The 56,487-nt window shown below is 67.1% G+C and carries 50 protein-coding genes and 1 tRNA gene (2 of these 51 cut by a window edge); 24 read left to right on the top strand and 27 right to left on the bottom strand.

Annotated features, from left to right (window positions below):
• A protein-coding gene (gene xth / locus ACX9MO_RS19205; protein ID WP_462213012.1) for an exodeoxyribonuclease III crosses the window boundary here: on the top strand, positions 1-649 show its 3' portion. The gene continues 131 nt to the left of window position 1, outside the view; the window shows 649 of its 780 coding nt (coding positions 132-780); its start codon lies off the left edge, out of view; the stop codon is at positions 647-649.
• 24 nt (positions 650-673) lie between these two features.
• Here xth and ACX9MO_RS19210 read toward each other — a convergent pair whose 3' ends face one another.
• Both ACX9MO_RS19210 and dksA read right to left on the bottom strand, forming a co-directional pair.
• A complete protein-coding gene (locus tag ACX9MO_RS19210) occupies positions 674-1,852 on the bottom strand; it encodes an FAD-dependent oxidoreductase (RefSeq protein ID WP_462213013.1) in 1,179 nt (392 codons plus the stop codon).
• 107 nt (positions 1,853-1,959) lie between these two features.
• Positions 1,960-2,382, bottom strand: coding sequence for an RNA polymerase-binding protein DksA (dksA, locus tag ACX9MO_RS19215; RefSeq protein WP_462213014.1), 423 nt, complete (start codon positions 2,380-2,382; stop codon positions 1,960-1,962).
• A 546-nt stretch (positions 2,383-2,928) separates the two neighbouring features.
• On the opposite strand from dksA, the gene ACX9MO_RS19220 reads away from it, so the two are divergent.
• From ACX9MO_RS19220 to ACX9MO_RS19250, 7 genes are all read left to right on the top strand, one after another.
• A complete protein-coding gene (locus ACX9MO_RS19220) occupies positions 2,929-3,771 on the top strand; it encodes an AAA family ATPase (protein ID WP_462213015.1) in 843 nt (280 codons plus the stop codon).
• Between the two features lie 25 nt (positions 3,772-3,796).
• Positions 3,797-5,203 carry a DUF2927 domain-containing protein gene (locus ACX9MO_RS19225; RefSeq protein WP_462213016.1) on the top strand — a complete coding sequence of 469 codons (1,407 nt, stop codon included), beginning with the start codon at positions 3,797-3,799 and terminating at the stop codon, positions 5,201-5,203.
• Between the two features lie 21 nt (positions 5,204-5,224).
• Positions 5,225-5,392, top strand: a complete 168-nt coding sequence (locus tag ACX9MO_RS19230) for a hypothetical protein (RefSeq protein ID WP_222490168.1) — start codon at positions 5,225-5,227, stop codon at positions 5,390-5,392.
• A 40-nt stretch (positions 5,393-5,432) separates the two neighbouring features.
• Positions 5,433-6,617, top strand: a complete 1,185-nt coding sequence (locus tag ACX9MO_RS19235) for a vWA domain-containing protein (RefSeq protein ID WP_462213017.1) — start codon at positions 5,433-5,435, stop codon at positions 6,615-6,617.
• 73 nt (positions 6,618-6,690) lie between these two features.
• Positions 6,691-7,248, top strand: coding sequence for a GNAT family N-acetyltransferase (locus ACX9MO_RS19240; RefSeq protein WP_222490170.1), 558 nt, complete (start codon positions 6,691-6,693; stop codon positions 7,246-7,248).
• A gap of 84 nt (positions 7,249-7,332) precedes the next feature.
• A complete protein-coding gene (locus tag ACX9MO_RS19245) occupies positions 7,333-7,761 on the top strand; it encodes an OsmC family protein (protein ID WP_222490171.1) in 429 nt (142 codons plus the stop codon).
• Positions 7,762-7,980: 219 nt separating this feature from the next.
• On the top strand, positions 7,981-9,378 hold the full coding sequence (locus tag ACX9MO_RS19250; RefSeq protein WP_462213018.1) for an FAD-binding oxidoreductase: 1,398 nt from the start codon (positions 7,981-7,983) through the stop codon (positions 9,376-9,378).
• Between the two features lie 37 nt (positions 9,379-9,415).
• On the opposite strand, the gene ACX9MO_RS19255 is transcribed toward ACX9MO_RS19250, so the two are convergent.
• Entirely contained in the window at positions 9,416-10,291 is an 876-nt protein-coding gene (locus tag ACX9MO_RS19255) for a GntR family transcriptional regulator (protein ID WP_462213019.1), read from the bottom strand.
• Between the two features lie 140 nt (positions 10,292-10,431).
• Between ACX9MO_RS19255 and ACX9MO_RS19260 the strand changes: the two genes are divergently transcribed.
• Positions 10,432-11,601, top strand: a complete 1,170-nt coding sequence (locus tag ACX9MO_RS19260; protein ID WP_462213020.1) for a C45 family autoproteolytic acyltransferase/hydolase — start codon at positions 10,432-10,434, stop codon at positions 11,599-11,601.
• A gap of 300 nt (positions 11,602-11,901) precedes the next feature.
• On the opposite strand, the gene ACX9MO_RS19265 is transcribed toward ACX9MO_RS19260, so the two are convergent.
• From ACX9MO_RS19265 to ACX9MO_RS19310, 10 genes are all read right to left on the bottom strand, one after another.
• Positions 11,902-12,696, bottom strand: coding sequence for a polysaccharide deacetylase family protein (locus tag ACX9MO_RS19265; protein ID WP_462213021.1), 795 nt, complete (start codon positions 12,694-12,696; stop codon positions 11,902-11,904).
• Positions 12,689-13,567 carry a polysaccharide deacetylase family protein gene (locus ACX9MO_RS19270; protein ID WP_462213022.1) on the bottom strand — a complete coding sequence of 293 codons (879 nt, stop codon included), beginning with the start codon at positions 13,565-13,567 and terminating at the stop codon, positions 12,689-12,691. Before ACX9MO_RS19270 ends, ACX9MO_RS19265 begins: the two co-directional genes overlap by 8 nt.
• Positions 13,564-15,120 carry an ABC transporter substrate-binding protein gene (locus tag ACX9MO_RS19275; RefSeq protein ID WP_462213023.1) on the bottom strand — a complete coding sequence of 519 codons (1,557 nt, stop codon included), beginning with the start codon at positions 15,118-15,120 and terminating at the stop codon, positions 13,564-13,566. Before ACX9MO_RS19275 ends, ACX9MO_RS19270 begins: the two co-directional genes overlap by 4 nt.
• Positions 15,117-16,802 (bottom strand): ABC transporter ATP-binding protein, encoded by a 1,686-nt coding sequence (locus ACX9MO_RS19280; RefSeq protein WP_462213024.1) that lies wholly within the window; start codon positions 16,800-16,802, stop codon positions 15,117-15,119. Before ACX9MO_RS19280 ends, ACX9MO_RS19275 begins: the two co-directional genes overlap by 4 nt.
• A 5-nt stretch (positions 16,803-16,807) precedes the next feature.
• On the bottom strand, positions 16,808-17,632 hold the full coding sequence (locus ACX9MO_RS19285; protein ID WP_462213025.1) for an ABC transporter permease: 825 nt from the start codon (positions 17,630-17,632) through the stop codon (positions 16,808-16,810).
• A 10-nt stretch (positions 17,633-17,642) separates the two neighbouring features.
• A complete protein-coding gene (locus ACX9MO_RS19290; protein ID WP_462213026.1) occupies positions 17,643-18,587 on the bottom strand; it encodes an ABC transporter permease in 945 nt (314 codons plus the stop codon).
• A 170-nt stretch (positions 18,588-18,757) separates the two neighbouring features.
• Complete coding sequence (locus ACX9MO_RS19295) at positions 18,758-20,578, bottom strand: M28 family peptidase (RefSeq protein ID WP_462213027.1); 1,821 nt, start codon at positions 20,576-20,578, stop codon at positions 18,758-18,760.
• An 8-nt stretch (positions 20,579-20,586) separates the two neighbouring features.
• The gene (locus tag ACX9MO_RS19300; RefSeq protein ID WP_462213028.1) at positions 20,587-21,279 is read right to left on the bottom strand and encodes an aspartate/glutamate racemase family protein; all 693 of its coding nucleotides are present in this window, start codon (positions 21,277-21,279) and stop codon (positions 20,587-20,589) included.
• 275 nt (positions 21,280-21,554) lie between these two features.
• Positions 21,555-22,463, bottom strand: a complete 909-nt coding sequence (locus ACX9MO_RS19305; RefSeq protein ID WP_462213029.1) for a LysR family transcriptional regulator — start codon at positions 22,461-22,463, stop codon at positions 21,555-21,557.
• A 46-nt stretch (positions 22,464-22,509) separates the two neighbouring features.
• Positions 22,510-23,814: an amidohydrolase gene (locus ACX9MO_RS19310; RefSeq protein ID WP_462213030.1), complete on the bottom strand. Its 1,305-nt coding sequence runs from the start codon at positions 23,812-23,814 to the stop codon at positions 22,510-22,512.
• Positions 23,815-24,135: 321 nt separating this feature from the next.
• Between ACX9MO_RS19310 and ACX9MO_RS19315 the strand changes: the two genes are divergently transcribed.
• Genes ACX9MO_RS19315 through ACX9MO_RS19335 form a run of 5 tightly spaced genes read left to right on the top strand, consistent with a single transcriptional unit; the run spans position 24,136 to position 29,704 of the window.
• Positions 24,136-25,152: an extracellular solute-binding protein gene (locus ACX9MO_RS19315; RefSeq protein ID WP_462213031.1), complete on the top strand. Its 1,017-nt coding sequence runs from the start codon at positions 24,136-24,138 to the stop codon at positions 25,150-25,152.
• Positions 25,149-26,231, top strand: coding sequence for an ABC transporter ATP-binding protein (locus ACX9MO_RS19320; RefSeq protein WP_462213032.1), 1,083 nt, complete (start codon positions 25,149-25,151; stop codon positions 26,229-26,231). Before ACX9MO_RS19315 ends, ACX9MO_RS19320 begins: the two co-directional genes overlap by 4 nt.
• On the top strand, positions 26,221-27,063 hold the full coding sequence (locus tag ACX9MO_RS19325) for an ABC transporter permease (RefSeq protein ID WP_462213033.1): 843 nt from the start codon (positions 26,221-26,223) through the stop codon (positions 27,061-27,063). The genes ACX9MO_RS19320 and ACX9MO_RS19325 overlap by 11 nt, the downstream gene beginning before the upstream one ends.
• Positions 27,053-27,892, top strand: coding sequence for an ABC transporter permease (locus tag ACX9MO_RS19330; protein ID WP_462213034.1), 840 nt, complete (start codon positions 27,053-27,055; stop codon positions 27,890-27,892). The genes ACX9MO_RS19325 and ACX9MO_RS19330 overlap by 11 nt, the downstream gene beginning before the upstream one ends.
• A gap of 12 nt (positions 27,893-27,904) precedes the next feature.
• On the top strand, positions 27,905-29,704 hold the full coding sequence (locus tag ACX9MO_RS19335; RefSeq protein ID WP_462213035.1) for an adenine deaminase: 1,800 nt from the start codon (positions 27,905-27,907) through the stop codon (positions 29,702-29,704).
• A gap of 78 nt (positions 29,705-29,782) precedes the next feature.
• On the opposite strand, the gene ACX9MO_RS19340 is transcribed toward ACX9MO_RS19335, so the two are convergent.
• From ACX9MO_RS19340 to ACX9MO_RS19350, 3 genes are all read right to left on the bottom strand, one after another.
• Positions 29,783-30,502, bottom strand: a complete 720-nt coding sequence (locus ACX9MO_RS19340; protein ID WP_462213036.1) for a phosphoribosyltransferase — start codon at positions 30,500-30,502, stop codon at positions 29,783-29,785.
• A gap of 411 nt (positions 30,503-30,913) precedes the next feature.
• On the bottom strand, positions 30,914-32,077 hold the full coding sequence (bhcC, locus tag ACX9MO_RS19345; RefSeq protein WP_222490190.1) for a 3-hydroxy-D-aspartate aldolase BhcC: 1,164 nt from the start codon (positions 32,075-32,077) through the stop codon (positions 30,914-30,916).
• Positions 32,078-32,285: 208 nt separating this feature from the next.
• Complete coding sequence (locus ACX9MO_RS19350; RefSeq protein WP_462213037.1) at positions 32,286-32,933, bottom strand: invasion associated locus B family protein; 648 nt, start codon at positions 32,931-32,933, stop codon at positions 32,286-32,288.
• A 585-nt stretch (positions 32,934-33,518) separates the two neighbouring features.
• Between ACX9MO_RS19350 and ACX9MO_RS19355 the strand changes: the two genes are divergently transcribed.
• Positions 33,519-35,057 carry a helicase HerA-like domain-containing protein gene (locus ACX9MO_RS19355; RefSeq protein WP_462213038.1) on the top strand — a complete coding sequence of 513 codons (1,539 nt, stop codon included), beginning with the start codon at positions 33,519-33,521 and terminating at the stop codon, positions 35,055-35,057.
• A 202-nt stretch (positions 35,058-35,259) separates the two neighbouring features.
• Here the strand turns inward: ACX9MO_RS19355 and ACX9MO_RS19360 are convergent, their stop codons facing one another.
• On the bottom strand, positions 35,260-35,832 hold the full coding sequence (locus tag ACX9MO_RS19360) for a YcbK family protein (protein ID WP_222490193.1): 573 nt from the start codon (positions 35,830-35,832) through the stop codon (positions 35,260-35,262).
• A 428-nt stretch (positions 35,833-36,260) separates the two neighbouring features.
• On the opposite strand from ACX9MO_RS19360, the gene ACX9MO_RS19365 reads away from it, so the two are divergent.
• The 5 genes from ACX9MO_RS19365 (at position 36,261) to ACX9MO_RS19385 (ending at position 41,553) form a co-directional block, all read left to right on the top strand.
• Complete coding sequence (locus tag ACX9MO_RS19365; RefSeq protein WP_462213039.1) at positions 36,261-37,808, top strand: L,D-transpeptidase family protein; 1,548 nt, start codon at positions 36,261-36,263, stop codon at positions 37,806-37,808.
• Between the two features lie 28 nt (positions 37,809-37,836).
• Positions 37,837-38,928 (top strand): UDP-3-O-(3-hydroxymyristoyl)glucosamine N-acyltransferase, encoded by a 1,092-nt coding sequence (locus ACX9MO_RS19370; RefSeq protein ID WP_462213040.1) that lies wholly within the window; start codon positions 37,837-37,839, stop codon positions 38,926-38,928.
• A 34-nt stretch (positions 38,929-38,962) separates the two neighbouring features.
• On the top strand, positions 38,963-39,226 hold the full coding sequence (locus ACX9MO_RS19375; RefSeq protein WP_462213041.1) for an acyl carrier protein: 264 nt from the start codon (positions 38,963-38,965) through the stop codon (positions 39,224-39,226).
• Entirely contained in the window at positions 39,223-40,431 is a 1,209-nt protein-coding gene (locus tag ACX9MO_RS19380; protein ID WP_462213042.1) for a beta-ketoacyl-[acyl-carrier-protein] synthase family protein, read from the top strand. The genes ACX9MO_RS19375 and ACX9MO_RS19380 overlap by 4 nt, the downstream gene beginning before the upstream one ends.
• Before the next feature lie 336 nt (positions 40,432-40,767).
• Entirely contained in the window at positions 40,768-41,553 is a 786-nt protein-coding gene (locus tag ACX9MO_RS19385) for a thioesterase family protein (RefSeq protein ID WP_462213043.1), read from the top strand.
• A 57-nt stretch (positions 41,554-41,610) separates the two neighbouring features.
• Here the strand turns inward: ACX9MO_RS19385 and ACX9MO_RS19390 are convergent, their stop codons facing one another.
• The 5 genes from ACX9MO_RS19390 to ACX9MO_RS19410 form a co-directional block, all read right to left on the bottom strand.
• Positions 41,611-42,540: a CobW family GTP-binding protein gene (locus ACX9MO_RS19390; RefSeq protein WP_222490199.1), complete on the bottom strand. Its 930-nt coding sequence runs from the start codon at positions 42,538-42,540 to the stop codon at positions 41,611-41,613.
• Positions 42,537-44,036 (bottom strand): amidohydrolase family protein, encoded by a 1,500-nt coding sequence (locus ACX9MO_RS19395; RefSeq protein ID WP_222490200.1) that lies wholly within the window; start codon positions 44,034-44,036, stop codon positions 42,537-42,539. The genes ACX9MO_RS19390 and ACX9MO_RS19395 overlap by 4 nt, the downstream gene beginning before the upstream one ends.
• A gap of 181 nt (positions 44,037-44,217) precedes the next feature.
• Complete coding sequence (locus ACX9MO_RS19400; RefSeq protein WP_222490201.1) at positions 44,218-45,207, bottom strand: TRAP transporter substrate-binding protein; 990 nt, start codon at positions 45,205-45,207, stop codon at positions 44,218-44,220.
• A 47-nt stretch (positions 45,208-45,254) separates the two neighbouring features.
• Positions 45,255-45,800, bottom strand: coding sequence for a TRAP transporter small permease (locus ACX9MO_RS19405; RefSeq protein ID WP_222490202.1), 546 nt, complete (start codon positions 45,798-45,800; stop codon positions 45,255-45,257).
• 10 nt (positions 45,801-45,810) lie between these two features.
• On the bottom strand, positions 45,811-47,091 hold the full coding sequence (locus tag ACX9MO_RS19410) for a TRAP transporter large permease (protein WP_462213044.1): 1,281 nt from the start codon (positions 47,089-47,091) through the stop codon (positions 45,811-45,813).
• A 207-nt stretch (positions 47,092-47,298) separates the two neighbouring features.
• Here ACX9MO_RS19410 and ACX9MO_RS19415 point away from each other — a divergent pair, with 207 nt between their 5' ends.
• From ACX9MO_RS19415 to ACX9MO_RS19430, 4 genes are all read left to right on the top strand, one after another.
• Positions 47,299-48,018, top strand: a complete 720-nt coding sequence (locus ACX9MO_RS19415) for a TetR/AcrR family transcriptional regulator (protein ID WP_222490204.1) — start codon at positions 47,299-47,301, stop codon at positions 48,016-48,018.
• A gap of 167 nt (positions 48,019-48,185) precedes the next feature.
• Entirely contained in the window at positions 48,186-49,424 is a 1,239-nt protein-coding gene (locus ACX9MO_RS19420) for an NAD(P)/FAD-dependent oxidoreductase (protein WP_462213045.1), read from the top strand.
• Between the two features lie 320 nt (positions 49,425-49,744).
• Positions 49,745-50,926, top strand: a complete 1,182-nt coding sequence (locus ACX9MO_RS19425; protein WP_462213046.1) for a M24 family metallopeptidase — start codon at positions 49,745-49,747, stop codon at positions 50,924-50,926.
• Complete coding sequence (locus ACX9MO_RS19430; RefSeq protein ID WP_462213047.1) at positions 50,923-51,666, top strand: maleate cis-trans isomerase family protein; 744 nt, start codon at positions 50,923-50,925, stop codon at positions 51,664-51,666. The genes ACX9MO_RS19425 and ACX9MO_RS19430 overlap by 4 nt, the downstream gene beginning before the upstream one ends.
• Before the next feature lie 109 nt (positions 51,667-51,775).
• Here the strand turns inward: ACX9MO_RS19430 and ACX9MO_RS19435 are convergent.
• The 5 genes from ACX9MO_RS19435 to ACX9MO_RS19455 form a co-directional block, all read right to left on the bottom strand.
• Positions 51,776-51,850, bottom strand: a tRNA-Val gene (locus tag ACX9MO_RS19435).
• A gap of 13 nt (positions 51,851-51,863) precedes the next feature.
• Positions 51,864-52,751, bottom strand: a complete 888-nt coding sequence (locus tag ACX9MO_RS19440; protein ID WP_462213048.1) for a hypothetical protein — start codon at positions 52,749-52,751, stop codon at positions 51,864-51,866.
• A 160-nt stretch (positions 52,752-52,911) separates the two neighbouring features.
• Positions 52,912-55,326: an endopeptidase La gene (lon, locus tag ACX9MO_RS19445; RefSeq protein WP_222490209.1), complete on the bottom strand. Its 2,415-nt coding sequence runs from the start codon at positions 55,324-55,326 to the stop codon at positions 52,912-52,914.
• A 243-nt stretch (positions 55,327-55,569) separates the two neighbouring features.
• On the bottom strand, positions 55,570-56,190 hold the full coding sequence (locus ACX9MO_RS19450; RefSeq protein WP_462213049.1) for a hypothetical protein: 621 nt from the start codon (positions 56,188-56,190) through the stop codon (positions 55,570-55,572).
• Positions 56,191-56,307: 117 nt separating this feature from the next.
• Positions 56,308-56,487, bottom strand: the 3' portion of a protein-coding gene (locus ACX9MO_RS19455; protein WP_462213050.1) for an alkene reductase. Its footprint extends 918 nt past the window's final position; only the last 180 of its 1,098 coding nucleotides appear in the window; its start codon lies off the right edge, out of view; its stop codon occupies positions 56,308-56,310.

Genomic DNA, 56,487 nt, shown 5'->3' on the forward strand with positions numbered 1-56,487 from the left:
CGAGCTTTTCGAGGATCGCGGCTATCAGGTTGAAACCCATGGGCAAAAGAGCTTCAACGGCGTCGCCATCCTGTCCAAGCTGCCGCTGGAGGACGTGACACGCGGCCTGCCGGGCGATGACACCGACGAACAGGCCCGCTGGATCGAGGCCACGGTCGTGGGCAAGCAGGCGGTGCGGATCTGCGGGCTCTACCTGCCCAACGGCAACCCGGCGCCGGGCCCGAAGTACGAGTACAAGCTGGCCTGGATGGAGCGGCTCAAGGCGCGCGCCGAAGCTCTTCTGGAGGCTGAGGAACCCGCGCTAATGGCCGGGGATTACAACATTATTCCACAATCCGAAGACGCCGCGAAGCCGGAGCAATGGACCGAGGATGCGCTCTTCCGCCCCGAAAGCCGCGCCGCCTTCCGCCGCATCCTGAACCTCGGCTTCACCGAGGCCTTCCGCGCCCGGGATGCCGCGCCGGGGAACTACTCGTTCTGGGACTACCAGGCGGGCGCCTGGAACCGGAACAACGGCATCCGCATCGACCACCTGCTGCTGACACCGCAATGCGCCGACCTGATGACCGACTGCGGCATCGACAAGGACATCCGCGGACGCGAAAAACCCTCGGATCACGTGCCGGTCTGGATTGAAATCGACGTGTGAGGAACGCGGCGTAATAACTTGATATTACGCCAGTTTGCTTCCGTGCGTCACGTCGTGGGCATAGATCCAGTCGAACTGATGCACCATCGCATCCGGCGCGAAACGCCCCGCCAGCCGCAGCGCCATATGCCCCGCCATGCGCAGCGGCGGAAACCGCAGATGGTACTTCCACGCGTTCTTGGACGCCGTGTCGATCACCTTCGCCGTCCGCGCCGCGCGCCGCGCCTGGTAGAGCGCCAGCCCCGCCTGGCGGTCGGGCGCATCGGCGAGCGCATCGGCCAGCACCCAGGCGTCTTCCAGCGCCATGGCCGCGCCCTGTGCCATGAAGGGCAGCGTGGGATGCGCGGCGTCGCCCAGCAGGGCCACGCCCTCGCCGGTCCAGCGCCGCGCCACGGGATGCCGGAAGAGCCCCCAGAGATGCACCTGCTCCACCCGTGAGAGGAGATCGCGCACCTCGGGACCGAAGCCCGCGAAGACACGGCGCAGGGCCTCGGGATCGTCCTCCTGGGACCAGCTCTCCTCGGTCCAGCGGCGCTGTTCGCGCACCGCGACGATATTGGTCAGCGCGCCGTCACGCAGCGGATAGGTCACCAGATGCCGCCCCGGCCCCATGAAGAGCCGGGCCTCGGCAGGTTCGCCAAGGCCGGGAACGGTCGCACGCCAGGCGACCTGACCGGTGAAGAACGGCTCCGCGGCGCCGTTCAGCGCGGGCCGCAGACGGGAGTGGAGACCATCTGCCCCGATCACCAGATCGGCCCGCAAGCGGGTCCGGTTGCACAGCGCGACCTCGGGTTTCTCGCCCTCGGTCACGCCCTCGACCCGTTGCAGCAGGCGAATGCGGGCGCCCGCATCGCGCGCGCCATGGCCGAGGACCGAAATCAGGTCGGCGCGGTGCACCAGGCGGTACTCCTGCCCCTTGAGACGGCCGAGATCGAGGCGCAGCACTTCGCTGCCGGACTGGTCATGCAGGACGACCGCGCGGGCCTCGACAGCGCCGGTGGCACGCAGTTGCGGCAGCAGGCCGAGCCCGTCCATGACCGCAAGCGCATTGGGACTGAGCTGAAGCCCCGCGCCCACTTCCCGGATCTCGGGCGCCTGCTCCAGCACCGTGACCTCGGCGCCGCGCAGGGCAAGGGCCCGGGCTGCTGCCAGCCCGCCGATCCCGGCGCCGATCACCGCCACTTTGAATCCGGTCAATTTCATCGCGCCTATGGACACCAAAAAACGCCGGGGGAAAACCCCCGGCGTTCAAAAATCAGGCAGGCGCGCAAGGATTATGCCTAACGCGCAATCAACGACGCTCTCCGGCGTCAGTCGTCGCGGTGGACCTTCTCGCGGCGCTCGTGACGCTCCTGCGCCTCAAGGCTCATCGTCGCGATCGGGCGGGCATCGAGGCGCTTCAGCGAAATCGGCTCCCCGGTGACTTCGCAGTAGCCGTATTCGCCCTCGTCGATCCGGCGCAGGGCGGAGTCGATCTTGGACACCAGCTTGCGTTGACGGTCACGGGTGCGCAGCTCCAGAGCCCGGTCGGTCTCTTCGCTGGCGCGGTCGGCGATATCGGGGATATTGCGCGTGTTGCCCTGCAGGCCCTCAATGGTGTCGCGGCTTCCCGCGACCAATTCGTCCTTCCAATTCAGCAATTTGCGGCGAAAATACTCGACTTGCCGCTCATTCATGAAAGGTTCGTCTTCAGCCGGCCTATAATCATCAGGCAGGAAAGTTTCGGCTTTCATCACAGGCTCCCTAGACATGGCCCTGGCCCACCGACCTCACTTTGTCCATGGGCGAAGGCACCCCATGGGGGCAGCAGATAGCGGTTTCCCCCCGCCTTGTCACTACACAATCTCCCCTTGTCCGGCGGCCCCGGAAAAGCCGAGAGCGGGACGAATGCTTTGCCCGCTCCGCAGGCAATACAGGCAGAATTGCCCATTCGGCAGGCAAAACAAGGATCATTTGCCGCCTTTTTTCCCGGTTCAGTACCGCTCGCGACCGCCGCTTTTCCACGCAATGGCGCGCTCCGAAATTCCGGGCGGGCCCGGCACCGGGCAGGCAACACGCGCCTGCCGGGGCGGATCCGCACGCCAGACATGCCCTCCCGCGGGTCCCGGCCTGCGGCGATGACAGCCCCCCAGACACGACACCGGGCGCGTTTTTCCGGCGCCCGCGCCCGGCCCGTCCCGGATCGCGCGGCTTTGACCACGCCGCGCGGCCCCGCCGCTTGCACAGGCGGCGCCGGAACTTTATCCCCAGAGGGAAGAGGCAGGAGGGAGCAGCGCCACATGAACCGTTTCGAAGGCACAGAGTCTTACGTCGCCACCGAGGATCTGACCGTCGCGGTCAATGCCGCGGTGATGCTGGAACGGCCGCTTCTGGTGAAGGGCGAGCCCGGCACCGGCAAGACCGAACTGGCCCGGCAGGTGGCAGAGGCGCTCGGCCTGCCGATGATCGAGTGGAACATCAAGTCCACCACCAAGGCGCAGCAGGGTCTTTACGAATACGATGCCGTCAGCCGCCTGCGCGACAGCCAGCTGGGCGACGAGCGCGTGCATGACGTGGCGAACTACATCCGCAAGGGCAAGCTCTGGCAGGCCTTCGAGGCCGACCAGAAGGTCGTGCTGCTGATCGACGAGGTCGACAAGGCGGATATCGAGTTCCCCAACGACCTGCTGCAGGAACTCGACAAGATGGAGTTCCACGTCTACGAGACCGGCGCCACGATCCGGGCGAAACATCGGCCCATCGTGATCATCACCTCGAACAACGAGAAGGAACTGCCCGACGCCTTCCTGCGCCGCTGCTTCTTCCACTACATCCGTTTCCCTGACGTGGACACGCTGCGCCAGATCGTCGAGGTCCACCACCCCGGCATCAAGGCAGAGCTGCTGACCGCCGCGCTGACCCAGTTCTTCGAGATCCGCGAGATGACCGGTCTGAAGAAGAAACCCTCCACCTCCGAGGTGCTGGACTGGCTCAAGCTGCTGCTGGCCGAGGACCTGACGCCCGAAGACCTGAAGCGCGACGGGGCCAACGCCCTGCCCAAGCTGCACGGGGCGCTGCTGAAGAACGAACAGGACGTGCATCTCTTCGAACGGCTCGCCTTCATGGCGCGGGGTCAGCGCTGATGCCGCGCGGCACGGAGCGGCCGGCATGATCGGACCCCTGCGGCTGGTGCTTGCCGCGTCGCTCCTTGGGCTCCCCCTTGCGGGGTGTTCGGACCTGCCCGCGGGCAGCCTGCCGCCCGCGCGGGTGCCCTCCGGGGCGATGCAGCCCCTGCCCGCGATGAAGAGCTTCGCCGCCACCTCGCCCGAGCCCGCCCGGCGCTCGAACCGGGACATGGCGCGCGATTTCCTCGATCTCAGCTTCGAACTGGAGTCGGGCCGGAGCCTGCCGGTGATGACCCGGTTCGAAGGACCGATCCGCGTCCGGCTGACAGGTGACGTGCCCAAGGGCATGGCGGGCGAGCTTGAAAACGTGCTGGGACGCATGCGGAGCGAGGCGAAGCTCGACATCGGCCGGACCGACAGCGCCGATGCGCAGGTGACGATCCAGGCCGTGTCGGGCGACGAGATCCGGCGCTTCCTGCCCCAGGCCGCCTGCTTCGTGGTGCCCAACATCACCTCGCTGAAGGAATACCCTTCGGCCCGGCGCAAGGGGCTGACCGACTGGGCGCAGCTCACCACCCGGGAACACATGGCGATCTTCGTGCCCGCCGACGTGGCCCCGCAGGAGATGCGCGACTGCCTGCATGAGGAACTGGCACAATCGCTGGGCCCGCTCAACGATCTCTACCGCCTGCCCGACAGCGTCTTCAACGATGACAATATCCATACGGTGCTGACTGGGTTCGACATGCTGATGCTGCGGGTCACCTACGCGCCCGAACTGCACTCCGGCATGACGCGGGGCGAGGTCGCGGCCGTGCTGCCCGGCATCCTGCGCCGGATCAATCCGGCCGGCGAGGCGAAAGCCTACGCGGGCCTGCCCTCCACGCCGCGCGACTGGATCGATGCCGTGCAGGAGGCGCTTGGCCCCGGGGCCGGTGCCGGTGCACGCCAGCGGGCCGGACAGAAGGTGCTGCAGATCGCAGAGCGTGAGGGCTGGCGCGATCATCGCCTTGCCTTCTCGCTCTATGTCTACGGGCGGCTGGTGCAGGGCAGCGATCCGACCTCGGCCCGCGCCGCCTTCGAGACCGCTCGCGAGATCTGCGCCCGCAGCCCCGAGACCCGCATTCACGGCGCCTTCTCATCGGCACAGCTGGCCGCCCATGCGCTGACGCGGGGCGACGGGCAGCGGGCGCTGGACTATCTGCAGGGCCAGCCGGAACTGGCGCTGCAATACCAGAACGCCGCCCTGCTCTCCTCGCTGCTGATGCTGCGGGCCGAGGCGCTGGACCAGCTGAACCGCCCGCAGGAGGCCGCGACCGTGCGGCTGGACAGCCTCGGCTGGGCGCGCTACGGCTTCGGCCCGGATTACGCGGTGCGCGAGAAGCTGGGCGAGATCGCGGCGCTCAGCCCGCAGACCGTGACGCGGGCCGCACAGCCCGTGACGCCCTGACGGGGCCAGAGGAGGAACGGAATGATCGTCTTGATTGGCGCCCTGATCGGCGCCCTCATCGGGGGCAGCCTCGCCGCGCGGCGCAAGGGCAAGCGCGCCGACATTTTGCAATACGCCTTTGTCTATGCGATGATCTTTGCCATGCTCGGCGTCTTCGCGACGATCTTCATCCACCGCATGTCCGTCTGACCGCGCCTTCGGGCCATCGGGCGGGACAGGGAGGCCCGCGATGTTCATCCCCTTCTTCGAGAACCTGCGCAAGGCCGGCGTGCCGGTGTCGCTGCGCGAGTACCTGACCTTCCTCGAGGCGATGCGGGCGGGGCTGGCGACCTATGATGTCGAGGCGTTCTACTACCTCGGCCGCAGCGCCATGGTGAAGGACGAGCGCAACATCGACAAGTTCGACCGCGCCTTTGCCGCCACCTTCGAGGGGCTGGAGCAGATCGCGCTCGAACAGGTGCTGGAGGCGGTGGAACTGCCCGCCGACTGGCTGACCAAGATGGCCGAGAAGCACCTCTCGCCCGAAGAACGGGCCGAGATCGAGGCGCTCGGCGGCTTCGACAAGCTGATGGAGACGCTGAAGAAGCGGCTGGAAGAGCAGAAGGGCCGTCACCAGGGCGGCAACAAGTGGATCGGCACGGCCGGCACCTCGCCCTTCGGCGCCCATGGCTACAACCCCGAGGGCATCCGCATCGGTCAGGACAAGAGCCGCCACCAGCGGGCGGTCAAGGTCTGGGACAAGCGCGAGTTCCGCAATTTCGACGACACGGTCGAACTGGGCACGCGCAACATCAAGGTGGCGCTGAAGCGGCTGCGGAAATGGGCCCGCGACGGCGCGATGGACGAGCTTGACCTCGACGGTACGATCCGCGCCACGGCCGAACACGGCTACCTCGACGTGAAGACCCGGCCCGAGCGGCGCAATGCCGTGAAGGTGCTGCTCTTCATGGACGTGGGCGGCTCGATGGACCCGCATATCAAGGTGATGGAAGAGCTCTTCTCCGCCGCGCGGGCCGAGTTCAAGCACCTCGAATATTATTATTTCCACAACTGTCTCTACGAAGGCGTCTGGCGCGACAACCACCGCCGCTGGCAGGAGCAGACCCCGACCTGGGAGGTGCTGCGCACCTACGGCTCCGACTACAAGTGCATCTTCATCGGGGACGCCTCCATGAGCCCCTACGAGGTCGCCTATCCGGGTGGCGCGAACGAGCACTGGAACCCCGAGGCCGGGCAGGTCTGGCTGGAGCGCGCCCGCGAGCAATGGCCCGCGCATCTCTGGATCAACCCGGTGCCCGAGAAATACTGGGGCTACACCCAGTCGATCACGATGATCCGCGAGATCTTCGAGGAGCGCATGGTCCCGATGACGCTTCAGGGGCTGGAAGCGGGGATGCGGGAACTTACCAAGTGAACCGAGGCGTTTCCGGGAACCTCCGGGCCGATGGTGCGCGCGCCCTTGCGCGCTTCGCGGCGGGCCTGCCCGCGTGATCGAGACGCCGCGCTGTCTGATCCGCCCGGTTCAGGGCGGCGACGCCGTGGAGGTCATGGACTTCTACGACCGCAACCGCGCCCACCTCGCCCCGTGGGAGCCGCTGCGGGATGACGCCTTCTACACGCTCTCCGGCACGATCGCCCGGATCGGGGCGCAGAAGACCGCCATGGACGGCGACCGCGCCCTGCACCTGCTGGCTTTCGGGCCGGACGGGCGGGTGCTGGCGATCTGCAACTTCGCCAATATCACCCGCGGCGCGTTTCAGGCCTGCACCCTCGGCTACGCGGTGGATGGCGCCACGCAGGGCCGCGGGCTGATGGCCGAGGTGCTGGAAGCCACCCTGCCCCATGCCTTCGGGCCGCTCGGACTGCACCGGGTCATGGCCAACGTCATGCCACGCAACACCCGCTCGCGCGCCCTGCTGGAGCGGATGGGCTTCGAACGCGAGGGGCTGGCGCGGGACTATCTGAGGATCGCGGGCCGGTGGGAGGATCACATCCTCACCTCGCGCATCGCCCCGCAGGCTTCGGACCGGGCTGACCGCGCGTAAGCCGTTCAACAATATCTCCGCCGCGCGGGAACGCGGATCGGTTGGCCGGCGTTGAGCAGGTGAACAGGAACAAGGAGACATCTCATGATCCGCAAAACTGGTTCCGCGAAGTGGTCCGGCGGCCTCAAGGACGGCAAGGGCGAAATCTCGACCCAGTCCGGCGCGCTGACCTCCCAGCCCTACGGCTTCAACACCCGGTTCGAGGACAAGCCCGGCACCAATCCCGAAGAGCTGATCGGTGCGGCCCACGCGGGCTGCTTCTCCATGGCGCTCTCGAACATCCTCGGTGAGAGCGACCTCGTGGCAGACGAGATCGCGACCAAGGCCACGGTGATGATGGACAAGGGCGATGCCGGCTTCACGATCACCAAGATCCATCTCGACGTGACGGCCACGATCCCCGGCGCCACCGCCGAGCAATTCGCCGAGGCCGCCCAGACGGCCAAGGAGAACTGCCCGGTCTCCAAGGTGCTGGCCGGTGCCGAGATCACGATGGAGGCCGTATTGGCCTGATCCGACCCGTCCCCCGAAGCACATCTCAGAGTGCGCAGAACCGGTCCGCAACCCGCGGGCCGGTTTTGTTTTTTCTGATCATTCTCGCGGCAGTCTTGCCGCGATCCCGGGACGATCCTTGCCATCTCGTCCGCATTTCCGCTCCGCCGGACCGAGCGACTCTTCCCATCCCTCCTGCTCGATTGTACCCAAGGTCAATCAAGTACAGACGAGCCCCCCATGTCCGACTTCCCCGCCCTCGCAGATCTGCAGGCCGCCTTCGGCCCGGAAACCCTCCGCCTCGCCGCCGATATCCCGGAGCGCCACTGGGTCGACTGCTCGCTGGAGCCGCCCTGTCGGCCGCGCGCCCTGCTGCTGCCGCGCAGCACCGAGGAGGTCTCCCGCGCACTCGCGATCTGCCATGCCCATGGCCAGACCGTCGTGATCCAGGGCGGGCTCACCGGGCTTGCGGGCGGCGCGGTGCCCGGCCCCGACGAGGTGGCGCTCTCGCTCGAGAAGATGCGCGGCGTCGAGGAGGTGGACCTCAAGGCGCGCAGCCTGACCGCCCTTGCCGGCACCCCGCTGGAGGAGGTGCAGCAGGCCGCAGAGGCCGCCGGGCTGCACTGCGGCATCGACCTTGGCGCGCGCGGTTCCTGCTCCATCGGGGGCAATATCGCGACCAACGCGGGCGGCAACCGGGTGATCCGCTACGGCATGGCACGCGCCAACCTACTGGGGCTGGAGGCCGTGATGGCCGACGGCACGGTGCTGCGCCACCTGAACAAGATGCAGAAGAACAACACCGGCTACGACTGGCCGCAACTGGTTGCGGGCTCCGAGGGGACGCTGGCCGTGATCACCCGCGTCACACTCTCGCTCCATGCGCCGGTGCAGCAGATCGGGACCGTGGCGCTCTCGCTGCCCGATTTCGACGCGGCGCTGGCCACGCTCGGACGGCTGCAGACCCATTTCCCCGGCCAAATCCAGTGTTTCGAGGTCATGTGGAAGCCCTTCATGACCGCCGCCCGGGACATCGTGGGCCTCACCCTGCCCTTCGATCCGGTGCCCGAGGTGATGGCGCTGGTGGAGCTCGACCTGCCGCAAGATGCGGACGCGGGCGACGGCATCATGACCGCGCTGGAGGACCTCTTTGCCGAGGAGGTGATCACCGACGCCGTGCTCGCAACTTCGCAGGCGCAGGCCGACAAGCTCTGGCAACTGCGGGAATCCGCTGTCGAATACCGCGCTCATGGCTACCGGATGCTGGGCCTCGACATCTCTCTGCCGCTGGACCGGATGCGCGAGGCGGTCGAGACGCTGCACGCCGACATGGACGCCGCGCTGCCCGACGTCCCGGTGATCGTCTTCGGCCACGCGGCGGACAGCAACATCCATGTCTGCGCCCTGCTCACCGGCCCCGAGGACCCGCGCGGGGCCGAGGTCAGCCGCGTCACCTACGACATCGTCGCGCGCTATGCCGGTTCGGTCTCCGCCGAACATGGAATCGGACGCCACAAGCGGCCCTACCTGCACCTGTCGCGCAGCGCGGAACAGATCAGCGCCATGTCGCTCCTGCGTCGGGCCTGGGATCCGGCGGGCATCCTGAACCCCGGTCGGGTGCTGCCTGACGCCGTTTAGCGGCAGATTCCCTGCATTTCTTCAGGTCAAAAGCCGGTCAGCTTTCGAGCGCATTGGTCAGGGCGCGTGTCTTTTTGAGGTGCCGGTACAACAGCAGAGAGGCAATCTGCTGGTCGCCCTGCTCCAGCCGGTCGAGGATCTCCATGTGCTCGAAGACCACCGTCTCGACCCGCCCATAGCCATGGTGCCAGTCGTAGTTCAGCAGCCGCCGCATGTGGTTCTGACGGCGTACCGCGTCGACGAAGTAGCGGTTGCCCGAGGCAAGCGCGAGTCCCTCGTGGAAGGTCGCGTTCATCTCGAAGAGCTTGATGGAGTCGCTCTGTTTCCACTCGGTCGTGAGGAAGGCATTGTGCCGCTCGCGCATCTCGGCAACCCAGGGTTCCGAGAGCTTGAAATCAGGCTCCAGCAGCATCGCCGGTTCGAGGATCAGGCGGAAGTTGTAGCTCTCGCGCCGGGCCGCCGCATCGCGGATGCCATCGAGAAAACGCCAGCCATAGCCCAGTTTGCGCTCCAGAACGCCATAGGCCGCGAGCCGTTCGAGAAGGCGGTTGGCCTCGTTCCGGCTGATCTCGTAGAGCCGCATGACCTCGGTCTCGGTGATCTCTTCGCCGAGGTTTCCAAGGTGCCGGTCGTGGGAAATCCGCACCAGCAGATCGTCCTCGCGGGCGGCGGGGACCTCCTCCACCGGCATCTCCGGCAGGCGGATCAGCTCGACCCCGCGGTTCTTGACCCGGCGCAGGTAGCCGTCCCCGGCCAGCTGGTCCAGCACCGCGCGCACCGGCGTTCGCGACACCCGCAGCCGATCCGCGATTCGACTTTCCACGATCCGGTCCCCGGGCTGCAGCCCGTCTTCCCGCATCAGGCGGAGCACCCCGTCGAAAACGTCGTCATGTAGCCGCGAAACTGAACTCATCCACACCCTCAATTGTTTTAAATCGCCATTATGTACAATATTCATGGCAAACAAATCAGGGCTGATTGTATTCTCGTGCAGAAAGCAAAGCAACGCGGATCGCCCGATTGCCGGGTGACCAGACGTAAGAGGACAGCCCCATGCCCGAACAGACGCCCGCCTCCGCCCCCGAGGTCATCCCAAGCCCGCTGATCGAGGTCTCGGGCCCGCCGCGCGAGCGTGGGCGCCAGTACGGCGAACAGGCCGCCGACCGGATCAGGCGTGGCATCGAACACTACTCGGAACAGCTGATTGCCAAGGCGCTGACATGGGCCGACATCGCGGACCTGGCCCAGACCTTCGAGCCGACGGTCGCGGCCTTCGATCCGGCCTATGTCGAGGAGATGAAGGGCATCGCCGAGGGGGCGGGCGTGGATTACGCGGCCATCATGATGCTGAACGCGCGCACCGAGATGCTCAAGCTGGCCGACCGGCGCGAGGCCGGCCCCAGCGATGGCTGCACGGGGCTGATCGCCCTGCCCTCCGCCACCGCCGATGGCCGGCTGATCCATGCCCAGAACTGGGACTGGAAGGCCGAATGCGCCGAGACCACCGTGGTGCTGAAGGTGACCCGCGACGACGGGCCGGACTTCCTGACCTATACCGAGGCGGGCGCGCTCGGCCGCTCGGGCATGAACGCCGCCGGGATCTCGATCACCGCGAACTACCTCGAGAGTGACAGGGACTACCGCGACCTTGGCGTGCCGCTGCCCTTCATCCGGCGCAAGGTGCTGGAATGCGCTCAGCTGGTCGATGCGATGAAATGCGTCTACGTGACCCGGAAGTCCTGCGCGAACAACATGATGATCTCTCACGTGGGGGGCGTCGCGATCAACTTCGAATGCGCCCCGGACGAGACCTTCCCCGTCAAGGCCCGCGACGGTCTGCTGGTCCATGCCAACCATTTCCAGAGCCCCGTCGCCCTGGGCAAGCTGGTGGAATGCGGCGTGCGCAACATGCCCGACTCGCTCTACCGCGACATGCGGGTGGACGGGGCGCTGCGGCCGCAGATCGGGACAATCACCCGCGAGGCCGTGGCCGAGGCGCTGCTGGACGACTTCGAGACCCCCTTCTCGGTCTGCCGCCCGCCGCGGCCGAACAGCCAGAACAACCTGACGGCCACGGTGGCGACGGTCCTGATGGAGCCCGCGAAGGGCCGGATGTACGTGGCAATGCTGCCGGCGTTCAAGCCGGAGTTCGTGGCATACACGCTGGAGATGGACGTGCCGAAGGCCAATGCCGGCGGACCGCGCGCGGTGTTTCCGGACTGACCCCTGACGGAGGTTCGGAGCGATGGCCCCGGCGGCGCAAGCGGCCGGGGCCTTTGGTTTTGAGGGCGTGGGTGCGCCCCCGTTGGGGGATGGCGGCACACGCGACCTTTGTGCGTCACGTCTTACCCCATCGACCTGAACCGGGAACGGCAGCGCGGGCGGCGTGCAGGCGCCGGTGTCCATCGGTTCGGGCCGCTGGGACGCCAGAGGCGAAAGAAAAAGGACACGCAGCCGAAACCGCGTGCCCAGTGGGATATCCGGCCCAATGACACCGGACATCGGGGAGTGGTTCAGCCGCGCTCAGGCGCGGCAGAAGAGCGTGCCGTCCTCGATGCAGCCGAGCGCCTCGGCACAGGTGACGATGCGCACATCCGGCAGGGCACGGATCTCGTCCAGGAAGTCCTTCAGCACCGCCAGCCGCGAGGCCCGGGCCGAGCCGAAATCCGCCCGTGGCGTCAGGGTGAACTGGACGTAGATGCGCTCCTCGTAGGCCGCCATGAACTCCTCGCGCCACCATTTCATCAGCTTGGAATGGGTGGCCCGGCGGGAGTAGAGCTCCGCGTCGATGAGGATCTCGGTCTGCGGCAGTTCGATCATCCCCGGCGCGCCGTCGGCCTCCAGACGATAGGGGAAATCGTCATCCTGGTTCGAGGCGTCGTAGGCATAGCCGAGGCCGGCAAGCGCGGCCAGGGTCTCGTGCTCCAGAAGTCCCGTCGGCGCACGCCAGCCCCTGGGCGCGGCACCGGTCAGATCGGTGAGGATGCCGTGGGTCTTCGCCAGCAGGTCGGCCTCGCCCGCGGCGTTGGTGTAGTCCTCGTGGGCATAGCCATGGGCCGCGATCTCGTGACCCTCGGCGGCGATGGCCCGGACCAGTTCGGGGTGCTGCTCGGCCTCCCAGCCGGGCACGAAGGTGGTTGTCTTCAGCCCCTCGGAGCGGAAGAAGCCATACATCCGCTCCGCCCCGATCGAGGCCATGTAGCGACCGTGGGCCTTGCCGCCGAAATGCTTCGCCGGGTTGTCGCCATGCAGGGCGCGGTCCACGCTCATGCCTTGCAGGTTCACCGTGAAGGTGACGAAACAGGTACCCTCAGCCATGGGTGCCTCCGATGTTCTCCTGCTCCCAGTCGCGGGCAAAGGCGTCGCGGCGCGCGATGCACCAGTCGGCCAGTTCCTCCAGCGTGACGAAGGTCACGTCGCCGCTGTCCTGCATGTGTTTCACGAGGTCGCGGATGATCCCCACCCGCGCCGGAGAGCCCGAGCCGTAGCCGACACGCGGGTGCACCGTGAGGTCGAAGAAGCCGTTCTCCGCGCGGATCGCCTCCCACTCCTCCTTCCAGTGCGCCAGCACCTCGGAGGGCGGCGTGTAGCTGACCCGGTAGAACGGGTAGTCATCCAGCGAGGAGACATTGTTCGGCAGGGTGATCAGCTTGTTCTCGCGGTCCGCCGGGCCATGGGCCGTGAAGGGCAGATCGTAGTCCTTCTCGGAGCTGTCGTAGACATATCCGAGATCGATCAGCGTGCGCATCGTGACCTCGGTCTTCGACCCGCCCGGAGAGCGCCAGCCGCGCGGCGGCTTGCCCATCAGCGGGGTCAGGATGTCGTGGCTCTTCTTCAGCAGCGCTGGCTCCTGTTCGCCCGGGTCCCAGCCCTCGTGGACATAGCCATGGGCCGCGATCTCGTGCCCGCGCGCGATGATCTCGCGCACGAGGTCGGGATGCTGCTCGGCGTCGTAGCCGGGCACGAAGTAGGTCGCCTTGATCCCCAGCTCATCGCAGAGATCAAGGTAGCGCGGCACCCCGCATTTCGCGGAGTAGCGCCCGTGGGAGTTCTTCCCGAGCGGCGTTTCCTTGCGGCCCACCTCGCGGCAGTCACCGTCGAAATCGACGGTGAGCACCGCGACGCAGCGTTTGCCGCCGGGCCACTCATGGGTGCGGGTGGTGATCCCGCTGTCCAGACGTCCGCTCATTCTGCCACCGTCACGCCCCAGAAGCGCGGCTTGCGGCCGACCCAGGTGGAGAAGCCCTCGACCTTGTCGGAATAGGCATCCGTGGCCTGGGCCGAGGACCAGATCAGCATCGGCGCGTCTTCGGCGAACTGGGCCTGGATCTCGTCATAGACCGGCTGGCGGTCCGCCACGGGGGTGGCAAGCAGCTTGCCCACCAGCTCGCGGCCCTTGTCCGTGTCCCAGATCTTGGAGGCAGTTGCCTCCTTCGAGCCGGTCACCCGGTCGAGGATCAGCGCCGGGTCCAGCGTGGGCGCGTAGTTCCATGTCATCATCTGGTAGTCGCCGCTGTAGTACTTCGGCAGCTGGGTAGCGAAGTCCATCACCTCGATCTTGGCGTTGAAGCCCGCGGCCTGCAGGAAGGCATGGACCATGACACCGGTCTCGTACATCGAGGCGTAGTTCTTGTTGGTGGTCACGACGATCTCTTCGCCGTCGTAGCCCGCTTCCTTCTTCATCTCCTCGACCTCGGCGGGGTCATAGGCAAAGACATCCGCGAACTCCGGTTTGAAGAAGTCGGAGGACGCCGGGATGATCGAGGAACTGGGCTGCGCATAGCCCTGCGAGATCGCCTGCACCATGCCGCCACGGTCGATGGCATAGCTCACCGCGCGGCGCAGCGCGGCATTGGCCAGCGGGCCGGAGGCGGTCTGGAAGGCCATCGTGTTGATCGAGGGGATCGCGATGGTGTCGACGGTGAAGCCCTCCTTGGCCTCGATCTGCTCGGCGTAGGAGAGGTTGATGGCGGCCCAGAAGTCGGTCTCACCGGCCATCAGCGCGCTGAAGTTCGCCGCCGGATCAGGGATGACCATGAAGGTCAGCTTGTCGACGAGGGCTTCCTTCTTGCCGGCGTAGCCGTCCATCGGCTCGTCCCGGGCGGCGTAGTCCGGGAAGGGCACCAGCACCGTGCGCTGACCGGGGACGATCTCGTCGAACATGAAGGGGCCGGTGCCGATCGGCTTGGACGTCTCGCCATTGGCATAGACGGCGGGGGCCATGATGCCCCCCTCGCCACAGTCGGCGCGGGCCATCTGGGCCAGGAAGGCAGGCGCGGGCTGCGCCAGCGTGAAGGTCACTTCCATGTCGCCGGTGGCCTCGATGGACGCCACCTCGACCGAACCGGAGCCGTTGAAGTACTGGCGGCAGGGCCAGCCGGTCGCCTCGTCGAGCAGGTGGGTCCAGCTGCCCACCACGGCGTCCGCGGTGAGCGGCGTGCCGTCATGGAAGGTCACGCCCCCGCGGATCTGGAACACGTAGGCGGTGCCGTCCTCCGAGACCTCGGGAAGGTCGACGGCCAGCATGGGGGCCACGTCGCCGTTCTCCTTCCAGGTCACCAGCCCCTCGTAGGCGTGCTGCTGCATGGTGAGTGAGGCATCGGCGGTGGACCCGGCCGGGATGGCCGAGCGCAGGTCGCCCGCGATCCCGACGGTCAGGTCCGCCGCAAGCGCGGTGGTGCCCATGAGGCTGACAGATACGGCGCCGGCGAGGACACCGGCCTTGGCCAAGTAATGCGTCATGCGTGTATTCCTTTCGACCCTGTTGGTTCTTGTGCGCCTGCAGTGCGTGCAAGCATTGGCGAGGCGGCGATCAGCTGCCGCGTGTAGTCGTGCTGCGGGTTGGCAAAGACCTCCCGGCAGCTGCCTTCCTCGACGATCTCGCCCTCGTGCATCACCACGATGCGCTGCGCGATCTGCTGCACGGCGGCGAGGTCATGGGAGATGAAGATGCAGGCAAAGCCGAGCTGGGACTGAAGCGTCTCGAAGAGCTCCAGCACCTGTTTCTGGATCGTCATGTCGAGCGCCGAGATCGGCTCGTCCGCGACGATCAGCGCGGGCCGCGAGACCACGGCGCGGGCGATGGCGACGCGCTGACGCTGGCCGCCCGACAGTTCGTGCGGGAAGCGGCGCAGGTGATCGGGCAGACCGACGTCGATGAGCGCCTGCCGTGCTCGGTCCATCCGCTGTGCCTTGGTCAGCGCGGGATCATGGCGCAGCGCCTCGGCCACGATGGCGCCGATCCGCATCCGGGGATTGAGCGAGGAGAAGGGATCCTGAAACACGATCTGGCAGTCGCGGCGGAACGCGCGCAGCGCGCGGTCGCCCTGCCCCGTGATGTCCTGCCCGCGGAACAGCACCCGGCCGCCCTCGGTCTCGGCCAGCCGCAGCATCGCGCGTCCCAGCGTCGTCTTGCCCGAGCCGGAGCCGCCGACGACGGCGACGATCTCGCCCTTCCTCACGGCCAGAGAGACGCCCTTCAGCACCTTCTTGCGCGGCTTGGCCGTCAGCAGCGTCCGGCCCTGCCCGAAGGAGAGCTCCACCTTCTCCGCCTCCAGCACCACCTCGCCGAGGTCCTGCCCGCGCGCGCTCTCCGTCTCCAGCGTGGGCACGCTGTCGAGCAGGCGGCGGGTGTAGTCCTCCTGCGGGGCGGCGAGGATCCGGGCCGTGCTGCCGCGCTCCACCGTCTCGCCCTGCCGCAGCACGACAACATCGTCGGCGTATTTCGCCACCAGCCCGAGGTTGTGGGTGATCAGCAGCACCGAGGTGCCCTGATCCCGGGCCAGTTCGATCATCGTCTCCAGCACCTCCAGCTGGCTGAGCGTGTCGAGCGCCGTGGTCGGCTCGTCCGCGATCAGCAGGCCGGGTTTCAGCAGCATGACCGAGGCCAGCATGATCCGCTGCCGCATCCCGCCCGAGAACTGGTGTGGATAGGCCTCCAGGCAGCCCTCCGGATCGGTGATGCGAATGCGGCGCAGCATGTCGATGGAGCGCTTCCGGATCTCTGCCTCGCCCAGATCCGTGTGCAGGCGCATCCCCTCGGCCATCTGGGTGCCGATCTTCATGGCGGGGTTCAGCGAAACCAGCGGCTCCTGGAACACCATCCCGATGGAGCCGCCGCGCAGGTCGCGCATCCGGCGGTCCGGGGCGGTGACGAGGCTTTCGCCGTTGTAGAGGATCTCGCCCGCCGTGGGGGCGATCACATCGGGCAGCAGCCGCAGGATGGACCGCCCGATCATCGTCTTGCCCGAGCCGCTCTCGCCCACCAGCGCCAGCACCTTGCCGGGCGCCACGTCGAAGCTGACGCCCTTCACCAGCTCCGGCCCGCGGTTCACGGCAATCCGCAGGTCGCGGATGGACAGGCCCGTCTTGGCGGCCCCGGTCGGCCCGGTCGGCCCGGGCGCCCTCTTCTGTCGCGTCGCCATCTGCATCAGTGCGCCATCCTCGGGTCCAGCCAGTCGCGCAGTGCGTCGCCCAGCAGGTTGATCGAAAGCAGGGTCATGGCGATGAAGGCACCGGGAATGACCGAGAGGTAGGTGTGCGTGGCCAGATGCGGCCGCGCGGCAGAGAGCATGTTGCCCCACGTCGCCGCTGGCGGCGGCACGCCGAGCCCGAGGAAGGAGAGCGCGCTTTCCGCGAGGATCACCCAGCCGAACATCGAGGTCGCAAAGACCGCGATCGGCGCGATGGCATTGGGCAGCACATGGCGCAGCATCGTGTAGGTCGCGGAATTGCCGAGCGCGCGGCTGGCCTCGACGAATTCCCGCTGGCGCAGCGACATCACCGTGCCGCGCACGATCCTGACCACCTTGGGCGTGTAGGCCACGCCGAGCGCCAGCACGATGCCCATCTTGGACGGCCCGATCACCGCCACGAGGCCAAGCGCCAGCAGGATGCCCGGGAAGGCCAGCAGCGCGTCGTTCAGCAGCATGACGATCCGGTCCACCCAGCTCCGGAAGAACCCGGTGACGAGGCCGATGGCGGTGCCGACCACGACCGAGAAGGCCACCGTCATGAAGGCCACCGAGATCGAGGTCCAGGCCCCGGTCATGATCCGGCTCAGCACGTCGCGGCCGAATTCGTCGGTGCCGAAGGGATGGCCTGCACCGGGCCCGTTCAGCCGGTGGATCACGTCCATCTGCAGCGGGTTCATCGGGGTCCAGACCAGCGCCAGCAGCGCCATGGACAGCACGATCACACCCAGCACGAGGCCGATGAGGAAGTTCAGTCTGATCTTCATGGGGCTGATCTTCATGGCGTCATCCTCAGTCCAGCGTCACGCGGGGGTCGAAAATCGGGTAGAGCAGGTCCACGATCAGGTTCAGCACCACGTAGCCGACCGCGATCATCAGCAGGCAGCCCTGCACCACCGGGTAGTCCCGCTGGTAGATGCTCTCGACCAGCAGCCGCCCGAGGCCCGGCAGGGTAAAAACCGTCTCGATCACCGCGATGCCCCCCAGCAGGGTGCCCATGACGATACCGATCAGTGTCAGCGTCGGTCCGAAGGCATTGGGCAGCACGTGACGCAGCAGCACCGCGCGGTTCGACAGCCCCTTGGCCTTGGCGTGGGAGATGTATTCCAGCCGCAGCACCTCGATCGCCGAGGAGCGCGCCATGCGGGTCAGCACACCCACCTCGATCACCCCCAGCGTCAGCACCGGCAGGGCGAGGTAGCTGAGCGATTTCAGCGGGTCCTCGGCGAAGGGCACGAAGCCCACCACCGGCGCCCAGCCGAGATCGATGCCGAAGTACATCAGGAACATCAGGCCGAGCCAGAACGACGGGATCGACAGCGCCAGCGTCGCCAGCCCGACGATCAGCAGGTCGACGCCCTTGTCCTGCTTCCAGGCCGCGAGGATGCCGAGAGGAACCGCGATCAGGGCCGCCACGCTGACCGACAGCAGGATGATCGTGGCGCTGAGCCGGAAACGTTCGAACACGAGCGCCAGCACCGGCTCGCGCGTGATGATCGAGGTGCCCAGATCGCCCCGGAACAGGTTCTGCACCCAGATCAGGAATTGCACCGGCAGCGGCTGGTCCAGACCCAGCCGCGCGTTGATCGCCGCGATACTGGCCGCATCCGCGCCCTCGCCCAGCAGGACGGAGGCGGGATCGCCGGGGATCATGCGGACCAGCAGGAAGACCATCAGCGAGACGAGGAAAAGCGTCGGCAGGGCCAGCAGGCTGCGTTTGAGAATGAAGTTCAGCATCGGGGTCCTTCAGGGGCCGTTCTGCATCCGCGCCAGTGGCCCGCACCGGCGCGGTATTTGTTCTTTCACTCAACCATATACAATAAATTCAGATCAAGGCGCGTTTTTTCGGTTTTACGTCGAAAAAACTGCGCAATTGCCCAATCCGGCACCCGTCGCAGGGATCTTGATCACGCCGCGGGCACAGGCCGCGTCCCGAGGAAGGCATCGAGCGTCGCGGTCGCCTCGCGCAGGCCGTCGCAGGCGCGGTTTCGCTGACGCAGCAACTCGGTCCATTGCAGCTTGTAGGCCGCCTCCTCCGGGTCGAGCTTGGCGAGCTTTTCGATCCCGTAGAGCCCGGGCAGCGCGGTCTTCAGCGCGGTCAGCCCATAGGTGTCCTGATCCCAGCGACCACTCACCGTGCTGGCGACCGAGGTCAGCTGACGCGACAGCTTCAGCACGAGGTCGTTGAAGGCGATGCAGGCCTCGGGGCTGCCCTCGTCTGCGATCTCGGCGCCGCGCTGCTTCAACTGGCCGGCCTTCTCGTTCAGCGTGGTGGCGAGGGTGACAAGCCCCCCGATCTCCAGCCCCATGTCGCCGAAAGCGGCAAGTGCCTCGGCCCGGTCCTTCACCTGAGCGGTGAAATCCGCGATCTCGAAGGGCAACGTGGGCCGGTTGATCAGCTCGTAGGTATAGGCCGCATGCATCATGAGGCTGTCCTTTAGCAACGCCGGATCGACCCGTTCCATCGTGTCCAGCGTCGAGTGGTACCACCACCCCAGCGTCGCGCCGCGCCACGCCTTTTGCTGCTCGGGCGAATGCTTATGGCTGGCGTACATCGCGGGCACACCGACGCCGAAGAAGGACATGTCGCCGGTCCGCGCAACGGGCGTCGTCTTGACGTTGTCGATCCCCAGCAGCTCCTTGCAGAGGTCGCGGTGGAACTGCGCCACCTGGTAGGAGGCGGTGGCCTGAAAGTGGGTCGCATCCTGCATCGCCACGCTGTCGACGTTCAGGTAGAGGATGCCCCCGCGGTCCAGCTTGTCCCAGAACTTGTCCACGAACCAGCTGGAGCCCTCCATGATGCCGCTCTCATGGGCGGCCCAGAAGGCGAAGAGCACCGAGCGTTTCAGCTTGCCCTTGTGCTGCGCCAGAACGCGGGCGATCTCGATCACCTCGGAATTCCCGGCGGCATTGTCCGAGGCCGCGGGCCCCCAGGCGTCGTAATGGCCGCCGACGATGACGAATTTCTCGGGCTCCTCCGACCCTTCCAGCCAGGCCATCGGCTGGATGATCTTGCCCCAGCGGTTCTCGACCTCGGAATGCAGCCGGATCGTGACCGGCCCCTTGCGGCAGGCCTCGGCCAGCCAGAGCCCGTCCTGCAACCGGATGCCCACGGCAGGGATTTGCGGCAGGTCGGCGAAGTTCTTCTGGGTCGGGTTGCCCCACATCGGCTTGCAGGTGCCCATCGGCAGCGTCTCGTGCTCGGGCAGGCCCCAGTTCATCATGATCTGGCCGATGGAGCCGAGCTCGGTGGCGATCCGCACCTTCTCGGGGCGCGGCGGCGCGTAGGAGAGCTCCGACAGCGTGATCTTGCCCGCCGCCTCCACGCCCTCGTAATCGTCGTAGCCGCCCGGGCCGACATGGACCAGCTCGGCCTCCAGCCCTTCGGGCGGGGTCTGGACCGACTGGGCAAAGGTGTTGGCCTCGATGGTGCGCAGCACCGCGCCCTGCGCGTCCAGCACCTCGATCCGGGCCTTGCCGGGGAAGCTGACGTAGCCGTCGAGTTCATGCAGCTCCATCGGGATGCCGACCTCGTCGAACTGGCTCTTTATATAGGCTGCCGCCTTGCGCTCCATCTCGGTGCCCGAGAGGCGGTGCGGGCATTCCTCGGCGAAGTAGCGTGCGTCGCGCAGCACCCGCTCGGTGGAGAGGGCCGCGAGGATCTCATCGCGAAGCGGATCGGCGGAAGACGTCGTGGAAGGATCGGCGGACGGCGCGGCGGACGACATGGGCAACCTCAGGTCTCTTTCGGAAAGGGATAGGCACTGCGCCCGTGGGTGAGCCCCATGGCAACCATGGTCTCGGCCATGTGCAGCGCGGCGGTGGCAGGGTCGATCACGGGGACCGGCGCCGCCAGCGTCTCGGAAAGGCCGTAGAGCGCCATGCAGGCGAGGACGACGGCATCGGCCCTGTCCTCCTCCACGCATTTGGCGATCTCGGCGCGGATCAGGGTGCGGGTCGCGTCGAGGTCGGCGCGCAGTTCCAGCACGGGCTTGCGCAGGATGCGGGCCGAGGCGAGCTGCCCCTCCAGCCCCATGGCGCGGACCCGGGCGCGCACCACGCGCGGATCGGTATTGGGCGAGACGACGGAGAAGCTGTAGCCCAGCAGGTTAGCCAGGGCGCAGGCGGATTGCATCGGGCCGACCACGGGCACGTCGACCCGCTCGCGCCCCGCGATCACGCCCGGATCGCCCGCGCACCACGGGATGAACGCGTCATAGCCCTGCCCCTGCAACCGCAGCATGTGGCGCACGATCTGGGTGCTGGCCTCCTCGCTTTCGAAGACGGATTCCATCGAGGCGGGGCCCTCGGTATTGCAGAGCACCTCGACCTGCGTGCCGGGTCGGGCGCGGGCCATGAGGAAGGCGCGACGCGCCTCCAGCGCCGCCTGCGTCATGCCCACGTTGGCGATGATGACCCCGATCTTCATGCAATCCCTTCCCTGCCCTGCGTCCCGCAAAGCCGTCGCGTCGCCCTGCCCCGGCGAGGCAGAATCGCGACGGGTGACCCTGCGTCGCTATGCGCTGTATGATTGCACCTCAATTCCACAATATACAATAAAATGCGGCTATGACCTCAGACTTTTGTCCTGAAGATCAATTCTGCACAAAAGCCATGCAAGACGGACGCCCCTGTCCAGACGCCTCCCAGACGTCTCCCAGAGACCGGGGTGCAGCCTTTCCGCCAGTCAGGCAGCGTTGGGGATCAGAGCGTCTGGCTGTAGGCAAGTTGCCGCGCCAGCCTGTTCATGTTGGACACGAAACGCTTCTGCAGGCGGCGGTCGCGCTTGTAGATCAGCGTATAACGCCGCGCGACCTCGGGCTCGACAAGCGGGCGGCACACCAGTTCCGGCGGCAGCATCTTCAGCGTGGCGATGCGGGGCACGATGGCAAAAGCCTGCCCGGCCAGCACATGCCCCATCAGGGTCTGGTGGTAGTTCGCGGTGCAGCTTGGCGCGAAGCGCAGCCCATGGGCCAGCATCGTGCGCTCCACGCTGCGGAAGGTCTCGGAGGTGGGCTCGTAGAGCGCATAGGGCTGGCCTTCCAGCTCGGCCCAGGTGACCGTGTCCCGCTCGGCCCAGGGGTGGCTTGCGGGGATCACCAGCGACAGCGGGTCCGAGAAGAGCGCGATCTGGCCGAAGACCTCGGGGTCATAGAGCCCGGCCCCGATGCCCGCATCGGCGCGTTCCTCGCGCACGAGCGTCTCCATCGCGTCACTCTCGACGTCGATCAGCTCCATCCGCAGGGCCGGCTCGCTGCGGTCCAGCCGGGCGAGCGCCTGCGGCAGCACCGAGGCCGAGATCGACGGCACCGCCGCCAGCCGCAACACCTGCCGCTTGGAGGCCACCACGTCGCGGATGTCGTCCTCGATCCGCGCGGCATTGACCAGCGCCACCTCCACCACCGGCAGCAACTCCCTCCCCTTGGGCGTCAGGGTCACCGCGCGGGTCGAGCGGTTGAAAAGCTTCACCCCCAGCTCGTCCTCGAACTCCCGGATCGCGACCGAGAGACCGGGCTGGGAGACGCCGCAGGTCTCTGCGGCCCGGGTGAAACTGCCGCTCTCCGCGAGCGCCTGAAAGAAGACCAGATGACGGATATTGAGAAACGCGGTCATGGACGGCCCCTCGACACTGCGCCGGACCGCCCGGAGAGGCGGGCGGTCAGGTGCGCTTCAGCAGATGTTGCGCCACATTGTGAAACAGGCTGATCCCCTGCTCCAAGGCGGTTTCGTCGAAATCGAAGGTCTTGGCATGGTGGATTGCGTCGATGTCGCTGCCGATGAGGCAATAGCAGGCCTTCCCGCCCCGGTCGCGCACCCGTTTGATCATGAAAGAGGCATCGTCGCCCCCGCCGATGGGCCAGGAGGGCACGACCTCTTCGATCCCGGCCACCTTTGCCGCTGCGATGCCGATGATCTCGGCCGCCTCGGGGCTGTTCTCGTTGCCCAGCATCTCGGGGCCGGTGTTGATGTCGACCTCGCAGCCATGCATCACGGCGGCGCCCTGGATCACCTCCAGCGCCCGGCGGTGCATGTATTCTCGGGCCTCCTGCGTCGCGCCGCGCACGTCGCATTCCAGCAGGCAGCTCTCGGCCACGATGTTGCGCGCGGCGCCCGAGACCATCTTGCCCACGTTGATGAAGGTCGCCTCTTCGCCATGCCGTGCGATCGCATGCATCCCGAGGGCGGCCGTCGCCCCCGCCAGCAGCGCGTTCGCGCCGTTCTGCGGGCCCATGGCCGCATGTGCGGCCTTGCCGGTGTAGGTCACGTCGAAGCGGATCGAGGAGAAGAAATCGGAGGCCTCCATGGCGATCTTGCCCGAGGGCAGCAGGCAGCCGAGATGCCCGACGAAGAGGTAGTCGAGGTCGTCGACCACCCCTGCCGCGATCATCGGCTTGGCCCCGCGGCCACCCTCCTCGCCGGGCTGGAAGATCAGCTTCACCGTGCCCTGCCAGTCCGGATCGGCCATCAGACGCTGCGCCAGAACGACCCCGATCGCGGTGTGCCCGTCATGGCCGCAGGCGTGCATTTCCCCTTTGAAGACAGAGTTGTAGCCACGCACGAAGGGGCGGTGGCTGTCGTCCTCCACCTCGGTCACGGGCAGCGCGTCGATGTCGAAGCGGAAGCCCACCGTCGGCCCCTCGCCCCGGGTCAGGGTCGCCACGACGCCGGTCAGCCCGCCCTCCATCTTCGCCACCCACTCCGGGTTCGCCCCGTGGGCGAGCGCACGCTCCCGGCCCTTGGCGATGCTGTCGGGCTTGGGCGGCCAGATGATCGCGGCCGGATCCATCACGTCGCGCCCGGTCTGCACCGCGTAACCGAGGTCGTCGAGGTATTCCGCCACCAGCGACGCGGTGCGGAACTCGTGGAAGGCGATCTCGGGGTGGCGGTGCAGGTCCTCGCGGATGGTCTCGACCGGGCTGTTGGAGCCGGCGAAGAAACTGGCGAAGGTGGCGGGTCGAGTCATCGAGGGTCCTTCCGGAGGCAGGGTGGATTGTGCAGAAAGCGCCCAAAAAACGATCATGACACTTGGCTCTGCGTGCGTAAAAAGCGCTAGCGCCCCGGCGCCTTCAGGTCAATATCCCTGCCGCAATCGCGGGATGCATGATTTTTCCACGTCAAATCAATGCCATGCACCGCGACACCTCTCCGCCGTATATGATTTCGGCATGGGGGCATAAGGACGAAGTATTTCTCTCGTGCCCAAATCGATTGCTAGCGTCGCCCCACAGACGCGATCCGGCGCAGACCGGCGCGCAGCTTCTTCTCACCAACCGGGACACTTTCCATGTCGAACACATTCCTCGCCACGACCGCCGGCCTCGCGCTGACGGCGCTCGGCTCCGTTGCCTCCGCCCAGGACCTGACCATCTCGATCTATGGCGGCGGCTATGCCGAGGACCTGAAGAAGACCATCATCGAGCCCTTCGAAGAGAAATACGGCGTCACCGTCGCGATGGAATCCGGCTCCTCCTCGGACCGGATGGCCAAGATGATCGCCACAAAGGGCCGCGGCACCGACCTGATGTACATCGTCGACTACCAGATGGCCGACCTGAAGCAGCGCGGCATCCTGCAGCCGGTGGAGCCAGGCTCGATCACCGCGATGGACGATCTGGAGGACTGGGCCAAGGATCCGCTCGGCGACGGCATGTGCCCGGCCTTCACGGTGAACGCCGTGGGCCTCTCCTACTCCACCGCGCTTGAAACGCCGCCGACCTCCTGGGCCGACCTGATGAAGCCCGTGGACGGGCTGAAGACCGGCTTCCCCGACATGTCGATCTCCTACGGTCCCTTCGTCATGTCCGAGGTCGCGGGCCTGAACGGCGGCGGCATCGAGGACCTCGATCCCGGCATCGCGGCGGTGAAGGACATCCTGCCCTCGCTGCAGATCTACACCCGTGGCTCTCAGGCGCTGGAAGCGATCCACCAGGGCGAGATGTCCATGGCGCCGAACCTGAACATCTTCGTCTCCAAGGACGCCGACGCGCCCTCGGCCTTCGTCTACCCCGAGGAAGGCGCCATCGGTCTGCTGAACCTCGTCTGCGTGGTCAAGGGCTCGGCCAACGCGGAACTGGCGCAGAAGCTGATCGACTTCCACCTCTCGCACGACATCCAGCAGGAACTGCTGAACCTCTACGGCGAGGCGACGGTGCGCACCGACGTGGAGACGCCCACCGATGCCAACCCCACCGTGATCCCGCCCGAGCAATACGGCAAGCTGCACTTCCTCGACGCGAACAAGGTCTACGAGGCGCGCCCGGCGCTGATGGACAAGTGGCAAGAGGACGTCATCGCGCAATGACTTCGGACCTGACGACCGACGGCGGCAGCAGCGATGCTGCCGCCGTCGCCCTGCAAGACATCGGCAAGTCCTTCGGCGAGACGGAAGTCCTCAAGAAGGTGAGCTTTCAGGCCCGCAAGGGGGAGTTCCTGACGCTTCTCGGCCCCTCGGGCTGTGGCAAGACCACCTCGCTGCGGATCATCGCGGGGTTCGAGGAGGCCACCAGCGGCGACGTTATGTTCGGCCAGACCTCGGTCAACGACCTGCCGCCGTGGCGGCGGGACATCGGGCTGGTGTTCCAGAACTACGCGCTATTCCCCTACATGACCGCGGCCGAGAACGTGGCCTTCGGCCTCAAGATGCGCCGCGTGCCCAAGGCCGAGACCGCGACGCGGGTCAAGGCGGCCCTCGCGCAGGTCGGGCTGGCGGGTTACGAGACCCGCCATCCGCGCCACCTCTCCGGCGGGCAGCGGCAGCGCGTGGCCCTCGCCCGCGCCCTCGTGATCGAGCCGAAGCTGCTGCTGCTGGATGAACCGCTCTCCAACCTCGACGCCAAGCTGCGCGGCGAGATGCGTTACGAGCTGAAGAACCTGCAACGCGCCACCGGCGTCACCACGATCTTCGTGACCCACGATCAGGAGGAGGCGTTTTCGCTCTCCGACCGGATCGTCCTGATGCGCAGCGGCGAGATCGTCCAGTACTGCGCCCCGGATGAGCTGTGGTCGCGGCCCGCCACCGCCTTTGCCGCCGATTTCATCGGGGTCGAGAACCTGATCCCCGCCCATGTGACCGCACCCGGTCAGCTGACCTGCGCCGGGGGCCTTGCGGTGACGCCCACGACGGTGGGCTTTGCGCCGGGCGCCGAGGTGATCCTCGGCCTGCGGGCCTCCGACGTGACGATCCAGCCCAGGGGCGGCACCGGCCTGCCCGCGACGATCCTCGACGGGGAATACCGCGGGCGCGAGCGGCTCTACCGGCTCAGCGTGCCGGGGCTGGAGCGACCCGTGCTGGCCTCCGCCCCCTCCGACATCGCCTTTGACGGCGAGGTGACGCTCTGCCTGCCGCCGGAACGGATGATGGTGCTGCACGATGACCGGTAAGCGCGACATCCCGTGGCTGCTGGCCAGCCCCGGCATCCTGCTGGTGACGCTGGTGGCGCTGCTGCCCGCCGCGATCCTGATCGTGAAGGCGTTTCAGGACGTGGACACCGGCGCCCTGACGCTGGAGAACTTCCAGGCGATCTTCGACAGCAAGATCTTCGGCCAGGCCTTCTGGCGGACCCTGCGGATCGCCTTCTTCGTCACCCTCGTCTCGGTCATCGGGGGCTACCCGCTGGCGCTGCTGATCGCCCGGGCCAACCCGCTCTATTCGCTGGTGATCTTCGTCATCGTGCTGTTCCCGCTCATGGTCTCGGTCGTGGTGCGGACCTTCGGATGGGTCGTCATCCTCGGCCCGGCGGGCATCGTGAACGAGGCGCTCATGGGGATCGGGCTGATCTCGGAGCCGCTGACCATGACCCAGAACGAATTCGGCATCGTGGTGGGCGAAACGCACCTGCTGATGCCCTACATGGTCCTCGCCCTGCTCTCGGTCCTGCGCAGGCTGGAGCCGCAGCTGGAAGAGGCCGCGCTCTCCCTCGGCGCGAACCCCTTGGTGGCCTTTTTCCGGGTGATCCTGCCAATGACCGTGCCGGGGCTGCTGTCGGGCGTGCTGCTGGTCTTCTCGCTGGCGATCACGGCCTTTGCCACGCCCCTCGTCATGGGCGGCGCGCGCACGCCGCTGCTCTCGACGCTGGTCTACCGCTATGCGCTGACCTCCTATGACTGGGCCTCCGCCGCCGCCGTGGCCTTCGTGCTGGCGGTGATCGCCGTGGCCTTCGTCGCCGTGCAGAAGACCGTCGCCCGGATGTGGATGAGCCGCCATGAATTCTGATCGCTTCCTCCTGCCCGCCCCCGTCGAGGCCCTGCTGTGGAAGCTGGGCCGCCTGCTCTTCCACGTCGTGGGCCTTGCGTGGCAGCTCTTCATGGTGGCGCCGCTGATCATCGTGGTGGTGGTCTCCTTCACCTCGGCCAGCTACCTGATGTTCCCGCCGCCGGGCTATTCCCTCGACTGGTATCGCGAGGTGCTGTCGCTCAGCTGGATCCGCAGCGCGGTGACCTCCTCGCTGATCATCGCCACCTGCGCCACGCTGATCGCCGTTGTGATCGGCGTGCTGGCGTCGCGCGTGCTGGCGAAGCGCCCGTTCCGGGGACGCGGTCTGGTGGAATACCTCGTGCTCTCGCCGCTCTTCCTGCCCGGCGTGGTGATCGGCTTTGCCATCTTCAACGTGCTGGTGATGATCCAGGTGGACCGGGTGGCGATGCCACAGATGATCATCGCCCATGTGATGATCACCCTGCCCTTCGTGATCCGCTCGGTCTGGGCCTCCATGGCGGGGGCCGACATCTCGCTGGAGGAGGCCGCGCAGTCGCTCGGCGCGACGCCGGCGCAGACCTTCTGGCACGTAGTTCTGAAATCGGCCCGGCCCGGTATCCTTGCGGGTGCGATCCTCGCCTTCACCTTCTCCTTCAACGATGTGACGATCTCGATCTTCCTGACCTCCTCGCGGGTCACCACCCTGCCGGTGCAGCTCGTCTCCCACATCGAATACAACCCGGACCCGAGCCCGGCTGCGATCTCGACCCTGATGATCGCGATCACGCTGGCGCTCTTCGTCTTCCTCGCGCGGATCGGGGGGCTGAATGCCTTCCTCGAACGCTGATCGGAGCCTGAAATGACGTTGAAATCCCCCATCTTCGCCCGCACGCCCGTGGACCGCGCCGCCCTTGTGGAGGCCGCCCGGGGCCTGCGGGACCTCGACCTTGCGGTCACCAACGTGCAGCTGGTCAACGTGCTGACCTGCGAGGTCTACCCGGCTGATATCGGCGTCTACGATGGGCGCATCGCCGTGGTGGGCCCGGCGGGCGCCTATGACCTGACGGCGAAGGAGACCATCGACGGCACCGGCAAATGGGCCTGCCCCGGCTTCTTCGACAGCCACCTGCACATCGAAAGCACCATGGTCACGCCCGCCGGTTACGCCGCCGGTGTGCTGCCGCTTGGCACCACCTCCGCCGTGGTGGACCCGCACGAGATCGGCAACGTCATGGGCAAGGAGGGCGTCCGCCTGATGATCGAGGGCAGCGAGGACCTGCCGCTGCGGGTCTATTTCGCGATCCCCTCCTGCGTGCCCTCCGTCGAGGGCAAGGAGACGGCGGGCGCCTTCTTCGGCCCCGAGGAAGTGGCCGAGATGATGAGCTGGGACCGCGTGGTCACGCTGGCCGAGGTGATGGACTTCATCGGCGTGATCCGCAACGATCCCCGGATGCGCGGCATCGTCGATGCGGGGATCGAGGCCGGTGTCGCCATTCAGGGCCATGCGCCCAAGCTGATGGGCCGCGACCTCTGCGCCTATATCGCCGCCGGGATCGACAACGACCACGAAAGCCGTCTGGGCCCGGAGGTGCTGGAGAAGCTGCGCCTCGGCCTCCTGCCGCTGATCAAGCTCGGCTCCCCCGGCAACCACCTGCCCCGGCTGATGCCCGACCTGCTGAAGGCGGCCTACGTCGACGTGGCGCTCTGCACCGATGACGTGGAGCCCTCGGACCTGCGCACCAATGGCCACATGGACCGCGTCGTGCGCGGTGTCATGGAGTACGGCGTGCCGGTGGAGCGCGCGATCCGCTGGGCCTGCTACATCGGCCCGCAGCACTATGGCCTGCGCGACTACGGCGCCATTGCTCCGGGGTTCATCGCGGATTTCCTGCTGCTGGACGATCTGCAGACCGTTTCGGTCAACGATGTCTTCGTGGGCGGCAAGCAGGTGGTCGCGGACAAGGAGATATGCGTCGAGATCACCGATCCGCTGGCGGGCCGCGAGTTGGCCAACACCGTGCTGATCCCCGAGATCACGGCGGAGAGCTTTGCCATCCAGTCGCCCTCCAACAGCCCGACCGTCACGATGCACGGGCTGCACCTGCTGCCCACGCGGATGACGGACCTCGCGACCTTCGAGGCGGGGGTGACCGATGGCAGGATCACGCCCGAGAGCCTGCCCGAAGGCTATGTCATGTCCTCCGTCGTGCCGCGCCACGGCCAGAACACGCCCCCCGTCTGCACGCCCCTGACCGGCCTCGGCCTGACTTCCGGCGCGCTCGCCCACACGGTGGCGCACGATTGCCACAACGTGCTGGTCGCCGGGACCAATGCGCCCGACATGGCGCAGGCGGTGAACCATCTGAAGGAGATCGGCGGCGGTTTCGTCCTCGTCGACGGGGGCGAGGTGATCTGCGAACTGCCGCTGCCCTTCGCCGGGCTGATGTCCTTCGAGAGTTGCGACGCGCTGACCGCGCAGTTGAGCGTCTTCAACGAGGAACTGGGCAAGCGCGGCATCGTGCCGGGCAACGTGCGCCAGATCTTTGCCCTGACCGGGCTGGCGCTTGCGGTGATCCCGGAATACCGCCCGACCGACCTGCACCCGATCCTGAACGTCACCACACAGGACCCGGTGCCGCTCTTCCCGGAACACGCCTGATCCAACGCGCCTGATCCGACGCGGCGGGCCGCCCTTGAGGGCGGCCCGTGTTACATACCGGCGCGTCGTGTCGCGGGCTCAGCCCGCCATCGGCTGCCAGCGGGGCGCTGCATCGGTGGTGCCCGGCACGAGGTCGAAAAGCGGCGTCTTCAGCGGTGCGACCACCGGCACATCGGGGAAGTCGGAGACCGCGATGGCCTCCTTCCAGCGGTCGCTCTGCAGCATGGCAAAGCCGAGCGCCACGGGCGCGACGCCCGCCTTCTTTAGCAGCCGCAGCACGGCGACCATGGTCTTGCCGGAGCTTGCCACATCATCCACCAGCGCCACCCGCTTGCCGGCCAGCACCGGCAGCATCCGGGGATCGAGGTAGATCGTCTTGGTCTGGTCCGGGCTGGTGATCGAGGACATCGGCTCGGACAGCGCGGGGTCATACCAGAACTTGCGGCTGGTGGAGAGCGGCACCATCCGCGCATGCTCCAGCCGGCGCGCGGTGCCATTGGCCAGCGGCAGGCCCAGCGTCGGCACGCCGATCACCACCTCGGGCTCATGGGGCGCCAGCTGCTGTGCCAGCAGATCGCAAAGCGCGTCCTCCACCTCGAACCCCGCCTGGTTCAGGATCAGCGAGGAAACCGCACGCGGCGTCTCGCCCGGAAGGCGGCGCAGCGGCAGGACGATCTGGCGGCCATCGGCCAGCGTCGCGGGGAAGCAGGTCTCGAAGCCCGTGTCAGGCGTCTCGAAGGTGCCCGCGGGGAAGACGTGCTGCCACATGGCCTCGGGGGCGAAATCGGAAAGCTTCATCGCATCTCTCTTCTGCGGCGGGGGTGAAGGTGGCATGACATGGGGCGGCGGCGGGCTCAAGCCTGCGGGTCAACGGAACGGTGCAACGCAGCGGCCTTCGTCCCGCCACGGGCATCGTCTTGCAGACCGTCCCCCCAAACGCTGAGGGCAGCGCCGTCCCGCGGGGTGGCGCATAAGCGCCGCCCCAGGGGGGCGGGTCGGCGCTGCCCGGCCTCTAGGCCGGGCGGGTGGTGGATGGAGAATTTTGCACTGCATGGCGCGGTTCTTTTGGCAACTGCTCGATCGAAGGCATGGCACTGCTAGGGAGCGAGCCCCCGGCAGGTGAAGACGGAGAGCCCTACGCTGCATCCGCAGCCTGCCCGGCGAGCCTCCGCTGGCACGCGCCAGCCTGCCCCCCTTGCAGCGCCCGCCTCAGTACGCCTTCCCGCGCGCCGAGACCGGCCAGACGCATTCCACCCGGCCATTGCGCACGCCCACGTACCAGTCGTGGATATTGCAGGTCGGATCGCAGTGCCCCGGCACCAGCCGCAGCTTCTCGTTGATCTCCAGCACGTTGCCCGGGTCCTTGATCGTGCCGTGCTCGTCGGAGCAACCGACGTAGTCCACGTCATCGCGCCCGAAGATCACCGGCAGCCCACTGTCCACCGACTGCGACTTCAACCCCGCGTCGCAAACCGCCTGCCCGTCCCGTGCCACGCTCATCACCGAGGTCAGCAGGAAGAGCGCATTCTCCCATTCGCCCTGGTCGATCCGCTGGCCGTCCTTGTCGAGGATGCGGCCATAATCCGCGTCCATGAAGGCGTAGGAGCCGCACTGCAGCTCGTTGTAGAGGTTCGAGTTGCTCTCGAAGTAGTAGGACCCCGTCCCGCCCCCGGTGATCAGCTCGCATTTGAACCCGGCCTGCGCCAGCACGTCGCGCGCCTCGGTCACCTGCGCAATGGCCTTGGAGAGCTGCACCTCGCGCTCGCCATAGGCGCTGATGTGCTGCATGGCGCCGTGGTACGCCTGGATACCCGCGAAGGTGAGGCCCGGGGCCTCGGCCGTGGCGCGGGCGATGGCGAGGATGTCGCCCAGATCGGTCACGCCACAGCGCTTGGCACCGCAGTCGATCTCCACCAGCACGGCAAGCTCCGTCCCGTGGCGCTGCACGGCATCGGAGAGCTGCTGGATATTGGCCACGTCATCGACACAGACCAGCACCCGCGCGGCCAGCTTCGGCAGCTGCGCCAGCCGGTCGATCTTGAGCGGATCGCGCACCTGGTTGGAGACGAGGATGTCTTGGATGCCGCCCCGGGCGAAGGCCTCGGCCTCGGCCACCTTCTGGCAGCAGACGCCGACCGCGCCGCCGATGCGTTCCTGCAGCTTGGCCACGTCCACCGACTTGTGCATCTTGCCGTGCACCCGGTGACGCATCCCGTGCGCCTTGGCGTAATCGCCCATCTTCACCACGTTGCGCTCCAGCGCATCGAGGTCGAGGATCAGGCAGGGCGTCTGGATCTCCGCCTCCGCCATGCCGGGCTTGGCGGGGATGTCATAACCGACCTCGTAGTGGGACAGGTCCGTCTCGGCGCTCATGGGGCTCTCCTTGTCTTGCGGAGGCAGTCCCTCCGCGCAACGGGATAGCGCCTTTGCCCCACATAGGTGAAGAGAGCATGTATTTTCCCCGCCCCTTTTTCGCGGGGCGGCCCGGGCCTGCCGAAAACTGCGGCGCTGCCGCGGCCCGGGCGGGAAACGCAAAACGCCGCCCCGGGGGGCGGCGCCTGAGATCGCGATGCGGGGCGGTTCAGCGCTCCTGCACGGTGGCCTTCTCGTAGCCGGCGGTGAAGCCGATGAGGGAGACCTTGAGGGCCACTTTCACGTCCGGGGCCGCGAAGGGCACGATGGTCAGCGTGGCTTCCTTGCCGCCCTTGAAGGCGTCCACGTCCGCCTGGGTCAGGCCGATGCGGGCGAAGCAGCCAACCTGGTTGCAGAAGAGGAAGGGATAGCGCTTGCCCTGGGTCCCGTCGACGCCCAGCATCATGCCGGCGGGCAGCAGGGTTTCCAGCGGCACGACCACGGTGGCACCGGCAACGGCCTCGCCCTGGTTGGCAGCGCGGAACAGGCTGAACTCGGCGACGGAGTTGCCGTCCTCGTCGCGCAGCAGCTGGTAGAGCTCGCAGGGGTCTTCGCCCGCTTCGACCTTGATGCACTGCAGCTGCCAGTCGCCGATCTCTTCCTTCACGTAGGTCTGGCCCACGTTCGGGTCCTGACCGGCGGTCACGCCCATGGCGAGGTCGGGCGCCAGCGGCGTCCGGTTGGCCTCGCCCTGCGCGGGGGCGGCATCGGCGGCGGGTGCGTCGGTCGTCTCGGCGGGGGTCGTGTCCTGCGCGGCGGCTGCGCCGGCGAAGGCGATCATGGCCGCGGTGGCCAGAAATCCGGAAATACGGGTCATGCTTTTCCTGTTTGTTCGCAGAGGAGACTTGGCCTGCGTCTAACATGTGCTCCGGGGCTTGTCAGGCCCCAAACCCGGCAGGCGCCCTGTGACAAAACAGTGATGGGAGACCGTAAGCTGGTTTCCGCACACGCGAAAACATGGGCAGAACCACGGGCGGGACCAAAGCAAAAAGGGGCCCGCAACAGGCCCCTTTTCTATTTGGTTTTCTCCCCGTCGGACTGGCCGACTTAGTTCTTGTGAGGGACGCTATGTGGAATGTAACGGATCGTCAACAGGAAAAACCGGCTAAAAACCGCCTACTTTTTTCGACACCCCCGGCCCTGCTGTTTTTCGCATCATGCAGAGGGTCCCGCCGGGTCACGTGACGCGCCTTGGCGTCCGATCCGGGCCCGGGACGCCCGAAGCACCGCCCGAAACATCGCCCGAAAAAAGGCCGTGCCCGAAGGCACGGCCAGTCTGACAGGGAGGAAGTCACCCGCCCCCGCGAGGACATGCGGCGGGCGGATGAATTGATACTGGCACGCAGAGGTTAAGGTTGTATTTTCCCTCTGTAACCAAGGGGAAAACAGGGGCGGCAGGCAAATGGACCAGGACATCTTCATCGGCGGCGGCGGGCCGGACTATGCGGAGGCGCAGTGGCTCAAGCTGGGCTATGCCAACCGCCACGGCCTGATCGCGGGTGCCACGGGCACCGGCAAGACGGTGACGCTGCAAATCATGGCGGAAAGCTTCTCGGCCCGCGGGGTTCCCGTGGTGCTGGCGGACGTCAAGGGTGATCTCTCCGGCCTCGCCGCCGCGGGCTCTGCCACCGCCGGAACCCATGCGCCCTTCACCGAACGCGCGGAAAAGATCGGCCTGCAGGACTATGACTATACCGCCTTCCCGGTGATCTTCTGGGATCTCTTCGGCCAGCAGGGCCACCCGGTGCGCACCACGATCTCCGAGATGGGGCCGCTGATGCTGTCGCGCCTGCTGGAGTTGAGCGAGGCGCAGGAGGGCATCCTGAACATCGCCTTCCGCGTGGCCGACGAACAGGGGCTTGCCCTGCTCGACCTGAAGGACCTGCAGTCACTGCTGGTCTGGCTGGGTGAGAACCGCGCCGACCTGTCGCTGCGCTACGGCAACATCTCGACCCAGTCGATCGGGGCGATCCAGCGCCGCCTTCTGGTGCTGGAGACCGAGGGGGGCGCGAACTTCCTCGGCGAGCCGGCGCTGGAGCTGTCGGACATGATGCGCACCGATACGGACGGGCGCGGCGTGATCTCGATCCTCGCCGCCGACAAGCTGATGGCCGCGCCCCGGCTCTACGCGACCTTCCTGCTCTGGCTGCTCTCCGAACTCTTCGAGGAGCTCCCGGAGGTCGGCGATCCGGACAAGCCGCGGCTGGTCTTCTTCTTCGACGAGGCGCACCTGCTCTTCGACGATGCCCCCAAGGCGCTCGTGGACAAGGTGGAACAGGTGGCGCGTCTGATCCGCTCGAAGGGGGTGGGCGTCTATTTCTGCACCCAGAACCCCGCCGATGTGCCCGAGGATATCCTCGGCCAGCTCGGCAACCGGGTGCAGCATGCCCTGCGCGCCTTCACCGCCCGCGACCGCAAGGCGCTGAAACAGGCCGCCGAAACCTACCGCGACAACCCGCGCTTTTCCATCGAGGAGGCGATCCGGGAGGTGGGCACCGGCGAGGCGGTGACCTCGTTCCTGATGCGCAAGGGGATCCCCGGCATGGCCGAGCGGACGCTGGTGCGCCCACCCTCCTCGCAGCTGGGACCGCTGGACCCGGCCCTGCGGCGCGCGGCGATTGCGGCCTCGCCGGTGGCGGGGAAATACGACACGACGCTTGACCGGGAATCCGCCTACGAGATCCTTGCCAAGCGCGCGGCCGATGCCGCCAAGGCCGCAGAACAGGCCGAGGCGGCGGAAGAGGCGCAGCCCGTGGCGCAGCGCGAATATGCCTCGGCGCGGCGCTACACCGGGACGCGCGTCCCCCGCTCCTCGTCGAAACGGGTGTCGCAGGACACCTTCGGATCGGCGCTGCAGGATGCGGTGATCAAGGAATTGAAAGGCACCACCGGGCGGCGGATCGTGCGCGGCATCCTCGGCTCGCTCTTCAAGGCCCGCTGAGCGGGCCTGCCCCGCCCCTCCGGCCCGGGCCCCTGCGCGGCCTCGGCGGGGCCGCGACGTGGCTACTGCCCTGCCCCCAAAAGAAAAACACCGGCACGTCAGGGACGGCCGGTGAACAGGTCTTCTCAGGTAATCGACCGCAGAAATCCGTGGCGGGCATGGAACCCGCCGGGCTTCACGGCGTTGAAGTCTTGACCGGGGCTCAGGAGCCCCAGTGACGCACGGGACCGCAATCCATATGCACGAAGTTCGACCGCGAGTACTTGCCGACGCCGCCGCCATGGCAGGCCGCCGCGGCCTTGTACATCTGGTTGACCGAGCGCGACTTGAGCCGCAGGTCGGCCGCCTGGCCCTTCATGTGGAGCGAGTTCTTGGCCACACCGCTGGAGCGGGAGCGCAGCATCGCGTTGGTCTCGGGCGAGCGGTAGCCGGAGAGCAGCATGTAGGGCTCGCCGGGATCAAGCAGGCGATGCGCGGCAGCCATGACATCCATGGTGCGGCCGTCGATCGTGAGGTGCTTGTCGTTGCGCCAGTCGCGCATGAAGTGGGTCACTTCCTGCATCGCCTCGGGGATGTAGTCCCCCTCGATCCAGTAGATCATGTTGAGGCGCTCGCCGGTGCGCGGGCTGTACATGTGCAGGCGGCGAACGTCGCCTGCGCCACGCAGAAATCCGGCTGCTTGTGAATAGGTCGGGGCTGCAACTACAGCCGTGGCCGCGAACGCACCCAGTAGGGCGCGCCGCGAAAAGCTCTTCGAGCCGTTCGTGGTCGTCATTGGTGGTCTGTCCCGTCTCTTACCTGTTGCCGCGATGTTACGCGGGCTCTGCCAAATATTCCCCAAGTGCGATTGTTATTGCACGCACGACTGCCCGGCCCAAGACGAAATTCCTTGGCATCCCACGGATCGGCGGAATTCGGCGGATTTTTGCTGGGTTTCCTCAGCTTTTCGCCCAGAATGGAACCATTCCGAGGGCGTTCCTTAAGGCCCCGTTAAGCTTCATCGGCTCCGTAGTGGAAATACATCAAGTTCCGGAGAAATTTAGCTTTCCGCGCGCCATCGCTGGACAGTCCGCCTGCGCCCCAGCAGGCTTGTCCCAACCACATTCGAATGAGGTTTCCCAAATGCCCTTTTTGCCCGCGTCTCTCCGGGTCCGCCGCCTTCAGACCGCCGTTCTTGCTCTTGCCGTAGCACTTCCCCTCGCCATGACCGCCCCTTCGGCAGGCCATGCCGATGTCTCCCTCGCCTTCCGTCAGGCCGTCGCCGAGACCGCGTCGCGGGACCGCGAAATGGCGGCCTTCTACCGCGAAAACGGGTTCGCTCCGATCTGGACCGGCACCGACGCGGCGGCGCAGGCGCGGCGGCAGGCACTGGTGCAGGCAATCGCCGGGGCGAGCGATCACGGGCTGGCGGTGGGCGATTATGACCTCGACGGGCTGCTGGACAAGGCGCGTGCGGTGCGCAGCGAACGGGACCTCGGGCTGGTGGAGGTGGGTTTCTCCAAACTTTTCCTGCGCTACGCCCGCGACGTGCAGACCGGCATGGTCACGCCCTCGAAGATCGATCCGCTGATCGTGCGCGAAATCCCCTATCGCGACCATGCGGAACTGCTGGCCGGCGTGGCGGGCAACGATCCGTCGGCCTTCATGCGCTCCCTGCCCCCGCGCACCCATGAATACCTGCGCCTGATGCGCGCCAAGCTGGACATGGAAAAATCCGTGGCCGCGGGCGGCTGGGGCCCCGTCGTGCCCGTGGGCAAGCTGGAACCCGGCGCTCAGGGGCGCAACGTCGTCCTGCTGCGCAACCGGCTGATCGCCATGGGCTACATGGAGCGCTCGCTGAGCGACCGCTACGACAGCACGATGACCGACGCGATCCGCGCCTTCCAGGCCGATCACGGCCTCGCCGAGGACGGCGTCGCCGGGCCCGGCACCCTTGGCGAGATCAACGTCTCCATGGCGGACCGCCTGCGCTCGATCATGGTGGCGATGGAGCGGGAACGCTGGATGAACAAGGAACGCGGCGATCGCCATGTCCTCGTCAACCTGACCGACTTCCACGCCAAGATCATCGACCACGGGATCACCACCTTCGAGACCCGCTCGGTCATCGGCAAGAACATCCCCGACCGCCGCACGCCGGAGTTCTCGGACGAGATGGAATACCTCGTCATCAACCCGACGTGGAACGTGCCCCGCTCCATCGCGGTCAAAGAATACCTGCCGATGTTCAAGAAGAACCCGAACGCGGCCTCGCACCTCAACCTGATCAACGCACGCGGCCAGGTGGTGAACCGGGCGGCGGTGAACTTCTCGGCGCTGAACGCCCGGAACTTCCCCTTCGACATCAAGCAGCCGCCGTCCTCGCGCAATGCGCTCGGGCTGGTGAAGTTCATGTTCCCGAACAAGTACAACATCTATCTGCATGATACGCCGTCGAAATCCCTCTTCGACCGCGAGGTGCGGGACTTCAGCCACGGCTGTATCCGCCTGCAACAACCCTTCGATTTCGCCTATGCGCTGCTGGCGCTTCAGGAGGACGATCCCGAGGCCTTCTTCCAGTCCAGGCTGCGGACCGGCCGCGAGACCCGCGTGACCCTGGACACGCCGGTGCCGGTGCACCTGATCTACCGCACCGCCGTCACCGAGGCGACCGGCAAGGTCACCTACCGCCGGGACATCTATGGCCGGGATGCGCGCATCTGGGAGGCCATGCAGGCGGCAGGGGTGGCGCTGCGCGGCGTTCAGGGGTAAGCCTGCCCCTGCACGACAGGGGGACCCCATGCGCCACAGCATCGAGAGCATAGCCGCCGCCCTTGGCACCACCGCCCTTGGCGACGGCTCCATCACCGTGACCGGCGTGGCCGAGCCCGCCGCCGCAGGGGCCGAGGACCTCGCCCTCGCGATGAAGCCGGACTACGCCGACGGCCTGAGCAAGGGCCAGGCCCGTGCCGCCATGGTCTGGGAGGGCGCCGACTGGGAGGCCCTCGGCCTGAAGGCCGCCATCGTCGCACCGCGCCCGCGCATGGCCATGGCCGGCCTGACCCGCGCCTTCTACCCCGGCCCCGGCTACCCCGAGGGGATTGATCCCAACGCCTCTGTCGATCCCACGGCCATCCTGGCCGAGGGCGTCAGCGTGGGCGCCTTCGCGGTGATCTCCGCCGGCGCCGTGATCGGCGAAGGCACCGTCATCGGGCCACAGTGTTTCGTCGGACAGGACGCGCGCATCGGTGCAGGCGGCCTTCTGAACGCGCAGGTCCGTGTCGGGCCGCGCGCGCAGATCGGCGACCGGTTCCTTGCGCAGCCCGGTGCGACCATCGGCTTCGACGGCTTCTCCTATGTGACGCCCGAGGTGAACGCGGTCGAAAAGGCCCGCCACACCCTCGGCGATGCCTCGGGCACCGAAGCGCAGGGCTGGGTCCGCATCCACTCGCTCGGCGGGATCATCATCGGCGACGACGTGGAGATCGGCGCGAATGCCTGTGTCGACGCAGGCACGATCCGGCCCACGCAGGTCGGCAACGGCACCAAGATCGACAACCTCTGCATGGTCGGCCACAATGTCGTCATCGGGAACGAGTGTCTCTTTGCCTCGATGGTCGGCATCGCGGGCTCGACCAGGATCGGCAACAACGTCGTGCTCGGCGGCCAGGTGGGGGTGTCGGACAACATCACCATCGGCGACAACGTGGTCTGCGGAGGCGGCTCTGCCATCCGCACGCGGGTTCCGGCAGGTCAGGTGATCCTCGGCAACCCGGCGATCAAGATGGAAACCCAGCTCGAAGGCTACAAGGCACAGCGTCGCCTGCCCCGTCTCTTCCGCGAGGTCGCGGAGTTGAAGAAAGCGGTTTTCAAGGACGGCCAGAGCGACTAAATCAGCGGCAATCGCACAAGGGGAGTAGCCCGGCATGACCAGCGTGAAGGACAGGGTGATCGCGATCATCGCGGAGCAGGCGGTTCTGGAACCGGGCGACGTGTCCATGGACCAGACCCTCGAGGACCTCGGCATCGACTCGCTCGGCCTCGTGGAGAGCATCTTCGCCATCGAGGAAGCCTTCGACATCCAGGTGCCCTTCAATGCCAACGAGCCGCAGGAGAGCGATTTCGACATCTCCAACGTGGCGACCATCGTGGCTGGGATCGAGAAGCTGGTGGCGGAACAGCACGCGTGAAGAGAGTCGTCATTACCGGTGCCGGCACGATCAACGCAATCGGCCATTCTGTTTCCGAGACGTTCGCTTCCATGCGCGAGGGCCGCTGCGGCATCGGCCAGCTCGAGATCCAGGACGTGGAGCGGCTGTCGATCCAGATCGGCGGTCAGGTCAAGGGCTTCGAGGCCGAGGGCGAGTTCAACCGCCAGCAGATGGCGCTCTATGACCGCTTCACCCAGTTCACCCTCTTCGCCGCCCGAGAGGCGATCCAGCAGTCCGGGCTCGAATTCATCGGCGAACTGGCGGCGCGGTCCGGCGTGGTGCTCGGCACCGCCGGCGGCGGCGTCTCGACCTGGGACGAGAATTACCGCGCGGTCTACGAGGCGGGCAAGAACCGGGTCCATCCCTTCGTCGTGCCCAAGCTGATGAACAACGCGGCCGCCAGCCACGTCAGCATCGAGTACAACCTCAAGGGCCCGAGCTTCACCGTCTCCACCGCCTGTGCCTCGTCGAACCACGCCATGGCGCAGGCCTTCCAGATGGTGCGCCTCGGCATGGCGCCGGCGATGGTGACCGGCGGATCGGAATCCATGCTCTGCTTCGGCGGCGTGAAGGCCTGGGAAGGGCTGCGCGTCATGTCGAAGGATGCCTGCCGCCCGTTCTCCATGAACCGCAACGGCATGGTGCAGGGCGAAGGGGCCGGCGTCTTCGTCTTCGAGGAGATGGAACACGCCAAGAAACGCGGTGCCGAGATCCTCGCGGAAGTCGTGGGCTTTGCCATGACCTCGGACGCCTCCGACATCGTCATGCCCTCCAAGCAGGGCGCGGCCCGGGCGATTGCAGGCGCCATGAAGGACGGCGGCATCAACCCCGAGGAAGTGGGCTATATCAACGCCCATGGCACCGGGACGGCGGCCAATGACAAGACCGAATGCGCGGCGGTGGCGGATGCCTTCGGCCAACATGCGGACAACCTGATGATTTCCTCGACCAAGTCGATGCATGGCCACCTGATCGGCGGCACCGGCGCGGTGGAACTGCTGGCCTGCATCATGGCGCTGCGGGACGGGGTCATCGCGCCGACCATCGGCTACGAGGAACCGGACCCGGAATGCGCCCTCGACGTGGTGCCCAACGAGGCCCGCGAGGCCAAGGTCGACGTGGCACTGTCGAACGCCTTCGCCTTTGGCGGGCTGAACGCGGTGCTGGCCCTGCGCAAGGTCTGACGACGCCCCGATCGTAACGCGGAATGCCCGGCCATGGTCGGGCATTTTCGTCTGCGGGCACCGGCGGGGACGGTCACCTCGCGGCGCCTTCGCACCCGATCACGCGGCGCCCGATCTCCCGCTTCGCGGCACCGACACGCCGCCGCACAGGCGGACCCGCGCGGCAGGACCATCGGCACGCGATCCCTGACCCACACCGCCCCTTCGATACACACGCAACGCCCGCAATTTCCGCGCCGCGGAAGAGCGCTGCGTCACCCTCCGTCGCCTAGGCCGAGGCCCTTCCGCCGCCCGCTTCCGCGTGGTTAACAGGACGGGAGGAGACAGGAGGACGAGATGACATCACTGGCCCAGATCATCGCCGGCATGACCGCCGATGGCGCCGCACAGCAGGCGCATATCCCCGAGACATGGATGCAGGGCCGGACGGTCTTTGGCGGGCTGGTCGCCGCGCTCGGGCTCGAGAGCGCCCTGCGGGCCGATCCGGAGCTGCCGCCGCTGCGCTCGGCGCAGATGATGTTCATGGCGCCGCCCGCCTCCGAGGCCCGGTTCGACGCCGAGATCCTGCGCCGAGGCCGCTCCACCGGCTTCGTCGGGCTGACCTGCGAGAGCGCGGGCAAGACCTGTGCGCGCGGCACCTTCGTCTTTGGCGCACCGCGCGAGAGCGAGGTGCGGCATGATCGCTTCCCCCGCCCCGGGCACCTGCCCGGCCCCGAGGACAGCCGCCTCGTCCCGCCCCGGGACAATGGCCCGGCCTTCTTCCACAACTTCGAGGTCCGCCGCGCGGCGGGCGCCCTGCCCGTCTCCGGCGCGACCGAGCCGGAGTTCCATCTCTGGGTCCGCCTGAACGAGCGCGCCGACCTTGCGCCGGTCATCGCCATGACCTGCATCGCCGATTGCCCGCCGCCCGCCGCGCTGACCGCCATGACGGCGCCCGCGCCGGTGGCGACGATCTCGTGGCAGCTGGACGTGGCGCGTATCCCCGAGCGGGTGGAATGGGTGCTGCTGCACTCCACCTCGCAGGCGGCGGGCGACGGGTACTCGGTGCAGAACATGGACATCTGGTCGCCCGAGGGCTACCGGATCGCGGGCGCGCGGCAGATGGTGGCGATCTTCGGTTGAGGCCGGGGGGCAGGCGACGGGACTGTAGCGGCCCCCTGAGTGCGACCGGTGCGGACCTCAGCAGAGGTCCAGCACCTCGCGCGCGCCCTCGGCGTCGAACTCCCCCGCCCGGCCGATCAGGACAAGGCGGCAGCCCTCAGGCCCCGCAGGATCGCCCTGCGAGACGGCGGCGCGGCGGCCGACCAGCTGGAAGATGAGCTGCTGGCCCGGATGTTCCTGCGTGCGCAGGAAGCCCTTGGCGCGCAGCAGCCCCGGCGCGATCTGCTGCATGGCGGCCTGAAACCGCGGCAGGGAAATCGCCCGGTCCACGACCCATTCCACCGTGGCGAACCGCCCGGCGTCCACGACGCGCGGCTTCTGCCCCGCGATGCGCGGCCCGGCGGCGGAGCGGATCGTCTCCGGCTCCAGCAGCAGCATTTCAAGGTCGGAGGTGTCGCGCTCCGGGTCGATCACCTGACGGTGGCCGCCAGCCCCCAGACGGGTGTGGATGCGGGCCAGCTGATCCTCCGCCAGCCCCGCCGCCTTGGAGAGCACGACCATGTCGGCCCCGGCCAGCTGCGCCTGCCAGAGGTCATCCTCCGCGATCTTGGGATCGTCGGCGAGCGCCTCGGCATCCAGCACGCAGACCACCGCCTCCAGCGCCGCATGGGAGAAGATGACGGGATCGTAGAGCGCCTCGACGATGCCCGCCGGGTCGGCCACGCCCGAGGCCTCGATCACGATCATCTCGGGGCGCGGGTCCTGATCGAAGAGGATCTTCAGCGTGCGCAGAAGATCCCCCTGAAGCGTGCAGCAGATGCAGCCGTTGCGCAGGCCCACCACCTCTTCGGTGGACCCGGCGATCAGGTCGGCGTCGATGTTGATCGAGCCGAAGTCGTTCACGATGGCCGCGATGCGCCGCCCGTGATCCCCCGCCAGCAGGCGGTTGATGAGGGTGGTCTTGCCGGCGCCGAGGGCCCCGGTGACGACAAGAACCGGCAGGCTCATCGGCGGATCGCCCGGCCCGGCAGGGCCTCTTCGGCCAGCGTCGCCTTCTCGATCACGGGCACGCCGTTCACGATGAGATGGATCACGCCTTCGGACACCTGGGTCATGTTCGAGAAGTCGGCCTTGTCGTCGAGCGCGTCAAGATCGAAGACGAGGATATCGGCGTCCATGCCCTCCTGCAGGCGGGCCTTGGTGCGCATCTGGGGCGTGCATTTCTCGATCACTGCCGAGGGGATCGTGGTGCATTTCGCGATGCCCTCCATCAGCGGCACCAGCTTCCGGTCGCGGACGTAGTCGCGCATGAACTTGACGAAGCAGGCCGAGGACCGCGGGTGCGCCGAGACATCGGACGGCAGCGGCCATTCGGTGCCCTCGTAGAGCGACCCGTCCGGCTTGATCCACGGCATCGCGTCCGAGCCGATGGCGCCGCCGGGATAGACCACGGACATGTCCAGCAGCTCCTGGTGGCGTTCGTTGTTGGCCACGTCGAGGAAGTGCCACAGGATCAGTTCGCTCGGGTTCTCATCCCCCACGGCGAGGACATCCTCGCGGCTCTCCATCCGGCGGCGGTTGCGGACCAGTTCAATGTCCTTGTAGTCGCCGCCAGATTTCTCGCGGAAGTCCGGCGCGCGCAGGAACCCGGCCGAGGCGACGGTGGAGCCGGTGCCATAGGGATAGGCCTCGACCGTCACGGGCAGCCCCTGCTCCTGCGCCTTGCGCAGCACGGTGATCGCGTGTTCCACGTCCTGCAGGCTGGTGGAGTTCAGGTGGCAGATGTGCATGTCGCAGCCGGTGGCCCCGGCGAGGCCGATGATGCGCACATAGGCCTCGACGCCGGACTGCGGGTCGATGTTCGAGGCGAAGGCCACGTGGGTGAAGGTGGGCGACTCGACCGACTTCGCGGCGTCACAGATCCACGTCAGCTCCTTCAGCCCGGCGCCCTTGGCATAGCCGTTGGGGATGCCGACGCCGATGGCGCCCGCGTCGAGCCCCTCCTTGACCAGACGCACGATCTCCTGCGCCTGCTCGTTGGTGGCGGCCTCGGTCGACCAGCGGGTGTCCTTGGCGCCGTAGCCCATGGCCTCAAGCGGCTTGATGCCCGCATCCAGCGGGAATTCCGTCATCGCGGCCATGCGGGCGATGATCCACGCCGAGGCACAGCCGTAGTTCAGCACGCGGCCGGTCTTGGCCTGACCGGAGTACCAGTCCGCCACCGGCAGCGCGCCGATCTCGAGCTCCAGCGAGGTGGTCACCCCGTCGAAGGCCTGCATCCGGTCCGCCGGGATCGACTGGCCGTGGGCGTGGATGTCGACGAAACCGGGGCAGACGATCTTGCCCTCGGCGTCCATCTCCTTGGCCCCGGCAGCGAGGCTTTGGCCGATGGCGGCGATCTTGTCGCCCTTGATCCCCACGTCGGCGATTTCATCCCGGCCGGTTTCGGGGTCCATCACCCGGCCATTGCGGATGACGATGTCGAAGGATGCCTGCGCGCTCATCTCTGGAAGCTCCTGTAATCTTTAAAAAAGGCGCCCGAACCGCGCGCCTGCGGCCCGGGCGAATAACCCTGTGGCGCACAACGGGAGACACATGCACCGCAGGGGGGACGCCGGCCCCGTGAAGGGGAAACGGAACCGGCCACGTTCCGGCAGGGCCCCGTGGGGCCCGGCGCTCAACCGATCACTCGGCGTAGGACTTGATGTCCGCGATGATCTCCTGCACGCGGGCCGGCTCGACGCCGTCCACGTTCTCGGCCATCGGGGCGGCAGCATCGGCGAAGGTCTTCAGATCCTCGGCGGTCGGCTGGTAGACCTTGATGCCGGCATCCGCGATCTCGCCCTTCTGGCGTTCGTCCACGGTGGGGATCCAGGCGTCGACAGCGGCGTCGGCGGCGGCCACGGCCTCATCCACCTGTGCCTTTTCCTCGTCGCTCAGCCCGTCGAGCCACATGGTCGAGGCGATGGCGACGCGCACGGCCGGGATCACCTTGAAGTCGGTGAAATAGTCGAAGAGGTCGATATGGCCGAAGGTCAGCGCCACGCCCACCGGGTTGATGTAGCCATCGGCCACGCCGGTCTGGATCGCGTTCGGCACCTCGGTCCAGGGCACCACGACGCCCGAGGCGCCCAGCTTGGAGAAGAGGTCCATCTGCATGGTGTCGAGGGCGCGCATCCGCAGCTGCGGCATGTCCGCGGCCGTCTTGATCTCGGCCTTGTTGTTGTAGAGCCCCGAGAACGGGCCGAGGCCCACCGAGGACAGCACCTGGAAGCCTTCGGGCAGCAGGGTCTCGTTCACACCGGCGAGGAAGTCGGACTCATGCATGAACTTGGAGTAATGCGCCTCACCCGAGAACAGGTAGGGCAGCTGCGGCACGCGCATCTCGGGGGCGAATTCCACCGACACGCGGTAGTCCGACATGGAGATGTCGAGGATACCGGTACGGACCTGGTCGAGGCGCTCGTCCTCGCCACCGATGGTGTTGTAGGGGAAGACCTCGGTATCCCAGCCGGCGGCGGCCAGGCTCTCGATGAAGGTATGCGACCAGAGCGCGGTGCCCGAGTTCTCGATATCGGGGATCGAGTCCTCGGCAAGGTTCACGCTGGCGGCCATCAGCGGGGCGGAGGACAGCGCCAGAACGCTCGTGGCGGCCATCAGGAAGCGGTTGAACATGGGGTCATAACTCCGTTGGAATATCTATGCTTTTATTGGTTCAGGTCTTAGGCGGGTTCGGTCCCGATCGCCTCGTGCTGGAGGGCGGCCTCCTGCTCGCGGACGCGGGCCGAGAAGATCAGCCCGAGGCCCGAGAGGCCGTGCAGGCAGATGATGATGCAGGTCACCGGCAGCGCCATGGACATCCATGCGGTGGAGATCCCCAGCCCCTCGGAGAGGCGCGTCATCTGCCGGAGCACGAAGGGATAGGAATAGTTCAGCACCGGCAGGAAGAAGAGCCAGGCCGCCACGGCGCGGGTCACGGCGCGGATCGTCATCTTTGCAAAGCTTTCCGGCGCGGGCGTCACCAGCGAGGGATCGGCGTGGGTGTGGAAGGCGACGGTCGCCCCCAGCAGCCCGCCCCAGATCATCAGCCACCGGGCCAGCTCCTCGGTCCAGAACGGCGGCGAGGCAAAGATGTAGCGCGCCACCACCTGCAACAGCACGACCAGCAGCATGGCCCCGAAGCAGAGAACCGAGACGAAGCCCGCCGCCGTGTTGACCCGGCGGGACAGCGTGTAGAGCGCCTCTGCGATTTTCGCGACGAGTTTCATCGGGCTCTCCTCAGTATCCAAGCGCGCGCGGCACGGCGAGCGTGATTTCGGGGACGAAGGTCAGCACCATCAGCAGGATGATCTGCACCACGAGGAAGGGCAGCACCGCCCGCGCGATGGACCAGTAGCGCACCTTGGTCACCGTCGAGACCACCAGCAGCGCCGCCCCCAGTGGCGGCGTCACGAGGCCGATCATCAGGTTCACGAGGATCACGATGCCGAGGTGGATCGGATCGACCCCCATGGCGAGCGCGGGCGGCGCCAGCAGCGGCACGAAGAGCGCAAGCGCCACCGGCACGTCCAGGAAGGTGCCCACGATCAGGAAGATCACGTTCAGCAGCAGCAGGTAGCGCCAGCCGTCGAGGCCGAGGTTCTCGATCACGCCCGACAGGTAACGCGGGATCTGCTCGATCCCCGCGAGGTAGCCGAAGATCGCCACGGCGGCCAGCAGCACGAAGATCGAGCCGGTCATCATCGCCGTGCGGTGCAGCGAGTCATAGAGCCCCTTGAGGGTCATCTGGCCATAGATCATGCCCGCGACAATCGCGCAGAGCACGGCGACGGCGGCGGCCTCGGTGGGCGTCATGATGCCGAAGACGATGCCGCCCATGATCACGATCGGGATCAGCAGCGCCGGCATGGCGCGCCACAGACGCTTGAGGAAGACCGGGAAGGCCACCTTCTCGCCCCGGGGGTGATCGTACTTCTTGGCCATATAGGCATTCAGCCCGAAGAGCACGAGCGCCATCAGGATGCCCGGCACGATGCCCGCGATGAAGAGCGCCGTGACCGAGGTCTGCATCAGCGCGCCGTAGAAGATCAGCGTGATCGAGGGCGGGATGATCGGCCCGATGACCGAGGAGGCCGCGGTGATCGCGCAGGCGTAATCCATCGGGTAGCCGTTCTTCTTCATCGCCGGCACCAGCGTGTTGGAGACCGAGGCCGCATCCGCCACGGCGGAGCCTGAAATCCCTGCGAAAAAGACCGAGGTGAGGATGTTCACATGGCCCAGGCCACCGCGCAGCCGCGCCATCATCGCCGAGGCCAGATCGAGCAGCGCCTGGGTGACGCCCGCGCGGTTCATGATCTCCCCGGCGAGGATGAAGAGCGGCATCGACATGAGCGAGAAGAGGTCGATATTCGCGAGGATGCGCTGCGGTGCGGCCGCGAGGAACCGCGCCCGGTCGAGCGCGAGGAAGGTCAGGATGGAGGCCGCGCCGATGATATGCGCCAGAACTGCCCCCCCGATCAGCAGGACAAAAGAAAAGATAATGATCGGAATGGCTTGCATAGGCCGGAGCGTCCCTGTTCTGTGCCCTCTCTCCCTGCATTCGCGGAAATCGGGCCCCGGCAGAGGATCGTTTGAGCACGAATTAGTTGCCGGTGCGTGGTTTTATTGTACGCTGATCAAATATTGCCCCGCCGTCAATTGCGCATTGTACAATTGTCGACAGCCGTCAGGAGGGCGGAGAGCGAGGTCCGGGAGGGCGCTGAATTTATGAGCGACAAAAGCACCAAAAAACCTGCGCTCGGTCGGGCGGCCGCCATCGGCCTCACGAAGGAGCAGATCATCGCAGAGGCGATTCGACTGATCGACGAGAACGGGCTTGGGGCCTTCTCGATCCGGGAGCTGTCGCGACAGCTGAAGGTCTATCCAGCGGCGATCTACTGGCACGTCGGCGGCTCCAAGGCCGATCTCTTCGGCGAGATATCGGGCGGGCTGACCGCCAACCTGATGCCCCCGGAAGAGGTCAGCCCCGACTGGCGCGAGACGCTCCGCACCCTCTTCCGCCGGTTCCGGGCGCGGCTGCATGAACACCCCAACGCCGCCCCCCTGCTGGGCGCGCAGATGAAATCCAACGGCGCCCCGAATGCGCCCTGGGTCGAGATCATCCTGCAGGCGCTGCAACAGGCGGGCTTCGACGGGCAGGACCGGGTCAATGCGTTCAACGCGCTCGTCGGCGGGCTGGAGGGCTTCATCACCATGGAGCTCGGCCCCGCGCCGGAAGGCTCGGAGGACTGGGCCGAGAGTTTCGACGAACGGATGAACCAGCTCGACCCGCAGGAGTATCCGCTGCTGACCTCCTCCTACCCCGAGATGCGCAACCGCGCCTTCGTGACCCGCTGGCGCAACGGCTCCGACTCACCGCTCGATGGCGGGTTCGAACTGCTGCTGGACACGCTGATCCTCGGGCTGGAAGCCCGCCGCGCCCGCTGACGCGCCCCCTGACGCGCCTGCGTTTTGGGCGGCGAAACCGCGCGGAACACTGCCTCTCGCGGCAATAGTACACTGTTCAATTGACGCCTGTCCGGGCCTCGTGTCATGGATCAGATCACCCCGCGTCCCATGCGCCGGGGCCCTCTTTCATGGAACAGGAGCATCCCATGGCACGCGTGATCGTTCTGGGCGCCGGCATGGTCGGTACTGCCTCGGCCCTCGCCCTGCAGGCACAGGGGCACGAGGTGGCGCTCATCGACCGCAAGGCACCGGGCCGCGAGACGAGCTACGGCAACGCCGGCATCATCCAGGGCGAAGCGGTGGAGCCCTACGCCCTGCCCGTCTCGCCTGCCAAGCTGCTGTCGCTGGCCATGGGCGCCGACAATGCCGTGCGGCTGACGCCTGCCGGGGTGCTGGGACAGCTGGGTGGCCTGCTCGGCTATCTCGCCAATTCGCTGCCCGCCCGCCACCGCAAGATCGCCGCAAGCTATGCGCAGCTCGTGAAGGCCGCCACCGCCGATCACGACGTGCTGATCGAGGCCTCGGGCGCCGGCAACCTGATCACCAAGCAGGGCTTCCGCCAGGGCTACATGGATGCCGCCGCCTTCACGGCGATGGAGCCGGAGATCACCCGCCTCGCCCGCGATTACGGCGTGAACGCGGAACTGATGGACGGTGACGCGCTCGCCACGGCCGAGCCCGCGCTGAAGAAGCGCTTCGCCGGGGCGGTGCACTGGCACGACGCATGGTCCTGTGCCAGTCCGGGGGACCTCGTCGGGGCCTATGCACAGCTGCTCGTCTCGCGCGGGGGGCAGCTGCTGACCGGTGACGCCATGTCTCTGAAGCAGGTCGGCAGCGGCTGGCAGGTGATGAGCGACGGCGGCCCGGTCAGCGCCGAAAAGGTCGTCGTGGCGCTCGGCCCCTGGGCGCCGCAGCTGATGAAACGCTTCGGCTACCGCATCCCCATGGTGCGCAAGCGGGGCTATCACCTGCATTTCTCCGGCACCCATCGGCTGAACCTGCCCTTGATGCACACCGGCGCCTCCACGGTCTTCTCGCCCATGAAGGACGGGCTGCGGGTCGCCACCGGGGCGGAGCTCGCCCCCATGTCGGCGCCCGTGAACCGGAGCCAGTTGATCAAGGCCGAGGCCGCCGCGCGCGCATTGCTCGACATCGGCCCGGCGGTGGAGGCCAACCCCTGGTTCGGCAACCGCCCCTGCATGCCGGACATGATGCCGGTCATGGGCGAGATGCCCCGCCACCCCGGTCTCTGGGCGCATTTCGGTCACGGTCACCAGGGGTTCACCCTCGGCCCGACGACGGCGCGGCTGATGGCCGATGCCATGACAGGCGACAGCGGCCCGCTGGTGCAGGCGCTCTCGCCGCTGCGCTACACCGGCAAGTGAGCCCTTCCCGCAGGCCGGGCCCGGCCGCATCCTGAGCCACCGGTGACCGGGTGCACCCTCGTGTCCAGTCTGTCCGGTCTGTCCGGGCCGATGCGCAGATGGCCCATGCAGCCCCCGGCCTGCGCCCCGCTCTCCCAAACAAACCGCCTCCCACAGGGCCCCGCCTCCCAAAATGGCCGCGCCTCCCACACGGCCGCGCCGCCCAAACGGCATCGCTTCCCATAGCACCCGGCACCATGGTCATGCCCGCACCGGATCGCTTGGCGCGGCGCGCTTCTCCGCGCTAGGCTCGCGCCACCCGCGACCCGCCGGAGCCCCAGATGCCGCAGCAGAGCCAGACCAGTCCCTCGCTCGTCTTTCCCGCCGAGGACTACCGCAACCGTACGGAGCGGCTGCAGGCGTCCATGGCGGGGGCCGGGATCGACGCGCTTCTGCTGACCCAGCCGGCGGATGTCTTCTATGTCACCGGCTTCCTCACCCGCTTCTGGGAAAGCCCCGCCCGTCCGTGGTTCATCGTCGTCCCCGCCACGGGCGATCCCGTCGCTGTCATCCCGGCCATCGGGGCCGAACTGATGGGCCGCTGCTGGCTGCGCGACATCCGCACATGGCCCGCCCCCGATCCCCGCGACGATGGCCTCTCCCAGCTCACCACGACCCTCGGAGACATGGTGCCCCCGGGTGGCTGCATCGGCCTGCCCATGGGGCTGGAAACCCACCTGAGGATGCCGCTGGCCGATTACACGGCGCTGCAGGAGGCCCTCGCCCCACGCCGGTTCGCGGATGCCACCGCCTGCGTGCAGCGCGTCCGCGAGATCAAGTCCGAGGCCGAGATCGATTGCATCCGCCGCAGTTGCACCCTCGCCGGGCGGGCCTTCAACCGGGTGCCCGAATTCGCCCTGCCCGGCCGCCCGCTGGAGGCCGTCTTCCGCGACTTCCAGATCGCCCTGCTGCAGGAGGGCGCCGACTGGGTCAACTACGTCGCGGGCGGCGCAGGCCCCGATGGCTACGGCGACGTGATCTCGCCCGCCGGGCCCGTGCCGTTGCAGCGGGGCGACCTGCTTATGCTGGACACCGGCGCGGTGAGGGACGGCTATTTCTGCGACTTCGACCGCAACTATGCCATCGGCCCAGCGACCGAGCCGATGCGCCGGGCCCACCATGCGCTCTGGCAGGCGACGGAGGAGGCCATGGCGGCCCTGCGCCCCGGTCTGAGGGCCTGTGATCTGCATCGCCTCCTGAGCACCGCGCTGGAGCGTCACGGCGTCACGCCGCTCTCCGGGCGGCTGGGGCACGGTCTGGGCGTCACGCTGACGGAATGGCCCTCCCTCACCCCGCTGGACGACACCGAACTGCGTGCCGGCATGGTCCTGACGCTGGAGCCCGGCTGCGAGACCCGCGATGGCGCGATCATGGTGCACGAGGAGAACATCGTCCTGCGCGACACCGGGGTCGAGCTGCTCTCTCCCCGTGCCCCCGAAACCCTGCCGGAGATCGGTGCATGACCAACTTTCCCTACGTGCTGGAAGACGACCCCACGCCGCGCCTTGGCCTCGTGGCGCTGCAGGTGGACGAAACCATAGAGGGTGACTTCCGGCGCCTCTTCCCGCCCGCCGTCGCCCGCCTGCACGTGACCCGCGTGCCCTCGGGGGCCGAACTGACGCCCGACACGATCGCCGCGATGGCCCTGACCCTGCCCGCCGCCGCAGCCCTGCTGCCGCCGGCCGCGGCCTTCGATGTGGTCGCCTATGGCTGCACCTCGGGGACGACGCTGATCGGGGCGGAGCGGGTCCATACGCTGCTGAAGGGCGCCACCCGCACGGCAGAGACAAGCGATCCCCTGACCGCGGCGCTCGCGGCCTTCCGGCACCTCCGGGTGCGCCGTGTCTCGGTGGTCTCGCCCTATATCGCGCCCGTGGCCCTGCCGATCCGCCATGCCTTCGAGGCCGGCGGGCTGACCGTGCCCGATACGCTGTCCTTCGGAGAGGAGATCGAATCCCGCGTGGCGCGGATCGCCCCGGCCTCGATCACGGATGCCGCCCGCCACCTCGCCCGCGAAAGCGCGCCCGAGGCGCTCTTCCTCTCCTGCACCAACCTGCGCACGCTCGATATCCTCGCGCCGCTGGAACGCGAACTGGGCCTGCCGGTGCTCAGCTCGAACCAGGTCCTCGCATGGCACATGGCGCAGCTGGCGGGTGTCGACATGCCGGAGGGCGACTTCGGCGCCCTGCTCTCCCGCGTCTGAGACCGCGGGGGGCAGGTCAAGGCAGGAGACCGGGCCTGAAAGCAGGCCTGAAGCCGGTCCGCGAAACGAAGAAAGGCCCCGGTAAAACCGAGACCTTTCAAGGAATTAATGGTGGGTGATAAGAGATTCGAACTCCTGACATCTTCGATGTGAACGAAGCGCTCTACCACTGAGCTAATCACCCGTTGGCGGGTTCTTTAGCGATCCTTTTCGGGGTCTGCAAGCGGGTCTTTCGACTTTCCGTCGATTTCTTTTGCGACCTTACGTCGGATCTTGCACTTGATCACCGAGGTCTCGCGTCCGGGCTTCACGCCTTCGACGATCAGCTTGCCCAATGGGTGCAGATCGGCCGAACGGCCCGCGTTCACTTCCTCGCCCAGAATGCGCAGCATCGACTCGACCACCGGACGGATCTCGTTCGGGCGGCGCTGCATGTCAGCGGCCACGGCGGTCACGAGCTGGCGCAGCTTCATAGGGTTCCCGGCGGCCTTGCGCGCGGCCTTGGCCGTGGGTTTGCCAGTTTGATTGCCAGTTTGCTTTGGAGCGTCCTTGGGCCCCGGCTTGGCGGCTGAACTGTCTGCTGGCTTGTCCCCCTCCGACATGCCCCCTGCGACGGTCTCCGGGTCAACATCCGGGCCGGCCTCCGGGGTCGCGCCCCGCCCTTCGACCTTCTTGGCCCGCATCTTGCGCCGCGCACCGCCTTCGGCCACCTGCGCCATGGCGGGCGCCTCGAGGCGGGCCTCCACCTCGACAGGCGCGACCTGCGCCAGCGTCTCGGCGATGGTGCCGTCAGTCGTCTCGGTGTCGGTTGATGCCTCTTCGACCGGCGCGGCCTTCCTGCCCCGGGCCGGTTTCGCCTTGGGCTGCCCTTCCGAGGCCTCCGCCGAAGCCTCCGCAGTGGCCTCTGCGGCGGTCCCGCGCACCTTCGCCGCCTCGGCATCCGCCGCCCTGCGCGCGGCCTGCCGCTGCTGCCACGGCTTCAGGGGCGCCTCCGCGGCGGTCTCATCGCTGCCGGCACTGGTGCCGGCGTCACTGTCAGTGGTCGGTTCGAGGGCGAAATCCGCCTCTCTCATTTCTTTACCCATAACTGCCTCGTTAACTGCTCTGCTTTTTATTCCCTCAGCTGTAGCACGCTTTTCCCTGAAAATCCATTCTCGCCACACAAGAGAAAGCGCGCGCCCCGGGGGACGCGCGCCATACTTTGTGCCTGCGACGAGGGATCGCCGCGGGAGGGTCAGACCCGGGTCAGTGCGCCGTGGCGCCCGAGGTCGAGCCGGTGGCCTCCTTGGCGGCCGCCGCTGCCGCGGCTTCCTCCTCGGCCAGTTCGTCCCATTCGATGGGCTCCGGCTGACGGATCAGCGCCTGCTTCAGCACCTCCTTCACGTGGGTGACGGGGATGATGGTCAGCCCCTCCTTCACGTTGTCGGGGATGTCGGCGAGGTCCTTCTCGTTCTCCTGCGGGATGAAGACCGTGGTGATCCCGCCCCGAAGCGCGGCCAGCAGTTTCTCCTTCAGGCCGCCGATGGGCATCGCATTGCCCCGCAGCGAGACCTCGCCGGTCATGGCGATGTCCTTGCGGACGGGGATCTGCGTCAGCACCGAGACGATCGAGGTCACCATCGCCAGACCGGCCGAGGGGCCGTCCTTGGGCGTGGCGCCGTCCGGCACGTGCACGTGGATGTCCCATTTGTCGAACCGCGGTGGTTTCACCCCGATCTCGGGCGCGATGGAGCGGACGTAGGAAGAGGCCGCATCGATCGACTCCTTCATCACGTCGCCCAGTTTGCCCGTCGTCTTCATCCGGCCCTTGCCCGGCAGGCGCAGCGCCTCGATCGACAGCAGGTCACCGCCGACAGAGGTCCAGGCCAGCCCGGTCACGACGCCGATCTGGTCTTCCTTCTCGGCCAGGCCATAGCGGTACTTCTTCACGCCGAGGAAGTCGTCGAGGTTGTCCTCGGTCACGACCACCTTCTTGGTCTCGCCCTTGATGATCTGGGTCACGGCTTTCCGTGCCAGCTTGGCGATCTCGCGCTTGAGGCTCCGCACGCCCGCCTCGCGGGTGTAGCGCTGGATCATCTCGGACAGGGCACCGTCGGTGATCTCGAACTCGCCCTTGCGCAGACCGTGGTTCTTCACCTCTTCGGCGATCAGGTGCTGCTTGGCGATCTCGCGTTTCTCATCCTCAGTGTAGCCGGCGAGAGAAATGATCTCCATCCGGTCGAGAAGCGGCCCCGGCATGTTGTAGCTGTTGGCCGTGGTCAGGAACATCACGTTCGACAGGTCGTATTCCACCTCGAGGTAGTGGTCCACGAAGGTCGAGTTCTGTTCCGGATCGAGCACTTCGAGCATGGCCGACGCCGGGTCGCCCCGGAAGTCCTGCCCCATCTTGTCGATCTCGTCGAGCAGGATGAGCGGGTTCGTCGTCTTCGCCTTCTTCAGCGCCTGGATGATCTTGCCGGGCATCGAGCCGATGTAGGTCCGGCGGTGACCACGGATCTCGGACTCGTCGCGCACGCCACCCAGCGAGATGCGGATGAACTCGCGCCCCGTGGCCTTGGCGACCGACTTACCCAGCGAGGTCTTACCCACGCCCGGAGGGCCGACGAGGCACATGATCGGCCCCTTCAGCTTCTGGCTGCGCTGCTGCACGGCGAGGTACTCGACGATCCGTTCCTTGACCTTCTCGAGGCCGTAGTGATCGGCATCCAGCACCTTCTCGGCGTGGCCGAGGTTCTTCTTGGTGCGGCTCTTCACGCCCCACGGAATGGACAGCATCCAGTCGAGGTAGTTGCGCACGACCGTGGCCTCGGCCGACATCGGGCTCATGTTCTTGAGCTTCTTGATCTCGGCATCGGCCTTTTCGCGGGCCTCTTTCGACAGCTTGGTGGCCGCGATCTTGGCTTCCAGCTCGGCGACCTCGTTCTGGCCTTCCTCGCCGTCCCCCAGCTCGCGCTGGATCGCCTTCATCTGTTCGTTCAGGTAGTACTCGCGCTGCGTCCGCTCCATCTGGGACTTCACGCGGGTCTTGATCTTCTTCTCGACCTGAAGGACGGACATTTCGCCCTGCATCAGGCCATAGACCTTCTCCAGACGCTCGGACACGGTGAGGGTTTCCAGAAGCTCCTGCTTCTGGGCCACTTCGATGCCGAGGTGCCCGGCCACGAGGTCCGCCAGCTTCGCGGCGTCCGAGGTCTCGGCCACGGCGGTCAGCGCCTCCTCGGGGATGTTCTTCTTGGCCTTGGCGTAGCGTTCGAACTCGGCCCCGACCGAGCGCAGCAGCGCCTCGATGGTTTCCTCGTCGCCATCGGCCTCTTCAAGCAGGTCGATCCGCGCTTCGAAGAAGTCGTCGTTCTCGACATACTCGGTGATGCGCACCCGCGACTGGCCCTCCACCAGCACCTTCACGGTGCCATCGGGCAGTTTCAGCAGCTGCAGCACGTTGGCCAGCACGCCGGTGCGGTAGATGCCGTCTGTGCTGGGATCGTCTTCGGCCGGGTCGATCTGGCTGGACAGCAGGATCTGACGGTTGTCGGCCATCACCTCTTCCAGCGCGCGCACGGATTTCTCGCGGCCCACGAAGAGCGGCACGATCATGTGCGGGAAGACCACGATATCACGCAGCGGCAACACCGGGTAGGACGGGTTGAGAGGCTCTTGCATGCTCTATCCTTATCTATGGCAGGCGGTACCGGCCCCGTGTCACGGCGACCCCGACCACCTCCTGTTATGGAGTGTTAAACTGGGGGTGCCTGTCCCCCGTTTCAACCTCGGTTCGGACCAGCATGCCCGTGCGGCGCGGGCGCGGCAAGGCGCGAATGCCCCGTTTACCGTGAAAATTGCCGCCACCCGCCGTTGCACGGACCAGAGTGCCGCAAGGACACCCGAAACCCGCGTTTCAGGGCCTCATTGCGCCGCCCGGTGGAACGTGATGAATCGCCGGCCGTGCATGTCCACGCCGCCCGGAGCGGTCTCGGTGACATTCATCAGCATGACCCCGGCCAACTCCTCTTCGCTGAGGATATGCAGCCAGACCTGGAAGGAAACAGCTGCCCCCTCCTGCGTCACGGCACCGGTGAATTCCGCGATCTGCAGCAGGTCGGCGGTGCAGTCGGGCACCCGGTCGAGCGCGTTGAAATCCATCTGCCGCTGCATCTCTGCGGGCAGGTCCGGGGCCAGGTCCCCGAGGTGCTTGCCCAGCAGGCCGTAGTCGCCCCGCGGCCGGTCCATCAGCGTCACGGGCCGCTGGCCGAAACTCGCGGCGTTCACGAAAAGCTGACCGTCCACGAGGGTCATCTCGGCGGTATCGTCGGGCTCGGGCGGCAGGGGCATCACCATGCCCCCGGGCATGAAGACGGCGCCGGGCCCGTTCTCCACGGTCCAGACCCCGGCCAGCAGCGGGGCCGCGACCGCGTCGAAGTCCTCGGCGCCCAGGGTGCAGCCATCCAGCACGGGCGCCGCCATGAGAGCGGAACTGAGAGAGGGGGCCGTGGCCAGAAGGGCCGCGGCAAGGGGAAAGACACGCATCAAATCACTCCGGTCGAAATCTGCGTCCAGCATCCCCGGAATGGCCGCGGGGGCAAGGCGGGAATTCCCCACCCTGCCCCCGGCCAAGGTCTGATAGGTCTCGCAGCGAGCGCCCGGTCAGGCGGTCACTTCATCGCCCATGGTCGGATAGTCGGTGAAGCCCGCCTCGCCGCCACCGTAGAAGGTCGCGCTGTCGCCCGCGTTGAGCGGCGCATCGGCCTTCAGCCGCGCCACCAAGTCGGGGTTCGCGATGAAGGGCCGCCCGAAGGCCACGAGGTCGGCCTTGCCCCCGGCCAC

It is taken from the genome of Pseudooceanicola profundus, from assembly GCF_054919315.1.

Coding starts and splice junctions, on each gene's coding strand:
- ACX9MO_RS19420 (WP_462213045.1), top strand. CDS start 48,186: ATGGCACGCGTGATCGTTCTGGGCGCCGGCATGGTCGGTACTGCCTCG.
- ACX9MO_RS19260 (WP_462213020.1), top strand. CDS start 10,432: ATGCCCGAACAGACGCCCGCCTCCGCCCCCGAGGTCATCCCAAGCCCG.
- ACX9MO_RS19335 (WP_462213035.1), top strand. CDS start 27,905: ATGACGTTGAAATCCCCCATCTTCGCCCGCACGCCCGTGGACCGCGCC.
- ACX9MO_RS19440 (WP_462213048.1), bottom strand. CDS start 52,751: ATGGGTAAAGAAATGAGAGAGGCGGATTTCGCCCTCGAACCGACCACT.
- ACX9MO_RS19355 (WP_462213038.1), top strand. CDS start 33,519: ATGGACCAGGACATCTTCATCGGCGGCGGCGGGCCGGACTATGCGGAG.
- ACX9MO_RS19235 (WP_462213017.1), top strand. CDS start 5,433: ATGTTCATCCCCTTCTTCGAGAACCTGCGCAAGGCCGGCGTGCCGGTG.
- ACX9MO_RS19350 (WP_462213037.1), bottom strand. CDS start 32,933: ATGACCCGTATTTCCGGATTTCTGGCCACCGCGGCCATGATCGCCTTC.
- ACX9MO_RS19425 (WP_462213046.1), top strand. CDS start 49,745: ATGCCGCAGCAGAGCCAGACCAGTCCCTCGCTCGTCTTTCCCGCCGAG.
- ACX9MO_RS19225 (WP_462213016.1), top strand. CDS start 3,797: ATGATCGGACCCCTGCGGCTGGTGCTTGCCGCGTCGCTCCTTGGGCTC.
- ACX9MO_RS19365 (WP_462213039.1), top strand. CDS start 36,261: ATGACCGCCCCTTCGGCAGGCCATGCCGATGTCTCCCTCGCCTTCCGT.
- ACX9MO_RS19315 (WP_462213031.1), top strand. CDS start 24,136: ATGTCGAACACATTCCTCGCCACGACCGCCGGCCTCGCGCTGACGGCG.
- ACX9MO_RS19385 (WP_462213043.1), top strand. CDS start 40,768: ATGACATCACTGGCCCAGATCATCGCCGGCATGACCGCCGATGGCGCC.
- ACX9MO_RS19400 (WP_222490201.1), bottom strand. CDS start 45,207: ATGTTCAACCGCTTCCTGATGGCCGCCACGAGCGTTCTGGCGCTGTCC.
- ACX9MO_RS19210 (WP_462213013.1), bottom strand. CDS start 1,852: ATGAAATTGACCGGATTCAAAGTGGCGGTGATCGGCGCCGGGATCGGC.
- ACX9MO_RS19270 (WP_462213022.1), bottom strand. CDS start 13,567: ATGAGCGGACGTCTGGACAGCGGGATCACCACCCGCACCCATGAGTGG.
- ACX9MO_RS19290 (WP_462213026.1), bottom strand. CDS start 18,587: ATGCTGAACTTCATTCTCAAACGCAGCCTGCTGGCCCTGCCGACGCTT.
- ACX9MO_RS19255 (WP_462213019.1), bottom strand. CDS start 10,291: ATGAGTTCAGTTTCGCGGCTACATGACGACGTTTTCGACGGGGTGCTC.
- ACX9MO_RS19405 (WP_222490202.1), bottom strand. CDS start 45,800: ATGAAACTCGTCGCGAAAATCGCAGAGGCGCTCTACACGCTGTCCCGC.
- ACX9MO_RS19310 (WP_462213030.1), bottom strand. CDS start 23,814: ATGACTCGACCCGCCACCTTCGCCAGTTTCTTCGCCGGCTCCAACAGC.
- ACX9MO_RS19220 (WP_462213015.1), top strand. CDS start 2,929: ATGAACCGTTTCGAAGGCACAGAGTCTTACGTCGCCACCGAGGATCTG.
- ACX9MO_RS19245 (WP_222490171.1), top strand. CDS start 7,333: ATGATCCGCAAAACTGGTTCCGCGAAGTGGTCCGGCGGCCTCAAGGAC.
- ACX9MO_RS19370 (WP_462213040.1), top strand. CDS start 37,837: ATGCGCCACAGCATCGAGAGCATAGCCGCCGCCCTTGGCACCACCGCC.
- ACX9MO_RS19410 (WP_462213044.1), bottom strand. CDS start 47,091: ATGCAAGCCATTCCGATCATTATCTTTTCTTTTGTCCTGCTGATCGGG.
- ACX9MO_RS19250 (WP_462213018.1), top strand. CDS start 7,981: ATGTCCGACTTCCCCGCCCTCGCAGATCTGCAGGCCGCCTTCGGCCCG.
- ACX9MO_RS19230 (WP_222490168.1), top strand. CDS start 5,225: ATGATCGTCTTGATTGGCGCCCTGATCGGCGCCCTCATCGGGGGCAGC.
- ACX9MO_RS19285 (WP_462213025.1), bottom strand. CDS start 17,632: ATGAAGATCAGCCCCATGAAGATCAGACTGAACTTCCTCATCGGCCTC.
- ACX9MO_RS19395 (WP_222490200.1), bottom strand. CDS start 44,036: ATGAGCGCGCAGGCATCCTTCGACATCGTCATCCGCAATGGCCGGGTG.
- ACX9MO_RS19375 (WP_462213041.1), top strand. CDS start 38,963: ATGACCAGCGTGAAGGACAGGGTGATCGCGATCATCGCGGAGCAGGCG.
- ACX9MO_RS19360 (WP_222490193.1), bottom strand. CDS start 35,832: ATGACGACCACGAACGGCTCGAAGAGCTTTTCGCGGCGCGCCCTACTG.
- ACX9MO_RS19430 (WP_462213047.1), top strand. CDS start 50,923: ATGACCAACTTTCCCTACGTGCTGGAAGACGACCCCACGCCGCGCCTT.
- ACX9MO_RS19450 (WP_462213049.1), bottom strand. CDS start 56,190: ATGCGTGTCTTTCCCCTTGCCGCGGCCCTTCTGGCCACGGCCCCCTCT.
- ACX9MO_RS19390 (WP_222490199.1), bottom strand. CDS start 42,540: ATGAGCCTGCCGGTTCTTGTCGTCACCGGGGCCCTCGGCGCCGGCAAG.
- dksA (WP_462213014.1), bottom strand. CDS start 2,382: ATGAAAGCCGAAACTTTCCTGCCTGATGATTATAGGCCGGCTGAAGAC.
- ACX9MO_RS19295 (WP_462213027.1), bottom strand. CDS start 20,578: ATGTCGTCCGCCGCGCCGTCCGCCGATCCTTCCACGACGTCTTCCGCC.
- ACX9MO_RS19275 (WP_462213023.1), bottom strand. CDS start 15,120: ATGACGCATTACTTGGCCAAGGCCGGTGTCCTCGCCGGCGCCGTATCT.
- ACX9MO_RS19265 (WP_462213021.1), bottom strand. CDS start 12,696: ATGGCTGAGGGTACCTGTTTCGTCACCTTCACGGTGAACCTGCAAGGC.
- ACX9MO_RS19325 (WP_462213033.1), top strand. CDS start 26,221: ATGACCGGTAAGCGCGACATCCCGTGGCTGCTGGCCAGCCCCGGCATC.
- ACX9MO_RS19330 (WP_462213034.1), top strand. CDS start 27,053: ATGAATTCTGATCGCTTCCTCCTGCCCGCCCCCGTCGAGGCCCTGCTG.
- ACX9MO_RS19305 (WP_462213029.1), bottom strand. CDS start 22,463: ATGACCGCGTTTCTCAATATCCGTCATCTGGTCTTCTTTCAGGCGCTC.
- ACX9MO_RS19280 (WP_462213024.1), bottom strand. CDS start 16,802: ATGGCGACGCGACAGAAGAGGGCGCCCGGGCCGACCGGGCCGACCGGG.
- ACX9MO_RS19300 (WP_462213028.1), bottom strand. CDS start 21,279: ATGAAGATCGGGGTCATCATCGCCAACGTGGGCATGACGCAGGCGGCG.
- lon (WP_222490209.1), bottom strand. CDS start 55,326: ATGCAAGAGCCTCTCAACCCGTCCTACCCGGTGTTGCCGCTGCGTGAT.
- bhcC (WP_222490190.1), bottom strand. CDS start 32,077: ATGAGCGCCGAGACGGACCTGTCCCACTACGAGGTCGGTTATGACATC.
- ACX9MO_RS19340 (WP_462213036.1), bottom strand. CDS start 30,502: ATGAAGCTTTCCGATTTCGCCCCCGAGGCCATGTGGCAGCACGTCTTC.
- ACX9MO_RS19415 (WP_222490204.1), top strand. CDS start 47,299: ATGAGCGACAAAAGCACCAAAAAACCTGCGCTCGGTCGGGCGGCCGCC.
- ACX9MO_RS19320 (WP_462213032.1), top strand. CDS start 25,149: ATGACTTCGGACCTGACGACCGACGGCGGCAGCAGCGATGCTGCCGCC.